Annotated in this window: 25 protein-coding genes and 1 pseudogene; 13 read left to right on the forward strand and 13 right to left on the reverse strand. The window is 66.7% G+C overall.

Features of this window, described 5'->3' with window-relative positions:
* Positions 1-144: 144 nt before the first annotated feature.
* The gene (locus tag FJZ36_03610; GenBank protein MBM3213986.1) at positions 145-387 is read right to left on the reverse strand and encodes a hypothetical protein; all 243 of its coding nucleotides are present in this window, start codon (positions 385-387) and stop codon (positions 145-147) included.
* 127 nt (positions 388-514) lie between these two features.
* Between FJZ36_03610 and FJZ36_03615 the strand changes: the two genes are divergently transcribed.
* The 5 genes and pseudogenes from FJZ36_03615 (at position 515) to FJZ36_03635 (ending at position 3801) form a co-directional block, all read left to right on the forward strand.
* Positions 515-1123 carry a histidine phosphatase family protein gene (locus FJZ36_03615; GenBank protein MBM3213987.1) on the forward strand — a complete coding sequence of 203 codons (609 nt, stop codon included), beginning with the start codon at positions 515-517 and terminating at the stop codon, positions 1121-1123.
* A gap of 14 nt (positions 1124-1137) precedes the next feature.
* Positions 1138-2103 carry an NAD-dependent epimerase/dehydratase family protein gene (locus FJZ36_03620; GenBank protein ID MBM3213988.1) on the forward strand — a complete coding sequence of 322 codons (966 nt, stop codon included), beginning with the start codon at positions 1138-1140 and terminating at the stop codon, positions 2101-2103.
* Positions 2104-2177: 74 nt separating this feature from the next.
* Positions 2178-2327: pseudogene (locus tag FJZ36_03625) on the forward strand (DUF5011 domain-containing protein).
* Between the two features lie 81 nt (positions 2328-2408).
* Entirely contained in the window at positions 2409-2927 is a 519-nt protein-coding gene (locus tag FJZ36_03630; GenBank protein MBM3213989.1) for a hypothetical protein, read from the forward strand.
* A 640-nt stretch (positions 2928-3567) separates the two neighbouring features.
* Positions 3568-3801, forward strand: coding sequence for a hypothetical protein (locus FJZ36_03635; GenBank protein ID MBM3213990.1), 234 nt, complete (start codon positions 3568-3570; stop codon positions 3799-3801).
* 305 nt (positions 3802-4106) lie between these two features.
* Here the strand turns inward: FJZ36_03635 and FJZ36_03640 are convergent, their stop codons facing one another.
* From FJZ36_03640 to FJZ36_03670, 7 genes are all read right to left on the reverse strand, one after another.
* Positions 4107-5000 (reverse strand): sugar phosphate isomerase/epimerase, encoded by an 894-nt coding sequence (locus FJZ36_03640; GenBank protein ID MBM3213991.1) that lies wholly within the window; start codon positions 4998-5000, stop codon positions 4107-4109.
* 163 nt (positions 5001-5163) lie between these two features.
* The gene (locus FJZ36_03645; GenBank protein MBM3213992.1) at positions 5164-5754 is read right to left on the reverse strand and encodes an HNH endonuclease; all 591 of its coding nucleotides are present in this window, start codon (positions 5752-5754) and stop codon (positions 5164-5166) included.
* Between the two features lie 158 nt (positions 5755-5912).
* Positions 5913-8684: a formate dehydrogenase subunit alpha gene (locus tag FJZ36_03650; protein MBM3213993.1), complete on the reverse strand. Its 2772-nt coding sequence runs from the start codon at positions 8682-8684 to the stop codon at positions 5913-5915.
* A gap of 79 nt (positions 8685-8763) precedes the next feature.
* Positions 8764-10497, reverse strand: a complete 1734-nt coding sequence (locus tag FJZ36_03655) for an NADH-quinone oxidoreductase subunit L (protein MBM3213994.1) — start codon at positions 10495-10497, stop codon at positions 8764-8766.
* A gap of 153 nt (positions 10498-10650) precedes the next feature.
* On the reverse strand, positions 10651-12324 hold the full coding sequence (ilvD, locus tag FJZ36_03660) for a dihydroxy-acid dehydratase (GenBank protein MBM3213995.1): 1674 nt from the start codon (positions 12322-12324) through the stop codon (positions 10651-10653).
* A gap of 25 nt (positions 12325-12349) precedes the next feature.
* Positions 12350-13108 carry a phytanoyl-CoA dioxygenase family protein gene (locus tag FJZ36_03665; protein ID MBM3213996.1) on the reverse strand — a complete coding sequence of 253 codons (759 nt, stop codon included), beginning with the start codon at positions 13106-13108 and terminating at the stop codon, positions 12350-12352.
* A 127-nt stretch (positions 13109-13235) separates the two neighbouring features.
* Positions 13236-13841: an RNA polymerase sigma factor gene (locus FJZ36_03670; protein MBM3213997.1), complete on the reverse strand. Its 606-nt coding sequence runs from the start codon at positions 13839-13841 to the stop codon at positions 13236-13238.
* Between the two features lie 189 nt (positions 13842-14030).
* Here FJZ36_03670 and FJZ36_03675 point away from each other — a divergent pair, with 189 nt between their 5' ends.
* Together FJZ36_03675 and FJZ36_03680 are read left to right on the forward strand one after the other, a co-directional pair.
* Positions 14031-14702: a helix-turn-helix domain-containing protein gene (locus FJZ36_03675; protein MBM3213998.1), complete on the forward strand. Its 672-nt coding sequence runs from the start codon at positions 14031-14033 to the stop codon at positions 14700-14702.
* 158 nt (positions 14703-14860) lie between these two features.
* Positions 14861-15346, forward strand: coding sequence for a hypothetical protein (locus FJZ36_03680; GenBank protein ID MBM3213999.1), 486 nt, complete (start codon positions 14861-14863; stop codon positions 15344-15346).
* Between the two features lie 142 nt (positions 15347-15488).
* Here FJZ36_03680 and FJZ36_03685 read toward each other — a convergent pair whose 3' ends face one another.
* On the reverse strand, positions 15489-17171 hold the full coding sequence (locus tag FJZ36_03685) for a protein BatD (protein MBM3214000.1): 1683 nt from the start codon (positions 17169-17171) through the stop codon (positions 15489-15491).
* Entirely contained in the window at positions 17168-17851 is a 684-nt protein-coding gene (locus FJZ36_03690) for a tetratricopeptide repeat protein (GenBank protein MBM3214001.1), read from the reverse strand. The genes FJZ36_03685 and FJZ36_03690 overlap by 4 nt, the downstream gene beginning before the upstream one ends.
* Before the next feature lie 149 nt (positions 17852-18000).
* Here FJZ36_03690 and FJZ36_03695 point away from each other — a divergent pair, with 149 nt between their 5' ends.
* Positions 18001-19416, forward strand: coding sequence for a hypothetical protein (locus tag FJZ36_03695; GenBank protein ID MBM3214002.1), 1416 nt, complete (start codon positions 18001-18003; stop codon positions 19414-19416).
* 16 nt (positions 19417-19432) lie between these two features.
* The gene (locus tag FJZ36_03700) at positions 19433-20557 is read left to right on the forward strand and encodes a hypothetical protein (protein ID MBM3214003.1); all 1125 of its coding nucleotides are present in this window, start codon (positions 19433-19435) and stop codon (positions 20555-20557) included.
* Between the two features lie 116 nt (positions 20558-20673).
* Here the strand turns inward: FJZ36_03700 and FJZ36_03705 are convergent, their stop codons facing one another.
* Entirely contained in the window at positions 20674-26229 is a 5556-nt protein-coding gene (locus FJZ36_03705; GenBank protein MBM3214004.1) for a hypothetical protein, read from the reverse strand.
* Positions 26226-27293, reverse strand: coding sequence for a hypothetical protein (locus FJZ36_03710; GenBank protein ID MBM3214005.1), 1068 nt, complete (start codon positions 27291-27293; stop codon positions 26226-26228). Before FJZ36_03710 ends, FJZ36_03705 begins: the two co-directional genes overlap by 4 nt.
* A 346-nt stretch (positions 27294-27639) precedes the next feature.
* Between FJZ36_03710 and nusB the strand changes: the two genes are divergently transcribed.
* The 4 genes from nusB (at position 27640) to FJZ36_03730 (ending at position 44324) form a co-directional block, all read left to right on the forward strand.
* A complete protein-coding gene (gene nusB, locus FJZ36_03715; protein MBM3214006.1) occupies positions 27640-28143 on the forward strand; it encodes a transcription antitermination factor NusB in 504 nt (167 codons plus the stop codon).
* The gene (locus FJZ36_03720) at positions 28014-30056 is read left to right on the forward strand and encodes a hypothetical protein (GenBank protein MBM3214007.1); all 2043 of its coding nucleotides are present in this window, start codon (positions 28014-28016) and stop codon (positions 30054-30056) included. The genes nusB and FJZ36_03720 overlap by 130 nt, the downstream gene beginning before the upstream one ends.
* A gap of 194 nt (positions 30057-30250) precedes the next feature.
* Positions 30251-42658, forward strand: a complete 12408-nt coding sequence (locus FJZ36_03725) for a tandem-95 repeat protein (GenBank protein MBM3214008.1) — start codon at positions 30251-30253, stop codon at positions 42656-42658.
* 322 nt (positions 42659-42980) lie between these two features.
* On the forward strand, positions 42981-44324 hold the full coding sequence (locus FJZ36_03730) for a hypothetical protein (GenBank protein ID MBM3214009.1): 1344 nt from the start codon (positions 42981-42983) through the stop codon (positions 44322-44324).
* A 6-nt stretch (positions 44325-44330) separates the two neighbouring features.
* Here the strand turns inward: FJZ36_03730 and FJZ36_03735 are convergent, their stop codons facing one another.
* Positions 44331-44642, reverse strand: coding sequence for a hypothetical protein (locus FJZ36_03735; GenBank protein ID MBM3214010.1), 312 nt, complete (start codon positions 44640-44642; stop codon positions 44331-44333).
* Positions 44643-44665: the final 23 nt, after the last annotated feature.

Below are 44665 nucleotides of genomic sequence, written 5' to 3' on the forward strand. Positions count from 1 at the left end.
TCGCACCCGATGATCTTCGAAGGAATCCACGTCGCCTCTTGCCCCGAAGCCGCCGTTGCCACCAGGAACGTCAAGACGAGCCAACGGCACAAGCTCCATCGAGCATAGGCTTTCATCGGAGACCTCGTTCACTGCGCCGTCATGTCACGGATCGACCGACGGCAACGCATTCGAGCCGCCACCGATGATCACGTGCAGGAACGTCATGCGCGCGACAGAGTTCGTCTGGTCGTGGTTGGTGACTCGCAGCTTGTTTCCGACGACTCTCAACAGATTCGAGGGATCGGAAACCTTCACGATCGTCAAGTCCGTGGCAGCCGGGTAGTTCCAAAGCGCCATCGCCTGACCCAGCGTGTTCCAGCCGGCATCGAAGGTGACCAGCACCATAGAGACTACGCAAAACAAAACGCTTGTCAAGGAAAGCTCAGGGTGCTACGCCCACAGCCTGTCGTGTAGACTCCCTTCGCCGGATTGTAGCCGAATCTGCCTGCCCTCCTGACGCCACGGAGCGCCTATGCGCCTCTACTTCACGCGCCACGGCGAGAGCGAAGCGAACACACGGCGAATCTACGTGAACCGCGCGGAGGGCTTTCCGTTGACCGAGACCGGCGTCCGGCAGGCGGACGCCCTCGCCGAATCGCTCGTCGGCGCGGGGATCGCCCGCATCTTCACGAGTCCGCTGATCCGCGCCGTCCAGACGGCGGAGATCGTCGCGGCGCGGCTGCGCATCGCCGCCGTGACGCCCGACGAGGGACTCCGCGAGTTCGACGTCGGCGACTATGAGATGCAAGAGTACACGCCGGAGAGCAGTGCCCAGTTCGAGGAGACGATGCGCCGTTGGCTGATCGACGGGGACCTGGGCGCGCGCGTGGGCGGCGGTGAGAGCCAACGCGACATCGAGCGTCGGTTTCTACCGTTCATCGAACACGTGTTGAGCGAGGACGGCGACGCGCTCTTGGTGAGCCACGGCGGGGTCTTCGCGGCGGGGCTGCCGCTCGTCCTGGCGAACGTGGCGCCGGAGTTCGCCTTCCGGCGGCGTCTGAGGAACACGGAGGTCGTGATCGCGGAGGTGATCGGCGGCGAGCTCCGGTGCGTACGATTCGGGGACGTGGAGTTCGACTGAGGGCGGCCTAGCGGATCGGGAGGGATGACGTGCGGGTTCTCATCACGGGCGGAACGGGCTTCGTCGGGGCGGAGATCGCTCGGATGCTCGTCGCGCGGGGCGACGAGGTGACGCTGTTCAGCCGGAGCGGCGCGACGGATCGCGTGGCAGACATCGCCGATGGGCTGACGATCCGGCGCGGCGACGTCGGTGACTTCGACCACGTCCTGCACGCGGTCAAGGAGGCGGCTCCGGAAGTCATCTACCATCTGGGAGCGATGCTGTCGGTTCCGTCGGAGGCGGACCCGTCCGGCTCCATCCAGGCGAACGTGTTGGGGACGTTCTACGTCTTCGAGGCGGCGCGGTTGTTCGACGTGCCGAAGGTCCTCTTCGCGAGCAGCATGGCGGTCTTCGGGTCGGGCGTCCACGACGGCGTCATGCGCGACGACTCGATCCAGAAGCCGACGCTCATCTACGGCGCGACGAAGCTCTTCGGCGAGAATCTGGCGAGCTTCTACCGGCGGAAGTACGGTCTCGACGTGCGGGGGTTCCGCTATCCGTCCGTCGTGGGACCCGGTGTCAGCAATCCGGGCGTTGTCCAGTACACGTCGTGGATGATCGAGGAGAGCGCGAAGGGGAACCCGTTCGTCGTGTGGGTGAAGCCGGAGACGCGCTGCCCGCTGCTCTACTACAAGGACGCCGCGAGGGGAACCATCGAGCTGGCGGACGCGCCGGCAGACCGGATCGAGACGGTTCACTACCTGATGGACGGCGTGCCGCCGACGCCCAGCGCGGGCGAGATCGCCGATGCCGTTCGCGCGCGCATACCAACGGCGCGCATCTCCTTCGAGCCGAACCTCGAGACGCAGGCGCTGCTCGACAAAGCCCTCCTGCCCATCGACGACAGCGCGGCGGAACGCGAATGGGACTGGCAGCCCCGGTTCGACCTCGACGCGATGGTCGACGACTTCCTCCGCGAGATGCGCGACCGCGCCTCCTGATCGCGCCTATCCCGTCCCGCTGAGCCCGAAGCAGTGCGCCTGCCTGCACCTCGCCCGTTGATTGAGCCTGGCTCATCCGCTACACAACCCGAAGCGACGACCGGAGCCCGACGCTCGCCATCGGTGGCGCAGTCGATGCGGGCACGCCGGGTGAGTACACCATCATCTACACAGCAACGGACGCTAGCGGCAACTCGTCGACTGAGACGCGCACGGTAATCGTCAAGGACACCATCGCGCCGTCCATCACGGCATCGCTGACGCCGACGATCAACCCAGCCGGTGAGCCCGCCAAGAAGGGAGCCGTGCCCGCCGGAGGGAAGAAGTCCGACGGCAGCAACCCGAACGGATTCTTCCTCGTCCGCTACTTGGTCACCGACACGTGCAATGAGTCGCCGACCGTCTCGGCGACGATCGCCGGGTACGTCGTCGCTGACGGCGAGATGGTCAATGTCACCTACGACCCGAAGGCTCTCGAGCCGACGACCAACCTGATGGGTCCGACGAGGATCAAGCACATCGTCAGCCCAGCCCTTCCCGCGCTGGTCGTCGGCGCGCTGGACGCCAGCGGGAACGTGGCGACGAAGGAGGTCGCCGCGAGCGTGCCTCCGGCGGTTGCCGTCCGTCCTGCGCCCATCTTCACGCGCCTCATGGCGAACGACCCCAACCCCTTCAACCCGGAGACGTGGATTCCCTTCGAGCTGAAGGAAGGCTCCGCCGTCACGGTGAGCGTCTACGACGTGGCGGGTTCCCTGGTGCGCAAGCTCGACCTGGGCTACCGCGAGCCGGGCTACTACACGTCGCGTGACGAGGCGGCGTACTGAGACGGTCGGAACGAGCTCGGGGAGAGGGTCGCGAGCGGGGTGTACGTCTACGAGCTCCGCGCGGGCAGCTTCCGCGAGACGCGCCGGATGGTCATTCACAAGTAACCCACGCCAACGGTCAGCCAGGTAGGGCGGTTCCCAGAACCACCCTTACCTCATTCCCTATGGCTGATTTCTGCCCATTGCCGCCGCGCAATCGATCGGACCGTGGACAGCAGGCGTTGGCACGCGATGGTTGCCTCGCCAGATGGAACCTGCGCCTACGGCAGCGTGAACGTCTGCCAAAGTGACGTCCGCTCCCAAGACCACAGCCATCTCCCTGGCGCGCGTGCTTGACACATCCCCAACACGTCCCATAGCCCGATGAGCGCCAGGGCTGTTTCAAGAACGGACCGCCTGATCCCGAATCGGGTCCACCCAACGGGTCATTCCCGCGAGCTCCGCCTTCGCGGGGCCAGGAAGCGGGAATCCAGGACTCTGGGCTCCCGCTTTCGCGGGAGCGACGGGGCGGAAACGGTGGCTCCATGGACGGCTGGTGTCCCGTCGGAGCAGTGGACGTTCGTCTGGACCCCGCCGTGCGGGGTCCGAGGGGCTTCATGAAACAGCCCTGGATGAGCGCTGCGTCGATTGACTCGCCCCCATGCCGGTGATACGTTTGGTGCAGAGGAATCATCGCCAGCCGACGACCAAGCCGGCAGAACCGGCGAAGGCAGAGACGAAGATCGAGAAACGAGCTCAGGCAGCGTCCACGAAGAAGGCGGGCGCAACGACGGCGGGCAGGAACGCCAAGACCCGATCATGGCAGTCGGCATCGACCCAGGCGAAGCCCCAACAGATCGCCTCGCCCACTGGCAAGGCGGACGCCCTGTTCTGAACGGAAAACGCGATTCAGGAAGGATACAGCCTACATGGCACGCACGAAGAGCGGCAAGAACGCACGCAGAAGTCAGATTCGGCAGCGTCAGAAGCGTCGCGCCAAGAACCGGAAGGCGCAGAACGCCGAGAGCTAGCCGACCTCCCTCCGGCAGCCCGACGGCGGGCGACCCGATGCGGTTCCGTCCTTCCTGACGCCGCACTCTCGGGCGCGGTGAACGCTCATCCTCCATACGACGCCTGAAGCAGTTGGGCGGGTTGAAACCCGCCCTGCATTCGCCCTGCTGGCTGCGATGGGTCAGCGCGTCAAGCGCTGGATGCCGGGAAGTGCTTCCGCATCTTCTCGCGCAGGAAGGCAACGGACGCGCGCAGGTCGTCCATGCCGTTCTCGCCGTCCTCGATGGAGACCCACCCGTCGAAGCCGACGCCCGCCAGCGCCGAGAAGATCGCGTCGTAGTCGTTCAGCCCCTCGCCGATGACTCCGTGCTTGAGCGTGCTGACGTATCCCAGCGTGCCGTCCGCCTGCTTGAGGTCGTCGAGGTTTCCAGTGGATAGGTAGCGGTCGCTGGCGTGCATCGAGACGACGCGCGTCTTGACGGCATGCAGGAGCTCGATGGGATCGTCGCCTGCCACGAGCGCGTTCGACGGATCGTAGTTCACGCGGAACCACGGTGAGTCGATCTGATCGACGATCTCCAAGAACACGTCCATGCGCTGGGCGAACTCGCGGTAGAGCCAGTAGCCGTCCTTGTAGTGGTTCTCCATCGCCAAGACGATGCCGTGGCGTTCCGCATGCGGCAGGAGCGCCCGGATGCACTCGACCGTCCAGCGGACGCCGTCGGCGCGTTCCACTTCGGGCCGCGCCTGTCCCGACAGGACGCGGCAGGTCACGCCGCCCAACCGCGCCGAAAGCTCGATGCCGCGCTGGGTGCGCTCGATCTCGCGCTGGCGGGCGTCGGGGTCGGGCTGGGTGAAGTCGGGCGAGAAGCAGAGCATCGGCATCGCGAGCCGCTTCGCGTCGAGCGCCTTCCGGACGCGGTCGAGGTACTCCGGCTCGAAGGACTCGAAGAACCCGTCGTAGAACTCCAAGCCCTCCACGTCTAGCTCGGAGGCGAGCTCGATCCAGTCGAGGAGCGTCATCGTCTTGTGGACGCACAGGTCGTCCATGTAGCCCTTGGGAAACACGGCGAGATGCGGCATGGCGGAATCCTCCGCGATCGTTGACGCTTCGTGGCACTAGGAGTTGTGTCCAGACGTCTTGGGCAAGTCGAGTGCAGTTCGGAAACGGTGCGGACTTGCCGCCACTGTGCGCCAAGTACCGGTTCCGTCCTGTTGCTTCAGACAGCGAAACTAGCAACCACAGCTAAGGGATAGCGTCACCTTTGCGGATGGACTCAACAAGTTGCTTCCCCTCCTGTGTCAGCTGATAGCCTTTGACAGCCGATAACCCAAGGATCTTCACGGTTCCGCCCACGGATATCTCTGCGATCATCTTGTCCTTGATGAGATACATCAGCAACACGTCAAGCCCTCCAGGCAGTTTGGCAACCTGGTTCGTCGGGTCGTCTGCGAAGTACTGGAGCAGTCGTCTCTCCATCTCACCATATCGGTGGTTCAGTAGTGAGAGATTGGCCTTGTACGCCTGGAGCGCCTTCGAGCTGATCTCCTTCGTACGGTGGGCCCGAGCGTGGCACTCCGTGCAGAGAGCGATCAGGTTCTCGAACTCATTGCTTCCTTTCTGTTGGCGTGAGACAATGTGGTGGACATCAACAGGATACTTCCTGCACGTCGTGATCGCGCATCGATGACCTGCTTCAATGAGGACGTCGTTGCGTGTGCGATCGGGAATACTCAGTGGACATGTCCTTTGCTCACCAGCGCTCGTCGTTCCCGCCCCTTCACCTGTCGCTCCCGCGAGAGCCGGAGCCCAGTGGTCAGTCAGTGTGGTACCCAGAGCTACTCGACGCCCCGAGCACCGGCGATCAGTGCTTGTCGCTCCCGCGAAAGCGGGAGCCTAGAGTCTCTGGATTCCCGCTTTCGCGGGAATGACGATTCCGAAAGCCCTGCGCGAAGGCCCATCGAGGTTATCGTCATAACCACCATGACAGACCACTAGGAGGTATTGGGCGCGGGACGCTCGCGCGGGGCTCCCTGGGCGGACGGTTCGACGCGCACGGCGCAGATCTTGTACTCCGGGCAGCCCGTGAACTCGTCGGCGGCGCAGCTCACCAGCAGGTTCGTCCGCGATTCCGGGAAGTGGAAGGTCATGAACACGGTTCCCGGATTCGTCGCGCGGGTCACTTCGAGACGCACATCGACGGAGCCCCGCCGCGACGTGACGCGCACGATGTCGCCGTGGTGGATCGACAGCCGCCGCGCGTCGCTCGGATGCATCCGCAGCGTCTCCTCCTTGGCGACGTCGAGCTGCACGATGTCCGTCCGGCGCGTCATCGTCCCCGCGTTGTAGTGGAAGAGCTGCCTGCCGGTCGTCAGCATCAGCGGATACTCGTCGTCCGGGAGCTCGCCGGGCTCTTGCCAGGGCGTCGGGGTGAGCCGAGCCTTGCCGCGCAGAAACTGCCCGCCCGTGTGGAGCATCTCGGTTCCCGGATGGTTCTCGTCGTAACAGGGCCACTGGAGGAACCCCGCTTCGTCGAGCCGCCGGTAGCTGACGCCGCCCCACTTGGCGTTCAGGGAGGCGATCTCGTCCATGATGCGGCTCGGAACGATGGGCGTGCCGGGTCCGTTGTCGGCGGCGAGGTCGTGACCCATCTTCCGGGCGATGGCGTTGACGATGTCGCCGTCGGGCATCGCGCCGGGGAGCGGATCCATGGCGCGGCGGACGCGCTGGATGCGCCGATCGCTGTTGACGAAGGTTCCGTCCTTCTCCAGGAAGCTCGCCCCCGGCAGAACCACGTCGGCGAGCTCCGCCGTCGGGTTCATGAAGATCTCCTGAACGACGAGGAAGTCGAGCGATTCGAGCGCCCCGACGACGTGCGCCGTGTTGGGGTCCGACAACGCGATGTCCTCGGCGAGGATGTACATCGCCTTGAGCGTGCCCTCTTGGGCGGCGTCGAGCATGTCGGGGATGCGCAAGCCCTTGTTCGACGGCGGCTCGACGCCCCAGACCTTCAGGTGCGCCGCGCGCGCGATGGGGTCGGACACTGGGCGGTAGTCCGTGAACACGTCCGGTAGCGCGCCGACGTCCGCCGCGCCCTGGACGTTGTTCTGCCCTCGGATCGGGCTGGCTCCCGTGCCGGGTCTGCCGACGTTCGCCGTGAGAACCGCCATGTTGATGAGCCCGAACGCCGCGTTGGAACCGTGTCCCGCCTCGGTGACGCCCAAACCCCAGAGCGTCTGCGCCGCGCGCGCGTTCCCGTAGAGTCGCGCCGCCGCCCGGATCGTGTCGGCGGGAACGCCGCTCAGCTCGGACGCCCATTCCGGCGTGCAGTCAACAAGTTCCGCCTGGAGCTCTTCGAAGCCCTCGGTGTGGCCCGCGACGAAGCCCGTGTCGATGTAGCCTTCGTCGATCAGCACGCGGATCATCGCGTTGATGACGGCGACGTTGGAACCGGGACGCAGCGCGACGTGGATATCCGCCAGCCGCGCGAGCTCCGTGTTCCTCGGATCGAGGACGATCAGCTTGCAGCCCTTGAGCGCCGCCTGTCGGATGCGCGCTCCGAAGACCGGATGCGCCTCCGTCGGGTTCGCGCCGACAATCAGCAGCAGGTCGGAACGCTCCACGTCCTGGAAGCTGCTGGTTCCCGCGCCGGTTCCCAAGGCGTTCGCCAGCGCGTACGCCGACGGCGAGTGGCACACGCGCGAGCAGTTGTCGATGGAGTTGGTCCCCATGACGACCCGCGCGAACTTCTGCATCAGATAGTTCTCTTCGTTCGTGCAGCGCGACGAACTGATGACCCCGAAGGCGTCGGGCCCGTGCTCCTCGCGGGTCTGCGAGAGACGCGACGCGATCAGGTCGAGCGCCTCGTCCCACGACGCCTCGCGGAACGTCCCGTCCGGTTGACGGATGAGCGGCGACGTGAGGCGATCCTGTGAGCGCGCGTACTGGTGGGCGAATCTGCCCTTGACGCAGGCGTGACCTCGGTTCGCGGAACCGGCGAGGTCCGGCTCGATCTGGATGATCCGCTCGTCCTTGATGTGCGCCACGAGGGAACATCCGACGCCGCAGTAGGCGCACGTCGTCTTGACCGAGCGGTCGGGCAAGCCGTGTTCCCGCGTGCCGGGCTCCTCCAGCGCCGCGACGGGGCACTCGAAGACGCACTGACCGCAGCTCGCGCAGTCCGCCTCCTCCATGCCCGTGTCGTTGCCTGCGATGACGCGGACATCGTAGCCGCGTCCCGCCATGCCGAGGATGAAGGATCCCTGCACCTCGTCGCACGCGCGGACGCACCGGGCGCAGCCGATGCACTTCTCCATCTCCAGCTTGATGAAGGGATGGGAGTCGTCGCGCGGCGGCGTGTGGGTTCGGGGGTTCTCGTAGCGCGGCACGCGGAGCCCCACTTCGGACGCGAGCGATTGGAGCTCGCACCGCCCGTTCGCCGCGCAGGAGAGGCATTCCAGCGGGTGATCGCTGACAATCAGCTCGACGATGTTCCGCCGCAGCCGCGACAGGAACGGCGATCGCGTGCGGTAGCTCGCGTCGGGCGTCACGACGGTGTGACACGCCGCGACGGGCTTCCTGCCATCGTGCTCGACCATGCAGACGCGGCACGCGCCGTAGGGCTTGAGCCGGTCCGAGTAGCAGAGCGTCGGAACCTCTCGCCCGACGGACCGCGCCGCCGCGAGGATCGTCGCGTCCGGCGCGACGCGCGTCTGGATGCCGTCGATGGTGACCGTGACCGTCGCACTGCCCGGAAGCGGGTTCACGCGAGCCTCCCTCGTCGTCTGTGTCGTCGATTCCTTGCGCCGTTCGGAACGAACTGTGAGCAGAAGCCGACGGACCCCGTTACCGATATCGGGCGAACTCCTGGGGGAAATCGCGCAGGATCGACTCGATGGGCGCTGGGAGCATCCCTCCCAATCCGCAGAGCGAACCGAACTTCATCGTCTCGCACAGGTCGCCCAAGAGCGCCAATCGGCTCTCCGTGACACCGGTCTCGATCATCTGGTCGATCAGCTCGACGCCTCGAACGGAGCCGATCCGGCACGGGAAGCACTTGCCGCAGCTCTCGACGGCGCAGAACTTCATTAGCCCGCGCGCGACGTGGACGAGATCGTCTTCGTGCGAGTAGACGACGATCCCTCCGTGTCCCAGCAGCCCGCCGACCTTCGCCAGCGATTCGAAGTCGATGGGCGTATCCAGCGCGCGTTCGGATAGGATTGCGCCCAGGGGGCCCCCGATCTGAACCGCCTTGAACCGCTGCCCCTCCTCCATGCCTCCGGCGAGATCGAAGAGGAGCTCTCGCAGCGTGACACCGAACTCGACCTCGTACATTCCCGGACGACGGACGCGGGTGTTCAGGCTGACGGCTTTCGTCCCGCGCGACCGCTCGTGTCCCAGCGCGGAATAGGCGACTCCGCCGTGCGCGACGATCCACGGCAGATTGTGGAGCGTCTCGACGTTGTTGACCGCCGTCGGGCAGCCCCACAAGCCCTTCTGCGCCGGAAACGGCGGGCGCGTGCTCACGAGCGCGGGAAGCCCCTCCAGCGAGCGAAGAAGGCTCGTCTCCTCGCCGCAGATGTAGGCTCCCTTGCCCTCGACGACCCGCACGTCGCATCGGAACGACGAGCCCGACACGGGGGAACCGATGAACTCGGCAGCCTGCGCCTCCTCGACGGCGCGACGGAGCACGCCGATGGCTTGCGGATACTCGAACCGCGCGTAGATGACTGCTTCTTGGGCCCCACAGGCATAGGCGGCGAGCAGCGTTCCCTCGATCAGGCTGTGCGGGTCCCGCTCGACGATCTCCTTGTCAATATACGCCCCCGCGTCACCTTCGTCGAAATTGACGACGACGAACCGCCTTCCGGAACCGTCCGACACGGGCGATTCGGCGACGGTCTGGAACTTCGTCCCCGTCGGGAACCCGGCTCCGCCGCGTCCGCGCAGTTGGCTCGCTGTCACTTCGGCGCGGAGCTCGGCAGGCGTCATCGCCGCGACGGCCTTCTCCAGCGCGTCGTAGATGCCGGCGCGCCGGGCGTGCTCCAGCGAGACGACATCGCCGTCGAAGTGGCGCATGACGATGCGGGGCTTGCCTTCAACGGGCGTATAGAAGGCGTTCGTCGGCTCTTCGAGTCCGTGTGCCGTGTCTTCGGTGAGGGATCGGACGACGATCGCGCGGGTTTCGGGATCGCGCAGGCTGAGCGGCGTACCGTCCACCATCGCGTTGGGGCCCTTGCCGCAGTATCCGAGGCAGGAGACCTCTTCGACCCGCACATCGGCAGAGCCTGCCAGATCGCATTCCAGCTCGGCTTTGAGGGTCGATCCGCCGGCTGCGCCGCACGCTTCGCCGTTGCACACCTTGACGACGTGCCGCGCCGGTCGGTCGTGGGCGAGCTCCTCGTAGAACTTCGCTGTTGAACGGACATGCTGGGGCGGCAGGTGGTGTTCCCGCGCGATGCGGAGGATGTCGGCGTCGGAGATGTAGCCCTGTTGCGAGTGCAGTCGGGAGAGGATGTCGTAGACGGTGTCGCCGGTTCCCAGGAATCGGTTCTGCAACGCGATCAGGTTGGACGACACGCGACGATTCCTTCCGTTCGCTGCCGCTGCGCACCGAGCGGCGTTGACGCGCGGTCGGGGCGGGTCTCAGATCCGCCACCAACCACAAGCCCACGGTATCGCTGCGACCTCGCTTCCGTCGGACTGGCGCAAGCGCGCCGACAGCGACGGACGCTAGCTGGTCACAGCGCCTTCGGCTGCCGAGGAGACGAGCCGGGCGTACTTCGCCATGACGCCCGTCGTGTAGCGCGGCTCCGGCCTCTTCCAGTCGCGCAGACGCGCCGCGATCTCCTCGTCCGAGAGCTCGACCTTGAGCGTCCTCGTCTCCGTATCGAGCACGATCATGTCACCGTCGCGCACCGCCGCGATGGGTCCCCCGACGGCGGCTTCAGGAGCGACATGCCCGACGGTGAACCCGTACGTCGCGCCGGAGAAGCGCCCATCGGTGATCAACGCCACCTGGTCGCTGATGCCCGCGCCGACGATCGCGCCTGTCACGGCGAGCATCTCGCGCATGCCGGGTCCGCCGACGGGTCCTTCATACCGAATGACGACGACGTCGCCCGCCTTGATCTTCCCGGTCTGCACCGCCTCGAAGGAGCTCTCCTCGTTGTCGAACACCCGCGCGGGACCGCGATGGTGCATCCGGTTGTGCCCGACGATCTTGAGGACGCAGCCCTCGGACGCCAAGTTCCCCTTGAGGATGAGGATGCCGCCCGTCTTCTTGATCGGGTTCGAGAGCGGGCGAACCACGTCCTGATCGGGCGTCTCGACGGCGGTCAGCGCGGCTTCGCCGATGGTCTGACCCGTGATCGTGATGCAGTCGCGGTGGAGGTATCCGCCGTCGAGCAGGCGCTTTGCCACGAGCGGCACGCCGCCGGCGCGGTAGAGGTCGTTGGCGACGTAGCGTCCGCCCGGCTTGAGGTCGGCGAGCAGCGGCGTCTTGGCGCTGATGCGGTCGAAGTCGTCGATATGGAGCGGCACGCCCGTTTCGCGCGCGATGGCGAGATGGTGGAGCACGGCGTTCGTCGAGCCGCCCGTCATCGCGACGGACGCGATGGCGTTCTCCAGCGCCTCGCGCGTGATGATGTCGCGCGGAAGGAGCCGCTTCCGCAGGACTTCCATGACGAGCTTGCCGACTTGGAACGCGACCTCGTCCTTGAGCGGGTCCATCGCCGGGACGCTCGCGCTGCCGATCATCGAGACGCCGAGGACCTCCATGGCGGTCGCCATCGTGTTCGCGGTGAACTGCCCTCCGCAGGCTCCGGCGTTGGGACAGGCTTCTCCTTCGAGCTCGATGAGCTCGTTCTCCGACATCTTGCCGGCGGCGAAGGCTCCCACCGCCTCGAACACGTCTTGGATCGTCACGTTGCGTTCCTGGAACCGTCCCGGCGCGATGGTTCCGCCGTAGAGCATGACGGACGGCAGGTTGAGCCGCGCCATCGCCATGACGGTGCCGGGGATCGTCTTGTCGCAGCCGGAGAGGGCGACGAAGCCGTCGAGCGAGTGACCGCGCACGACGAGCTCGATGGAGTCGGCGATCGTCTCACGGCTGACGAGGGACGCCTTCATGCCCTCGGTGCCCATCGAGATGCCGTCGGAGATGACGATCGTATTGAACTCCAGCGGGGTTCCGCCAGCGGCTCGGACGCCTTCCTTGACCTTCTCGGCAATGCGCCGCAGGTGCAGGTTGCAGGGACCCAGCTCCGTCCAGGTGTTCGCGATGCCGATGATCGGGCGGTCGAGGTCGTCGTTGGTGAGCCCGACGGCTCGGAGCATCGCTCGCGCGGGCGACCGGCTGGGTCGGTCGGTGATGTTGTGGCTCTTGATCTTCAGGTCGTCGCTCATCGGTCGCTCCTCGTAGGTGCCGTCTTCACGAGCTGACGGCGTAGGGTCCGTAGGGGTTCGTCATTCCGAGCAGTTGTCGGCGCAGCGGGGTTGTCGCCTTCGCCCGGAGCGCTTCCGACGGTTCGTAGCCCTCCCAGATGCGCATCCAGGCGTGTCCGTAGTTGTAGATGAGAACGCGGCGCGGCGAGTCCGAATCGTTGTGCGACGAGGAATGGTACGTCCTGCCGTTGAAGAAGAAGGCGGAACCGGCGGGCAGCGCCATCTTCACCGCGTTGGGCATGTCGGACGGGTCGTCCACCTGCGGCAGAGCGAAGCCCAGCGGGTAGCGGTGCGATCCGGGCAGCAGGAGCGTCGCGCCGCCGTTCGCAGGGATGTCTTCGAGGATGTAGAACGCCTTGACCATCATGACGGAGCGGGGATGGTAGACGCCCGCCATGCCGACGTCGTGATGCCAAGCCGTGTGAGACCTGCACCGCGCCGGGGAGATGAAGTAGTCGTTGTCGATCATCGACACGTCATCGCCGAGGATGTCGCGGATGAGCGGGAACACGGCCGGGTGTTCCAGCAGGTCGAAAAGCAGGTCGTCGTATTCGATGGGAGCCTGCACCTGCTCGATGCGGGGCGTGCGCCAGCCTTTGAGGGACGTGTCGGTTCGCCATCGGGCTTCGGCGGCATCGGCAGCGCGTCGGACGGAGGCGAGTTCGTCTTGTGAGAGGGCTTCCGGGATGACGAGATAGCCGTTGGTCTCGAAGGAAAGGCGCTGTGCGTCCGTGAGGGCGGGCATTCGGATGGGGCTCCCCGTGCCGTTTCGACTACGCGGGCATTGTAGCCAGCGGCACGGGGCGCGTCAATCAACGCAGGGCGGCGAGGAATCGAACGCGGCGGCGTTCTTGGCTGCCGCCGCGATGCGGTCAGGAATCCGCCAGCGACTCTCTCACGGCGGTGCGGGCGCGGTAGAGGTAGATGCGGACCGTGTTCCGCGCCGTCCCGAACATCCTGCCGATCTCCTCGCGCGAGTGTCCTTCGGCGAGCAACGAGAGCACCTGCCGCTGCCGGTCCGGGAGCGCTGCCACAATCCGGCGGGCGCGCTCGGCATCTTCTTTCGCACGCAGGCGTTCGTGGGCGAGCGGAGCCGGGTCCCGCAGCGACGCGATCGATTCGCGCGACCCGGCGTCGCCCAGGCAGGCATCCAGCGAGACGCAGGGCATGGCTCGGTCCCGCCGCCACTCGTCGATGGCGAGCCGCTGCAAGATGCGCTTGCACCACTTGAGCCATGAGCTGCTCGCCCCGACGACATAGCTCTCGCGCATCTGCCACGCGCGCAGAAAGGTCTCCTGGACGAGATCGTCGGCGCGATGCTCGTCGCGGCAAAGCCCGTGGGCGTGCTGCCAGAGATGGCGTCGGTAAGCATCCGCGAGTCGGCTGAATGCGTCGCAGTCGCCACGCGCGGCGAGTTCCGCCAGCCTCTCGCGCTCAGCGGCATCCGGCGTGCTCGGCTCGATCTTCCCTGGAATCATGGGATTCCCTCTGCCGGTTCACCAGTATTTCTGGTAGGACGTGGCATTTCGTAGCGCCAACTTCAGCCCACTCAAACGTGTATCCAGTGCCACCGTATACCAGTATTATTAGTTATCCATACGAAGTCTACGTGATATACTGGTTCCAGCAAGTGTGTCGGCGGATGCTGGCGGTCAAGGAGGGCTCCGATGCGATTGCGATTGTCCCGGCTGCTGCGAGAGAAGGAGCTTCGGGAGGGGCGTCGGATTCCGCAGGAGGAGCTCGCGGCGGCTCTCGGCGTGTCGCAGCAGACGATCTCCGTGTTGGTGCGGAACCAGAACAAGCAGGTGGGGCTGGAGACGCTCGACCGCCTATCAGCCTATTTCGGGGTTCCTGTGGCGTATCTGCTGGAGGAGGCGTCCGACGCGCCATCGGCGGGCGTGAAGGCGGGCGTCGACCGCGTCATCATGCTGCCGGTGCTGGGTCATGTGAACGCGGGCCCGCTGGACGAAGAGCACCAGAAGATCCTCGACTGGTACGCGTGGGCCCCTGGTCTGGGAGCGCGTCCGGGATGCTATGTGCTGATCGTCGAAGGGGATTCGATGGTGGACGCGCACATTCTGCCGGGGTCGCGCGTCATCGTCGATCCGAAGCTGACACCTCGGAGCGGGGATATCGTCGTCGCCCTTCTGAACGGCGGGAGCGGTCTGAAGCGCATCTTCATCGGCGAGAGCGGAGACGCGGTGCTGCTTTCGGAGAACCGGGAGGCGGGCTACCCGCCGACGTTCGTGCGCCCGTCGGACGACATCCAGATCCAGGGCGTCGTCGTCAACATCGTCCTGACGCCGGAGCCCCGGCGGTTCCCGAAGCCCTCGGCGTGAAGGGCATGTAGGGCGGGTCTGAGACCTGCCCCGACGTCCCAGAGCCTGCATGCGGAAGCGACGTCATCGCCCTCGCGGGAAACCGGACGCGGTCATCGGCACGTATCTGTTGGTGGGCGGATCGATGCGTACGTCTGGCTAGCAAGGGGGTACGGGCGATGAAGCGCTGGTTGGGCTTCTGCCTCGCCGTTCTCGTGGGCGGCCTGGTGGGCGGCGCGGCGGGATGCGGCGGGGAATCGACGCCGTCGGAGCCGAGCTTCGGCGACATGACGAACGTGGACAAGAACGTGGCGCTCGAAGTCGGGGTCAACGTGACGCGCTCGCGCGTCGTCCCCGGCGAGACGGTGGACATCGCCGCGACGGTGACGCCGGTGCGGGCGGAGGCGGTGCGGTTCTCGTGGGTGAACGTCACGGGTCACGGTCAGCTCGTCGGAACCGAGACGGGCACGGCGGCAGGGAGTTTCGCGATCGGTTGGCAGGCTCCCGCATCGCTGGAATCGGGCGCGGTGAAGGTGGAGGTGATTCAGCTCATCGTGACGGCGATCTCGCAGGTCATCTCGGTGACGGACAAGGGCGTGCAGACGAGCTACGACATCGCGTCGGAGACCAAGACGATCCCCATCACGATCACGACGGTTCCGTAGGTCCGCAGCCTCCGCCTCGCAGGGGAGGAAGCGTTGCTCCCTCCGGTCTGAGAGGAACCCAGACTCGCCTCCTTCTCCCTTCGGGCAGAAGGTCGGGCGAGGGGTAAGACCGGACTCCATGTTGACGGAAGTAGTGCGCGACCTAGCTTGTCGGCGGATCGTTCGGCGCGAAGGCTCCCAGTGCTGACTGCGCCGCGTCGATGAGCGACTGCTGCTCGGACGCCGATAGTTGGATCGGCGCGAAGGCTCCCTCGTCGCACCGGCGGATGAGATCGACAACCGCTGAGGCGTTCGGGGTGCCGCTCTGTCCGAGGCGGCTCAGCAGATCGGGGGACTCCGCAGGCACGCCCATCGCCTGAGCCGCCCGCGCTCGGAGGAGCCCGCCGAGCTCCCGGCAAACCCTCTGCCCGTCTCCGACGCGGATGCCGTCGAGACCTGCCGACGTCGTCCTCGTCGGGCGAGAGGCGGCGTCTGCCCTCGGTTCCACGGATTCGGCACGCCGGTTCCTGCGCCTCCACAGAAGCCAGCCGACAACGAGCGCCGCAAGCAGCGCCAGCCACGGAGCCCAGCCGCTCCCTCGGCGGATGGGAACCGGCTGCGCGCCGTCGGAATCATCTCGCAGGGCTTCTCCAACGGGAACCGTCAGGGAGATCGGCTCCGAGCGCACGTAGCTGCCCTGTGACGGCGAGAAGGTGACGATCTCCGGCACGACGACCGTGAAGGTCCCGGCTTGGGTGGGAGTCAAGACGTACTCGAACGTACGGGTTCCGCCCCACTGATCGCCGACGACATCCATCGTATCCTTCACGGTGGGTTCGTAGACCGTAACGCCGTCGGCGGTGGGTCTGGGCACGCGGGTCAACGTCGCCAGGTTCCCGCGTCCTTCGATCCGGGTATGGAGTGTCAGGGGCTCGCCAGCTCTGCCCTGGAACTGCATGAACTCCGCGCGGACGGTGAACTCGCCGACACCGCCGGAGAAGTCCGGGGGCTCCGCCGGCAAGGGACGCGCCGTGAGCGAGACGGGCTCCGTCGTGAGCTCACGCGACGGCATGCGCGCGACGGCTGGAAGGATCAGCCGCGTCGGTGGCAGGCGGCGCTCTCCGGGCGTCAGGGGGAACAGCGCGACGCGAATCTCCTCGACGTAGTACTCGCGTCCGTCGACGGTCTCCTTGCCTTTCTGCGTGGCGCGGGAATCGTCGAGCGGGTGCGCGAGGAATCCCTCGAACGTCGGCAGGGCGTACTGCGGGGCTTCTCGGGCAGGCAACCAGTTCTCGAAGTAGTAGCGGAACCTGTAGGTCACCTGCTGATGGACGAACGCGCTCGTCCGGTCGATCTCGGCGCGGACGAACCGCCGTCCGGTGAGGTCTTCCGACGCGGCGCGGTCGGACCGGGAGCGGTTCGCCGCCGGTTCCCGTGCTGGGCTGGAGGGCTTGGCGCGGTCGAAGGTTCGGACGTTCCGCGTCTGGCGCAGGAGTTGCCCGTTGACCGTCAGCGCGGCTTCCACGGCGACCGAGCCCGTGTCCACGGGTACCAGCAGGTATCGCCAGAGGATGCCTTCGGACGTGAACCGTCCGCCCGGCGGCGGCAGCGCCTCGATGGCGAAGCCCGGCGCGGTGATCGTCGGGATGCGGGGAGCGTCCGTCGGCGGGTCGCGGAGTAGAACCTGAAGCGCGGCGACCTCGTCGAGCGGGATGTCCTCCGGCGTGACGCGCATCTCCAGCGACTGGCAGACGGCGGATCCGGCGGCGAGCAGAAGCGTCAGGCAGAGGGCGGCGACTGCCCTCGTTCGCCGTGACGCGCGGTGCTGCGAGGCGCTTCGGTTCACCAGTCTTTTTCCACGTCGTAGCGGGGCGGAACCAGGTTCGTCGTGCGGTCGCGCTGTCGGCTGAGGTTGTCGCTGCCGAGCATGTCGAGCAGCCGTCTCGCCTGATCCGTGGAGAGCCCGGCGGGGTTCTGCGGCAGGGGTTCTCGGTCGCCTTCGCCAGGCGTGGGAGTGGGGTTCGGGTTGTCGGGTTCCGGGGAACCCCCCGCCGACGACTGCTGTTCGAGTTGTTCCAGGGCGAGTTCGAGGTTGTGCTTGGCGTCGGCGTCGTGCGGATCGACCTTGAGGGCGGCGACGTAGGCATCGACGGCGCGCGCGTAGTCGTCCTCGCGGTAGAACGCGTTGGCGAGGTTGTAAAAGGCGCGGACTCGGAACGCGCCCGCATCGCGGTCCCGAGCGGTCGCGGCGCGTTCTGCCGCTGGGAGAAGCTCCGCCACGGCGCTGCGCGTCTGATCCATGCGGTAGTAGGTCGTGCCGATGTTGTAGCGCAGGCGCATCTCGGCGGCAGACGGCTGCTTGACGGTGTTCAAGGCGCGTTGGTAGTCTAGCAGCGCGCTTTCGTACCGACCGTTGCGGTACTTGATCTCGGCGTGCGACACCTCGCGCGGAGTGGTTTGGCATCCCGACACCAGCGCCCCGATGCCAAGGGCGGCGAACAGTCGGTAGACGGTGTTGAGCGCCATCGGGAAGCCTCCAGCCGCACAGTGGAACGCATCCTATTCTGGCTGAGGAACAGGGGTGACTCAAGCTTCCAGAGGCGGAACCGGGCTGTTGCCGGCGCGGACGACCCATTGTCTTCCATGCCCCCTCCTCTCTACGCGGGTGGATATCGATGATCGACCAGCAGTTGTTCAGCCAAGTCAAAGACCCTCCGGTCGTCCGGGCGGCGTTGGTCGGATGCGGCAGCTTCGGCGCGTCCATCGTCACGCAGGCGCGTCTCATCCCTCGGCTTGAGATTCGGATCGTCGCCGACATCGACCCCGCCGCCGCTCGCCGAGCGTTCCAGCAAGCCGGAGTCAGCGAAGACGACATCGCAATATGCAGCAACGCCTCGCGGGCTCTGTGGGCGATGGAGGCGGGCAAGTGGGTGATCGTCGAAGACGCCATGCTCCTCATGGGTTTGCCGCTGCACGTGATCGTCACGGCGACTCGCGTGCCGGAAGCCGGGGTTCGCCACGCCTACGAGGCGATCCGGCACGGCAAGCACGTCGTCATGGTCGACAAGGAAGCGGACGCCACCTGCGGGGCGATCCTGAAATACCTCGCCGACCGTGCGGGCGTCGTCTACACCGCCGAGGACGGCGACCAGCCGGGCTTGGCCCTGGGCTTGATCGCGTGGGCAGAGGCGCTCGGATTCGAGGTTCTCTGCGGCGGCTACCTGCATGAGTGGGCGTACGACGCGGCATCGGGCACGCTTTCGAGCCACGGGAGCCAGATCACGGTTCCGCCGGGCGACCGGTGGGCGTTCGATCCGATCCCGCCGGGCGAGGTGCGCCGGTACACCGAAGTCCGCGACCGGGTGACCGCCGACTGGCAAGCCGAGGACGACTTCGGCGACACGATGGCGCATCTGGCGGTCATCGCCAACGGTTCGCGGCTGATGTCCGAGAACCCGTCGGCGCATCGGACGCCGCTGCGGGTCACGGAACTTGCGAGCGTCTTCTGTCCGGAAGCGGACGGCGGGATTCTGCACACACGGAACGCCGTCGCGCTCCCGAACATCCTGCGCACGGGCGAGTCGCCGTCGGTGGACGGCGGGGTCTTCATCGTCATGACGACCTCCGATCCGCAGGCGCGGCACGTCATGGCGGTCAAGGGAACGCTGACGAACCGCGACCGCTCGGCGTTCCTCATCTATCGACCGCATCACCTCTGCGGCGCGGAGACGGCGATGTCGATTCTGGTCGCCGGACTGCTCCGCGCTCCGACCGGCAGCCATCGGATCGTTCCGAGTGTGGATGTCGCCGCGACCGTGACGCGCGGCTTCCGGGTTGGAGAGATGGTGTGCGCCGCCGGCAAGTCCTGTTGGTCGCGGGACCTGCGGGCTTCTCTGGTTCCCGCTGCGACTCCTGAACCTGATGCTCCGCTGCCGTACTACCTGCTCGAAGGCAACCGGCTGACGGTCGACGTTCCGCAGGGAACCCTCATCACGCGCCGCATGGTCGAGCCGCCGCCGGACTCGATCCTCTGGACGCTGCGGCAGAAGCAGGACGAGCTGTTTCCCGCTCAACCGGATAGGACGAACTGACCGAGAGGACGCCTCCATGACGAACCGAGAGCGCGTGCTCCGCATCCTCGACGGCAAGGCTCCCGACCGCGTTCCCTGGATCCCTCGACTACTGATCTGGCATCAAGCGCAGCAGCTTGCCGGAACGCTGCCGGAGCGCTACCGGAACATGCCGCTCCGCGAGATCGAACGCGACCTCGGCATGGGAACCCCAGCCCGCGACGGGCGCGTCTTTCGGTCGAGCGTGAGCGGCGTCCAGAGCCGCTCGACCGCCCTCGACGCCCGCAACCTGCTGACCGAGCTCACCACGCCCGCCGGCGTCGTCACGACGCGGATGCAGGGAAGCGACGACCTCCGCGCGAAAGGCATTCAGGACCTGCAGGTCGAGTTCATGCTGAGGGGTCCGCAGGATTACGCCGTCGCGGAGTACATCACCGAGAACACGACCTACGCGCCGACCTACGAGGAGTACGCCGCCTACGAAGCGGAGATCGGCGACGACGGCTATCCGCTCGTGTCGTGCGGCGACTGCCCCTTCCATCACTGGATGCGCGCGCTCGTCGGCTACGGGAGCGCGTTCTACCACCTGAACGACCACGCCAACGAGGTCGAGCGCCTTCTCGCCGTCATGTCGGATCGCGACCGCTCCGACGTGTGGCATCTCATCGCGGACTCACCGGCGCGGCTCATCCTCCACGGCGTCCACTTTTCGAGCCAGATGACGCCGCCGCATCTCTTCGAGCGGTATATCGAGCCGTACTACCGCGATCTGTCAGCGCTTCTGCGGTCGCGCGGGAAGGTTCTCGCCCTGCACGCGGACAACGATTCGCGCCATATCCTGGAGAACATCCGGCGGGCGGGATTCGGGATGGCGGAGTGCTTCGCGACGCATCCCATGGTCGAGACGACGCTGTCCGAAGCGCGCGCAGCATGGGGCGACGACGTGATCGTCTGGGGCGGCGTTCCGTCGACGATCCTCGAAGACCCCTACACGGACGAGCAGTTCGAGTCGGCGATGGAAGGCATCTTCCGAGACATCGCGCCGGGAACCGCGTGCATCCTGGGCGTGTCGGACAACATCATGCCCGACGCGAAGCTCCGCCGAATCCGCCGAATCGGCGAGATGGTTCAGGAACGCGGCGCGGTTCCCATCGCGAGCTAAGCGCTACGGTTGTTCGGCATATCAACCCCCTCGTCGACCTTCCCTTCTCAGCCCATTGATGGGGGAAGATCGAGGAGGGATGCGTCGCCGCAGCGCTCGGGCGCATCCGTTGATACCTATGGTCTCAGACCCGCCCTGACCGACAGCCATTCGCACCGGCTCACTCGGTGACTTCGAGCTCCACAGGAGCCGCGACGGCGACCGCCTCCGGGTTGTAGTACGCGTACGCCTTCGATGCCCGGGTCTTCGCGCGGATTCGGATACTTCGCCCGGAGCTCGTACCGGAGCGTCAGCGGCTTCTTGGGTTCCAGCTCGTCGAAGTAGAGGGTCACCTGGCGCGGCGTCATCTGGAACTTCTGGATCGTCTTGGACGCCACGAGCGCCTCGAAGTCCGCTCCACTCGCCGAGAACCCCGGCGGAATCCCCAGATCGACGATGACCATCTTCGCCGCGCGAGGCGATTGGTTCTCCACGACGCACTCGGCGCGAACGACGTCGTTCTGCGCGAGCCGCGTCTTGTCGTAGGTGACGCCGATGCGCAGCGGCTGCTCGCCAACGCGGTCGCGTTCCCGCCACGGCTCGTAGAACCGCGTGACGATCTGGTAGAGCAGGCTGCCCTCGCCCTCGAACGTCAGCTTGACCGTGTGCTCGCCGGGATCGACCGCGCCGAAGTCCACCAACCGGACGACGTCGCTGTCCTCCGGCGTCACTTCGAGCCGCTGCGCCGACTTCCCGTCGATGGACACGGTCACTTCGCCGCGCGTCGCGCCGCCGCCTTCGCTCCCCATCAGGAGCGCCTTCAGGGCGAGGATGGTCGCCTGCGTCGTGTGCCACGTGCCGTTGGGGTCCTTGGCGCGGACTAGGTAGGTCAGCGACTTCTCGGTGAACGACGGGTCCTTGCCCCACTTGAGGAACGCCAACGTCGCGAGGCAAGTCGCTTCGAGGTTGGACGACTCATCGCGGGCGTAGGTCATCGTGGGAAGCTCGGACTTCCAGTGAACCGCGTCGCCGTCCACGACCGCGAGTTCCTTGAGCCGCGCCATAACCTCGCCGGTCGCTTTGCCAGCCGCGTCCGACGTGACCAACGCGTTGGCGATGAGCGCGAGCATGTACGGATCGCGCGCGTTCTGCCAGCGGCCGCGCAGATAGTCGATGCCCTTGCCGACGCGTTCGTCCTGCGTCTTCGCCTCGCCCAGTGCCCACAGGATGTAGGCGGTCGGAAGCAGTTCGTTGGACTGGATGCGCCCCCAGCTCTCGGCGTGGAGATACGACGCGTCCGGCTTCCACGACCCATCCTTGCCCTGCTTGCCGAGGAGCCACGCCGCGGTCCGCTGGATGACAGCGGCATCGACCTCGTGGACGCTCGCCATGTCGGCGAACTCCATGAGCCCGTAGGCGGTCAGGAGCTGGTTCGCCGGGGCGTTCCCGAACCACTCGAACCCGCCGCCGTCCACCTCGAACGACAGCAGACGCTGATACCCGAGGCTGATGTACCCCTCGGCTTTGAGCTGAACCTCCGGCGTGTTCTTGCCGGTCGTCCGGAGATACCGCAGCGCCAGGATGTTCGGGTAGGTCGCCGAAGACGTCTGCTCGAAGCACCCGAACGGCATCTGGAGGATCGCGTCGAGCCCTTCGACGACCTGGCTGAAGGCTCCCGGATAGAGCTTCACGAACACCTTGCTCGCGTCGGGAACCGCGTTTCGGGGAACCGTCACCGTCCGCTGGACGGTTCCCTTGAGCCGGTCGTTGACGGTATCGCGGACTTCGCGTCCGTCCGGCACGATATCCACCCGACGGCGCACGGCGTCGCCCATCCGAGTCCCGTAGCCGCGAACCGTCAGCGGCGCGCTTCCCGCCTTCTTGGCGATGATCTTGAAGTAGCGCACCGTCACCGCGCCAGACGCCAACGTCGCCCGCTGCTCCGACGCGCCGACGAGCTCGATGCCCTCGCCCGTCTCGAACTCGATCCTCAGGTCCTGGTTCGTATCGAGGTAGTTGTAGAGCGCGACCGGCACGCTCACCTCGTCGCCGACCGTCAGGCTCACCGGCAGGTCAATGTCGAGGAAGAAGTCCTGGAACACGCGGATGCCCGCCGTCGTGCTCCCCAGCAAGCCGTTAAGCGACGACGCCATGACGCTCGCCCGCCACGTCGTGATGGAGTCAGCAACGGGGAACCGCAGGACGGCGTCTCCCTTCTCGTCGGTGATGAGCGACGGCGTGACCAGCAGCGTTTCGGGGAAGAACTCGCGCAGCCGCGTCGGAGCGACCTCCGGCATGGGGGCTGCCGCAGGAGCTGCCATTGCGGCGACTTCCGCCATCTTCATCGCGTTCATCGCGCCCGCCCCGCCGACAGCCCTGCCGAACATGATGGCGCCGTCCGCCATCTCGAGCTGTTCTTCAATCATTGCGCCGCGTGCCAGCCCGAACCGCCTCGCACGACGTGGCATATCGCTCACATCGCGCGAACGCTCGATGAGGACGATGCCTTCCGCCACGTCGTTCTGTCCGAAGCGCCACGCGATCCGCTGCAAGTATTTGCCGTCCTCGAAACGCCAGTCCTCCTCGAAAGCGAGCGCCTCGATGTCGTCGAGCGTGCCTTCTCGTCCGTCGGGCCCCGGACTGGCCAGGACGTTGGACAGCCGCAGGCGGTTCCCCCACGGATCATCGGCGTCGGCGGAGTGGAGGAGCCGCGACTGAATCAGCGCCGCGATCAGGTCGCCATCCGTCGGCAGGTCCTTGTCGGCTTCGAGATATCGCTTCAGCGCGACGCGGATCTTCTCGGCAGGGCGCTCGAGCCGGCGAACGAGTTCCGCATGCCGCCGCTCGCGCTTGGCATCCGTCGATCGGACGGATAGGGTCGGCTCGCGCCGAAGCGTTTGCGCAGCGGCGAAGAGGACACGCGCCGCCTTCGCCCTTCGCTCCAGCGGTCGGGGCTGGGGCGTCACGATGAAGTCCGGCTCGAACCCGTGAATCTCGTAGCGGGGCTGCAGGAGTTCCTTCTCCAGCAGGAAGAAGACGCGCTCCAAGCCCGGCTGGTTCTCCTGACGCGCGAAGACGCTTTCGTCGACGATCGTGACGCCCAGCGCCGCGAGAACCGGGTGCCCCTCGCGATCCGAAACGTGGAACCGGACCTCGGCGTCCTCACCCGGCGCGTAGGTGTCCTTGCTGGGATGGACAGCGATGGACAGGTCATCTGCCTCCGAGGCGTAGACGACTCGCGTGTCGCGTCGGATGTTGCCGTCGGTTCCCACGACGTAGGCGTGGAGCTCCAGCATCCCGAAGTCGTCCGCTCCGAGCGGGAACGAGACGCGCGCCCGGTGCGCCTGGATCGGCGCGGACTTCGTGAGAACCGTCTGGCGCGACCGGATGACATCCACGTAGACATACCCTCCGTCCCGCGCGGACAGCACTTCGGCGGTGAGGACATCGCCCGCCTTGACGACCGACCGATCGGGACGCAGCAGCACCGTGTCGAACCCCCGCTCGTCCAGCGAGACGCTGACTTCCGCCTCGACTCCCTGCGGTGTCCGGGCGCGCGCCTCGACGAGCGAGTTCCCCGGCTGCGGCGTGATGTAGAAGGTCGTGATGCCGGCAGCATCGGAGGTCTCCGTCCACTCTTGGTTCCCCAACTTCAACGTCACGCTCGCCTGAACTGCCTCGCCGGAAGGACTCGTCGAGACGACGTAGACCTGGTTCTCGACGCCTGGGACGAGCTCGCCGCCTTCCGGCACGACGACTAGCGTGATGGGCGACGCGACGACGGGCCGCGTCACGGTGGACGTCTCGGCGTGCTCCGCGCCGTCTGTCACGGTGACCTCAAACTGGACAAAGCTCTTGCCGGCGTCCAACGGCGTGCCGACGAAGTAGTCCGGCAGCTCCAGCTCGAAGGCGTACCGACCCGTCTCGTCCGTCTTGCCCGTCAGCTTGGCGAAGGGCTCGAACCCGACGTCGAACTTCGCGGCGGATATCTCGACGGTTCCGCCCGCGACCGGCTTGCCGAAGAAGTAGTCCGCCTGCACGGAGCCACTCACGGTTGCGCCCGGCGAATAGTGCGGCTGGTCGAGTTCGACGGTCGTGCGGAACTTCGGGAGGACGTAGCGCTCGACGGTGACGGTCTTCTCCTGGGTCGTGGGCCCGTCCATCGCGCGGAGGGTGTATGGACCTGCGTTCAGCTCGTCGGCGAGGAGGAAGTCGGCGGCGGCAACGCCGAACCGGTTCCGCTCGGCGATCCGCTTGAATACCTTGTTGCCCTTGGCGTCCTCGATCTCGAACGTCAGCGTTCCGTCTGCGATGGGGCGCAGGTCGCTCTCGCGCAAACAGAGCGCGCGAAGATGGATCGTTTGCCCCGGCTGGTAGATGGGCTTGTCAGCGGTGAGCAGAATCTTCGCGCTCGACTCGATCCGGATCGTCCGCGTGATCGCGTCGTCGCCCAGCGGCGATTGGACATCGACCGCGAGTTCCACCGCGTCGGCGGACGCCTCGATTCGGTCGAACCGCACACTGACGGAACCGGCGGCGTCCGTCGTGCCTTCCGAGACGGCGAGCGTCTTGCCGTCGGCGGTCACGGCCGCCCGGACGACGGCTCCGGCGACGGGCATCGAGCTCCGCGCGTCGCGGGCGATGACCCGCACGCTCGCCGGGCTCCCACGGAGCCAACGATCCTGGCCGAGCAGTTCGGTGTCCAGACTGCCCAGCACTTCGGCGAGGTTCGTCCGGCGCGCCACGACCAGATCGTTCCCTTTGCCGCGCGCCTGAACCCAGTAGAGCGACGGATCGAACGGCAGACGGATCGGAGCTTCCAGCTCGACGCGCACATCCGACGCGCCAGCCTCCGGCATGACGGAGTTCGCCGCGAGGACGTCGTCCATGTCCATCAGGGCGAGGTAGAGGCTGGTCAGCCGCAGGTCGGCGGTCGCCACGGCGGTCAGCAGGACGCGGTCGCCGTCCCGGCGGGCGGAGATCGTGAACGCCGTCTCCTCCAACTGCTGCACCTGTGGGGAACCGAGCGCAGCGAGCAGGAGAACCGCCGTCAGGAGGTCGCGTTCGCCCTCCGATGTCGGCGAGGGGACGTCCTTCGCCTCGTCGCGCGTGGGGAGGAGGACGAGACGCGGTTTCGAATCGATCACGACGCCTTCGGTCCGGATTCCCTCGACGGCGGCGCGCAGGGCGTCAGGCAGCCGCGAGCCGTCCATCGGAGCCAGTTCCATCGGGGGCGTGGAGGCGAAGGCGTCGCGGGCCCAGTCGCGCATCCTCTCGGAGAACCGCTGGCTCCTGCCGGACACGACGACGAACCCGCCTGCCTCGATGTAGCGCCGGAGCGCGTTCCGCTGCGTCTCGGACGGTCGCGACCGCGCCGTGCCGGAGAGCATCAGGACGGGCACGCGGGCGGCGTCGAGCGTTTCGGGGGAGTCGTCTACGGCCTGGCTCACGTCGGCGGTCGAGACTTCGATGGACGTGACGGCTCGGATGCGCGCGGCGACCGGTTCAGCGGCCTTCTGGATGGAGCCGATACCCATCTCGGCGATGGCGAGCGAGCCGGTCAGCTCCTCGCGGTCTCCGTGGAGGATCGACTGCGGGGGAGACCATGCCCAATCGGCAGTCGCAGGGGCGGCGATGGTGGCGAGAAGCAGCAGGGGGAGCCATCGGTTCATCGTTCCGTCCTCTCCGGTCATTGCGTCGGTACGATCACGGCGTAGAGCTTTTCGGCGCGGCCGATGGGCTGCGCGATGCGGATGCGCAGGCTCTCGGGGGATGCCGCGCTGACGGTCTGTGCAGCGTTGGCGGCGGTTCTAGCGGCAGAGCCGGTGGCTGGGAGTCGGAAGAACCGCTCAGCGGATTCCGTGGCTTCGTCGGCATTCTCAGGCTTGTAGTTCGTCGCGAGCGTCCACTGGCCATCTGGCGAGCGTTTGAGCGTGACGCTGTAATGGATGCCGTCGTCGTCGAACTCGGCAGTTAGGTTGTCCACGACGGGCTTGACGACGTGGACATCGTCGCCCGCGACGATGCGGAGCTCGAACGGGTACGCTGCCGAGCGGTTCTGACGCGCCCGGGCGACTGGCGCGAGAGGGGCCGCCTCCGGCTCAGCCAGGCGAGCCCCGCCGCCTGCGCTGAACGAGGGAACGGTTCTGACGTCCCGCCCGGCTTCGATCTGCTCGTCCACTTGCGCAAGGGCAAACGCCTCCGCTTCCTCTCGCGCCGGCGGAGCCGCGCGGGTCGGTTCCGGGGCTGCCTTCGGCGCGGCGTTCGGAGCTTCCTTCGCCGCCGCTTGTGGAGCCCGCTGCAGAGCTTCATGGGGAACCGTTGCAGGAGCCATCTGGGGGGTGACGGACGGGGCAGTTGTCGCAGGCTCAGGCGCAGAACGCGTGACCTCCGGCGGCGCGCTGGCGACGAGTTCGGCAGCGGTCTTCGGCTGCGGGTTGCGCCATCCCCAGAAGCCGATTGCCAGGGCAGCGGCGGCGGGCAGACCGACCCAGACGATACGCGGCAGGAACCGCGTCCCGGTTCGCTCGGATTCGGCTCGGCGCATCACATCGGCAACGTACTGCTCGACGGGGTAGGAGTCGCGGGGCTCCGGTCCCGATTCCGCGAGGGAACGGAGCGTCTGGTAGACGTCGAGCAGGTAGCGGAGGTCGCCGTCGCGTTCCAGGTCTTGCTCGAAGCGGGCTCGCCCCTCGTCGGAGAGCGTGCCATCGACATATGCCGCCAGTCGGCGGAGCTTGCGTTCGCGTTGTGTCATTTGAGGCGTCCCTTCATCGAGCCAACGAACGGGGCATCAGAACGTTTGCGCGAACTCCTGAATCAGGGCTGTTTCATGAAGCCCCTCGGTCCCCGCACGGCGGGGTCCAGACGAACGTCCACTGCTCCGACGGGACACCAGCCGTCCATGGAGCCACCGTTTCCGCTCCGTCGCTCCCGCGAAGGCGGGCTCGCGGGAATGACCCGTTGGGTTGACCCGATTCGGGATCAGGCGGTCCGTTCATGAAACAGCCCTGCTCCTGAAAGCGCGGAGTTGCCGCGCTCTGTGGCGTTCGTGTATTGTCTACGGGGCGACAGACCGGTGGCGTGAGAGGCAGGCGGGTGTCATGGCAATCGGCAGTGAGATACCGCGCCTTCGCCCGCGTACATTGGCGCGCTACTTCGCGGCGACCGCCCTGTATCAGTTCGAACTGACGCGAGAGTACTCGCACGAGGCTCTCGAACGGTTTTGGCGGACGGAAGCGGCTCGCGAAGTCGACAGCCCGGTGCGGCGATTCGCCACGCAGTTGGTCGAGTTGGCATTGCTGCACCTTGACACGATCGACGGGCTTGTCGAACAGTACGCGCGGCAACGTGCGCTTCATCGTGTTCCGGCGTTGGACCTCGCGTTGCTGCGGTTGGGCAGCGCTGAGATGCTCTATCTATCGGATGTCCCGCCGGTGGTTACCATCAACGAGATCGTCGAACTGACGAAACTCCTATGCGCCGACGAGTCCGCCGCATTCCTCAACGCAGTCCTGGACAAGATCAAGAGCCATCGAGAGCAGATCGCGCCAGCGGAGAAGGCATTCAGTCAATGGGCAGAGACGCACGCGAACGGCGTTCAGTGACTAGAGGCTTTGTCGGGCACGCCTCGGCGGCGGCTTGCCTGCTCCTATGGCTATTGGCGCTGCCGCTGTTGGCGCATCAGGAGTCCGCTCTGGTACGCGAGTTCGGCGGCAAGGGGGCTGAGACCGGTCAGCTATCCGATCAGACGGCGTTCTACGCAGACGCCTCCGGGAACCTGTACGTCGTCGATGCGACCTACAAGCGGATCCAGCGCTTCGATGCCGATGGCGTTGCGACGTTGGCGATCGACAACACGACGCTCGGATCGACGATCCTTCAGAAGCCGACGGCGATCACCGCGACCGCCGACGGTTCCATCTACGTCGTGGACCTGGAATATCTGCCGATCACGAACGCTCCGGGCAGACCCGTGTTCTACTACGCGCACGCGGTGCGCCGGTTCGCCTCGGACGGGACGTATCAGGGCGTTCTGAACTACCTGGAGCTCGGCGAGAAGAGCCCGATGCCGGAGAGCGCGCTGCTCGCCGTCACATCCGAGGGTGAGCTTTCCGCGATCGTTCCCTACGGCGACACGAACCGGAAGGTGATCCTCGCGCCGACGCCGCGCGGAACCATCCTCGTCAACGACCGCGACACGATCTTCGAGGTGAAGCCGGACGGCGAAGTCGTCGGGTACTTCGGAGCGCGCGGCGGACGCGACGGCGAATCGCACGACAGCGCGTCGATGTCCGTGGACGCCCAGGGGAACATCTACGTCGCCGACACGAAGAACCATCGAATCGTCGTCTACGGTCCTGAGGGGGATTCCCTGCGCACGTTCGGAACGCATGGGACGCGGGACGGACAGTTGACGGAGCCGTTCCTGGTGAGCGTTCAGGCGGATGGGACGATCCTCGTGGGCGACCATGCGGTCTATGTCCGCTCGCACGCGACGGGGCTGCCTCTGCGCAAGGACGATCCATCGCCCGTCGTGCCGGAGAGCATGCTCCGCATGGAGGATCGCCTGAGCGACGAGCGGCTGACGACGACCCTGATCCGACGCGTCCAACGCTTTACGCCGGAGGGGAAGTACCTCGACCGCCAACTCGTGCGCTTCCCGGTCGAATCCTATGCGTCGTGGCACTACGATCTGTGCGCCATCGGAGGCGACGGACGGACGTACTGCGAGCACTCCCAGTCGCGCCGGATTCGCGTCTACGAAGCGTCGAGCGGGGTCGCCTGGTCGAACGTCCATCGAACGCTGAACGTCATCTACGACATGACGACGTTGCTGCAGGAAGTAGACAACCCGGACCTCGACGCGGTCCTGGGAACCGAGGCGGACTTCCGGGCGCGCGGCTTCTTGTTCCGCGACAAGACGCTGAGCCTCCTCGTGCTGCCAGGCACGGTGAGCGCGTCTGCGCAGGCGGACCTGCGGCTCGCCTACGACTGGAACGAGCGGGAACGGTTCGCGTTCGCGCCGGGGTTCTACAGCCTCCGGGCGCGGAGCGAGCAGTTCTATCAGGCTGAGGCGGGCTTGGACCCTGAGCGCTCCTTCCCGCAGGACGACCGCGACCACACGGTCTACGATCAGGCGCAGTTCGAACTGGTGTGGGATCGCACGCTGAATCAGGACCCCTACCGCATCCGTTCGATGAGCAGTTTCGCGAACTTCGGGTTCGGCAAGGTCACCACGATCAACTTTGCTGTCGCGCGCAAGACGGCGGACAAGCCCGGCTCCCAAGACAACCTCCGTCGATTCACGACAGTGCAGACCTTCCTCGATTGGGAGCTGGGCGTGCAGTACGACTTGGGCACACGCCTCTACGCGACGGCGTCTGTCCTTCGGGGCCCCGCGTACGCTGGATACAACGGATGGTGGACCTATGTGGACGAGACCGGCGCGTTGTTCGCTCAGGGCTTCAACTCGGGCCGTGAGACGCGGGTACAGCTTGTCGTCGAGGGGCTCTTCTAGCTCCGAGCGACCACCAGCCCGTCCGGACTGGCAGGAGCCCCATGCGTCTCCAGGCGTGCTCCTCATGCCGATTTCCGAGAGCCCTTGAACGTCGATCAAATCTTTTTCGTTAGCTAATCATCGTACCGCGTTCGACCAGGAATTGACCTGGAGCCTTTGGATCGGTCGCGCTGTCACACGGGAAGGGCGCGCACATGCTAGGCACGGCAGGCACGGCGGGAAAAGGATCGCTCGCGTTCCAGTGTGTGGTCGGGTTGATCGTCGTCGCATTCGGGCTGGCGCTGGCAAGCCCAGCGCTCGCGACGCCTGCCGTGGCAATCGTCGCGCCCTACAATGGTCAGCAACTCGTCGGCGTGACGAGCACAAATCTCGATGTCGCCATCACCGACCACACGACCGGCTGGAAGTACCAGCTCGCCGACATGACCGCGGCGGGCGACGTGGTGGCGTCGGGCTCCGTCCTGTCGGGAACGCGGACGACGTTGTCCGGGCTGGTCGCCGGGCGCTCGTACACGGCGACGGTGACGCTGAGGGATGGGGAAGGCTTGACGGTCCCCGGCATCAGCGCCGTGTCGATGTTCACCGTCGAGGCGGCGTCCAGCGGGTTCGTCCTGACGGGCAACTACGTGCAGGTCGGGATCAACAAAGACGGCTCCCTGATCGACGAGAACTCGCACATCAGCTTCCGCTATCAGCCGGCGGGAACAGGCGTCTTCACGTCGCGCCCTGACTACTTCTACCCCGGCTCGCCTTTGGAGGCGTACGCCGTCAAGGTGGATTCGACGACAACGCGCGCCGAGGGCCCGCTCAGCACGACGATTCCCGGCGTCCTGCGGAACACGAGCGCCGGAGCCCTTCGCCGCGCGGAGTACACGGCGACGATCGCCCCCGGCATCCTCATCCAGCAGACCATCTCGTTCGACGGGGGTTCCACCGCCGCTCGGTTCGACGTGTTCATTCGCAACATCGACCGAGTGCCGCACAACGTGCGCTACCTGCGGAACATGGACCCCGATCAAGGGGTGACCTACGGGTCCAGCTTCAGCACGTACAACGATATTGTCGCGGTTCCGCAAGGCAAGCTCGTGACCGCCGGAACGACGTCCTGGGGCTGGTTCGGACTGGGCGCGACGGGACTGGGTGATGCGGTCGCCTTCGAAGTCGCCAGCTACCAAGTCGATGTCGAATCCTCCGGACTGTTCACGTACGACCCGGATCATGTGCTAACCGCTCCGAACGACCCGAATGGGACGCTGAGCGACGTCGGGATCAACATCGCGTTCGACCTGGGAACGCTGCTCCCCGGTCAGGGCAAGTCCTTCACGTTCTACATGATCGGCGGCAACAGCAAGGACGAAGTCGTCACGACGTTCGACGCGCTGGGAACCGTCGTCTACGCGCCGATCACGCTGGGCGGGCTTGGGATGAACACGAGCGCGCTCACGCACCTCGCCCAGGAGGCGGTGCATGCGGCGGTCGCCGCGGCGCCCCTTTCGGAGACGGACCGTTCGCTGCTGGCGTCGGCGCTGGAGAGCCATCTGCTCGTGCCGGTGATTCCCGGTTATCCTGCGGCTCCGGCGATCTATCCGTCCTATGGAAATGAGGTCGTTCGGGACAACTTTGGGAACCCCCTGACGATTCAGCGGGGCGACTTCACGACGGACCTGAGCTTCCGCGCAGGGGGAGTGGGCAGAGTTCTCGGTGCGCCGAAGCTGGGACTGGTCGCCGGAACCGGGGCGGATATCGCGTCGGTGAAGTTCGAGCTCTCGACGCCGACGGCGACTCATATCGGCGTCAGCGCGTCGGAGGTCACGGCTACGGCGCCGGCTTCCTATAGGTTCGTCTTCGACGAGGACGCGGCGCTGGAGTTCTTGGGTCATTGGCCCGGCACGGTCCTTCCCGACGGAACGTTCGATGCCGACCTGGTGACCGCGTACTACGCTCAAGTGGCTTCGCCTCCGGCGGACGCTCGGACGCTCACGTATTCGTCGGTTCCCCTGAGTTACACCGGCAGCGGCGGCGTCTGGGCGGCGGAAGAGCCCGTCGCGCTCATGCCGGGGATGCACACGGTCTACTACTTCGTCGCCCATCTGAAGGCTCCCATCTCGACGCCGACAGGTCCCGTCTCCACGTGGGCGCTGCCCGATCCCTACAACATGCAGTGGGTGAACCGGGGCGCGATGGAGAACCTGACGGCTGCCGTAGCGCGCTACGGCTTGGGGCTGGACGACGGCGACGTGGACCCGCTGGATGCGCGGCGTTTCGCGTCCATCGTGGCGCACAGCCTGGTGAAGAGCGGAAACGTCGCGTTGGCATCGATGTTCGCGTTGCCGCCGACGGGTACTACGCGGACTTGGTCGGGCGAGTTCCCGCTGACCTCGCTGCTCGGGCTGTCCGAGGGAGTCCACATGGTGCGGGCGCTGGGCTTCAACGTTGACGGCAAGCTCATCGCGCGCTCGACCGACATCCCACTGGTGATGGATCGGGCGTACTGGCGCACGGTGAACCTGTCGACGATCAGCGAGTCGCTCATCGGATTTGGCGCTAAGCCGACGCAGGCGCTGTCGGGTGTCACCGTCGACGACAAGAGCGCGGTGGTCGCCGGAGCGACGGTCGTCGTGCATGAAGGCGGTCTGACGGGCCCCGTGGTCGACACGGTGATCTCCGGCGCGGAGGGCGGGTTCACGATCGAGCTGGAAGTGGGCGAATACACAATCGTGGCGTCTGCGCCGCTCCATGCCGCCGCCGTGGCGGTTGTTCCCATCGTCGCGGGCACGTCTCCGGCGACACTGCGGCTGGTCCTGTCGACGAATCTCCCTCCGACCATCGGGACGATTGCGCCTGTAACCACTCGTCGGAACCGTCCCGTGACGGTTCCACTCCCCATCTCGGACGCTGAGAGCGATCCGATCAACGTCACCGCCGAGCCGGGGTCCGGACTGAGTGTACGGATTTCCGAGACGACGACGGGATTCTACGCGACGGTAACGCCCTCCGTCGGCTTTCTCGGCGAGACGTCGTTCACCGTGGTTGCGAGCGACGCGAAGGGCTCCAGTTCGCGCAGCGTTCCGGTGACCGTGCTGGAGAATCGGCTGCCAATACTGGAACCGATCGCCAACCTGATCCTCGATGAAGGACATGGGGCGGTCGTTCCGTTGCACGCTGCCGATCCGGACGGGGAACCCGTGACGTTAAGCGCGCGGAGCTCGGACCCCCGTGTCAAGGCGGTACCGGAGTTCTCGGCGACAGACGGTCACCAACTGGTCATCATCCCAGACTCGACCTTCAACACGCTGGAAACGGGTCCGGTCGAGATCGTCGTGAGCGCCACGGACTTCGTCGATGGAGGCATTTTGCCGTTCTTCGCGGTCGGTGGACACGTGGTCAGCGAAGGCGCGCTGCCCTCCACAGCGGAGGTGGATGTCACGGTCCTCGGTATGGGAACCGTCGTCACGGCTCCCATCGTCGATGGAGCGTTCGCCGCGACGTTCGGCGGTTCCTTGGGTGTGCCGGTCGGAGCGCTCATCCTCATCGAGGTCTTTGAAGACGCCGCTTCGACGACGCCCATCGGCACGGTGGTCCGCCAGATGACACCGGCGGACGCGGACGCGGCGAGTCTAATTACCGAAGCGATCGTCGGGCGCTTCGATCCGGTTCCGGAGCTAGCGTCGACGACGACGTTCCACGTCACGATCAAGCCGCGGGAGGTAGCGCCCGTCGCCACCCCCGCCGAATTCACGATCAACGAGGACGAGACGCTGGAGCTCGTGCTGGAGGCGTCCGATCTGAACGCCGAGGACGTCCTGACGTTTCGTATCGTCATCCCGCCGGCTCACGGAACGCTGACCGGCGTAGGCGCGTCGCTCGTCTACACGTCGGAGAAGGACTACTACGGCGACGATGCCTTCACGTTCGTCGCCAACGACGGGACGTTCGACAGCGAACCGGCGCTGGTCAAGATCGTTATCCGCCCGGTGAACGACCGTCCGTTCTTCCTTCCGGTCGCGGAGCGTCCCATCGAGCTGCTGTCGCTCACGGTTCAGGAGGGACAGCGGCTCATCGGCGTGCCGATCCCCGTCGAAGACGTGGACGACGAGGAGCTCATCTTCCTGCTCACGTCGATACCGACAAGCGGGAATAACGTCACCTTCAACCACGAGCTCGAATCGTTCAACTACGACGCGCGGCTGGGCTTCACGGGTCTGGACGTGTTCACGATCGCCGCATCGGACGGCGAGTTGGATACCGACCCGCTGGTGCCGTTCGAGATCGCCATCAAAGTGACCGTCGATCCGACGCGCCCCGTAGCAGCGGCGGTTCCGCCGGTCACGACGCCGCGCGCGAAGCCGGTTGATATCACGCTTGCGGCGACTCCGGTGGGCGTTCCCGTGACGTTCGTCGTCAAGAAGACGCCTGCGAACGGAACCGTCGCCATCAAGGGGAACGTCGCGACCTACACGCCGAAGCGCGACTTCGTCGGCGAGGACTCGTTTGACTTCGTTGCGGCGAACGGACCGCTGGAATCGGCTGCGGTCACGGCGAAGATCACCGTGACGCCCGCCGACGATCCGACCGTCCTGAACCCGGCGGCGACCTTGCCGCGCGACCAGCGCATCTCGAACACCAGCGATCCCGTGGTCACCGAACTCGGCGGACCGACGCCGTTGTTCATCGACCCCGATTCCGACGTCGTCCTGAACGTCGCATCGTCGGACTCGAAGATCGTGGCGGCGGCTCTGGATGGGACGCGGCTAGCCATCACGCCCGGTAAACCCGGCGTCGCCACGATCACCATCGGTGCCAAGACCGCGACGGCGACCGTCACGTTCAACGTCGAGGTCGTCGCGGGGGCCATCCGCAACACGCCGCCCACCGTGGCGCGCATCCCGGCGCAGACCTTCTTCGCCGGAACGCCTAACGTCTTCTCCATCTCCGCGACCGACCGCGACGGGGACAAGCTCGTCTACGGCGCTGGCAAGATCACCGAAACCACGACACCCGCGAAGGGCGACGAACCGCTCTCGGTGAACGTCGAAGCCGCGACGGGCAAAGTGACGATGAACGTGTCCGCGCAGGTCTCGCGCGACCGCCGGTTCAGCGTCATCCTCACCGCCTCCGACGGCGTCAACGAGCCGGTGACTGCCGAAGTCGCCGTGCGCGTCCAGCGATTGAATCGCCTACCGGTCGTCGTCGTCGCCGAGACCGCCGCCGCCAAGGTGGGCGAAGCGGTCGCCATCGCCGTGCGCGCGACGGACCCCGACGCCGGCTCGACGCTCACGTTCAGCGTCTCGTCGTCGGAGCGCGATCCGTCCGTTCTCAGCGCGATCCGCGACTTCCTGACAGCGACCGCCGCTAAGGACGGAGACGCGTTCATCCAGACGCTGCGGTTCACGCCTGCGGCGCGGCTCGACGGAACCCTCGTCGCCTTCCGCTGGACGGTCTCCGATGGCGAGCTCGCCACCGGCGCGACGACGAACGTCACCGTCGGCGAGGTGAAGAACCTGCCGCCCGTGGTGGAAGCCATCGCCGCGCAGAACGTCAAGGAAGGCGAGACCTGGTCGTTTGCCGTCACCGCGAGCGACCCGGAGAAGCAGCCGCTGTCCTTCACCGCCGAGGGGCTTCCCAAACCGGCGAGTCTGGACTCAAAGACCGGCGCGTTCCTCTGGAAGGACATCCCATACGACGCGTCGGGTTCGTTCGTGATTCGCCTCAACGTGAGCGACGGTGATAAGGTGACGTCCGTCGGGTTTACCCTGGTCGTCGCCGATGTGAACCGTCCGCCGGTCTTCGACGACCTGAAGGCGGCGATCACGATGCAGAAGGGCGTCGTCAACCGTCTTTCCGTGTCCGGCAGCGATCCCGACGGCGGCGACGTGGTTCTGGAGCTCGTCGGGCTCCCGTCCTACGCGCGCGTCGTCTCGACGCGGTCGGGACGCAGTCCACGGCAGAGCCTGGAGCTCCTGCCTCCGACCGATGCGGAGAACTTCTCGTTCATCGCGCGCCTGACCGACTCCGCGCGCGCCGTGACGGAAGTCACCGTCGCCGTGACGCTCACCGACGCTCCCAACCGCGCGCCGACGATCCGCCCGATCCTTCCCGTCGCGGTGGACGAGGGCGTGCAAGCCGTCGTCACCGTCGTCGCCGAGGACCCGGACGGCGATCCGCTGACGCTCACAGCGACGCCGCTGCCGGAGGGCGCGACGTTCGAGAAGGGCACCCTGACCTGGACGCCGGGTCCCAGAACCGCCGCCAAGTCGCCGTACCTCATCACGATCAAAGCCGACGACGGCAAGGACGGCATCATGGAGCGCACGGCGCGCATCGACGTCCGTGTCGGTGCGAACCTGCCTCCGCGTCTCGCCGCGATTCCGCCGCAGAGGGTTCTCGAAGGCGCCGAGCTCGCTCTGAACCTCCTCGAAGGAGCCGTCGATCCCAACGGCGACCCGATGACGGTCACCTACGAGACGACGTTCCCTGCGGATCGACTCAGCTACGACAGCGCCAAGAGCATCCTCACGCTCCGTCCCGTCGCCGGCGACGCTGGCGTCTATCCGGTGCGTCTGCGCGTGTCCGACGGCAGGGGCGGCGAGACCGCTCGCGCGGTCGTGGTCATGGTGCTCCCGGCGGAGGGAGCCGGCGCGGGAACGTTCGCGATTCTCGCCGCCGTAGCTGACCCGACGGTCGGCACGTCCGCCGACACCTACTTCGTCAGCGCGATCGTCCAGCACGCCGAGGGCGCGCCGCCGACTTCCGTGACCGTCGTCGTCAGCGGCACGGGCGACGGCGCGAAGCAGACGGTCGAGATGACCAAAGCCGCCGACGTGAGCCCCACGCTCTCGCGCTACTCGGCGGATCTCCGTCTGCCGGTCGGGAACTTCACGCTCGAAGTCACCGCAGCGCTGGGCGAGGCGACGCAGACGCGGTCGGGCGGAACCATCCAGGTTCTCCCAGAGACGATCGAGATTCGGAACCTGCGGGTGACGGGTCTCTCCGCGGACGGCGTGCTGAACGGCGATGCCATCATCGAGTACGATCTGTTCAACCCGAACCCCGGCGAGCCGGTCGGCGTCGTCGTGGGATACCGGATTCCCGGGCAGGCCTGGCAGCCCGCGACCGTCCGAGGTTCCATGACGGCGCAACTTCCCGGTCCCCAGGTGCTGATTTGGTCGTCGGAGACGGACCTGCCGCTGGCGGACGGTCAGGCGGTCGCCATCGCCGTCCAGGCGCCGGGGGCGCTGCGAACCATCTCGGCGTCGTTCCTGGTGGACAACGAGGCTCCGCCGCTGACGCTGGACCCGATCGCCTCGCCTTCGTCGGTGAGGGCGCTGACGATCACCGGCGTTACCGAGCGGGATGCGGTCGTGTCGTTCCGGATCGACGGAAGGGACGCGGGCGGAGCCACTCCGCGCGGCGACGGCAGCTTCCGGTTCGTGACCGCAGAGCTGACCGATGGCGACCATGAGATCGTCGCGGTCGCCCGCGAAGGCGCTCTGGAAGGGACGCCGGTCACGGCGCGCGTCCTCGTCGACGCGACGCCGCCGGTAGTCACCATCGTGACGCCGCCGGAAGGAGCGCGCGAAGTCGCGACGCTGACGCCGATGTTGCGTGCGACGGCGACATCGTCGGGCGGCATCAGCCGCGTCGAGATGCGCCTGAACGGCGTTCCCGTGTCGGCGACGTTCGACGGCACGACGGGCGAAGCCACCTACACGCCGACGGAACCACTCGTCCAGCGACGTCCGTACCTGATGACGGTCGAGGCGACGGGCAGCAACGGACTCGTCGGAACCGGCGCTCGGCTCTTCACGCCGAATGTGACGGCGGCGGATACGGTCGCCCCCACTGCCGGAACGCTGGAACCCGCGAACGGCTCCACTGTCGTGACGAGCCGTCCGGCGATCAGCGCGACGCTCTCCGACGCGGAGACGGGCATCGATGCCGCGTCCATCGCTCTCACGATCGACGATGCGCCAGCCGTTGTGAACGTCTCGCCGCTGGACGAACGGAGCGTTCTCGTTACGGTCACGGGCGAGTTGACGCTTGCCGACGGCGTCCACAAGGTCGCCGCGACGTTCAAGGACAAGGCGACCAACAGCGGCTCCGCGTCCTGGTCGTTCACGGTAGCGACGGCTCCGCCTGCGGTTCCTACGGTCGTGTTGGCGTCCACGTCGACGAACACGTCGCCGTACACCGTCACCGGAACGGCGGGCGCGGACATCGACGTATCCGTCGTGGCGAACGGGACGATCCGCGGGACGACGAAGACGGATGCCAAGGGCAAGTGGAACCTCGCCGTGACGTTCCGCACGCCGGGAGAGAAGCTCGTCCAGGCGTTCGCGACGAACGCGGCGGGTCTCTCGTCGGCGCTGTCGTCGCCGCAGGCGCTCCTCTATGACACGCAGGCTCCGCGCATCGTCTTGGCGACGCCGGTACTCGGCACGCCCACCGGCAACCTGAAACCCCGATTCGAGGGAGCGGTCACGGACGCCCTGAGCGGCGTCGATGCCGCCTCGGTGAAGCTGGAGATCGCAGGCGCTGCCGTGACGGCGACGTTCGACGCCGCTCTCGGCAGGCTCGTCTACGATCCGCCGACGGCGTTCGCCACCGGCACGTCAGTCTCCATCAAGATCACGGCGACGGACAAGGCGGGGAACAGCGGCGAGCTCGCGGGAACCATCCCATTCGACGCGCGTCTCGCCGACTCGACACCGCCCGCCATCACGTCCGCGCGGATCAACGGAACTGCCCTCGTCGCCGGGGGCAGCGTGACGGTCGCTGGCGGCCCCTCGACGATCCGGTTCTTCGTGACCGACGAGAACTCCGGCGTCGCGAGCGTGACCGGCACGCTGGACGGCTCCGATGCGACGTTCGCCCTCGCCGACGGCGTCGCGACGCTCTCGCAGACCTTCGCCGCCGGGAGCCATACGCTGCTCGTCCAGGCGACAGACGCGGCGAGAAACCAGACGCCGATCGTCCAGTACGACTTCGTCGTGGACGATTCGACGCCCGCGCCGACGGTGCGCGTCATCCCCGGCGGGGGCGAATCGCGGACGACGGGCAGCGCGCGCGCGGCTGAAGAGGCGATCGTCGGGACGGGGCTGGAGCGCGGCGCGGCGGTGAGAGTGCTCCTCAACGGTCTCCCCGTCGAGGCGCGGGTCACCGGCACGACGTTCCGCAGCAGCGCCGTCGTCCTGAATGAGGGCGACAACACGATCGTCGTGACGGTTCAGGATGGGGTGGGGAACACGGCGACGACGACGCTGACGGTTCGACGCGACGCGACGCCGCCGACGGTGACGTTCTTGGAACCCGTTCCCGGCGCGTTCGTCGGCGGCAATCAGACGCGCCTGCGCGTCGGGTTCGCCGACGCCAGCGGGATCGACCCGTCGAGCGTCCGCGTGACGTTGGACGGCGCGCTCCTGGCAGTTACCGCCGAGGGAACCGGCTTCACGCACTCGCTGGCGGGACCGCTCGCCGGGTCGGACACGCTGCTTCCGGCGCGGCACGACCTTGTCGTGACGGTGTCCGATACGTCTGGGAACCAGGCGACAGCGTCGAACCGGTTCTACGTCGATGCCTCTGCGCCGCTGGTCGAGGGCTTGAGCCCGCGTCCCGACGAAGTCATCCGCAACACCGAGCCGACGATCTCCGCGACGATCCTGGAAGCGAACCCGGATCCGAGAGGGCTCGTGGTGCGCTTCGGACCGTCGGGCGGGACGCTCGAAGACGTTACGGCGAGCGTGACGTACAGCGTCGTGTCGGGTCAGGTGACCTACGCGCCGCTGGCGCTGACGAACAGGACGAGCTACACGGTCAGCATCGACGCGAAGGACGCCGCCGGGAACGCCGCGCCGACGACCACGTGGACGTTCACCGTGGACACGTCGGCGACGGACCGCACGCCGCCGACGATCACGATCACGTTCCCGAGGCCCGATTCGTCCATCAGCGACACCGGGTTGGACAGCCTGAACTTCTCGATTGGCGACGGCTCGCCGCTGGATCCGAGGAACATCTTCCTGTTCCTGAACGATCCGACGGGCGGCAGGCCGCTGTCGCTGGCGGGACTGATCAGCACCGGCAGCGCAGCGTTCAACCGCGAGACGGGTGAAGTCCAGTTGATGGGCCGCCGGCTCTTCCTGCCGCTGCAGACGACGCGCGGCGGGTTCAGCCTCGATCCGCTGGAGCTGTCGGCGCTCGAACGCTCTCTGGGCGGCGGCGGCGCATCGTTCGATCCGTTGGAGCTGAACGCCCTCGAGCGGTCGCTGGGAAGCGGGACGACGGGATCGTTCGACCCGTTGGAGCTGAACGCGCTCGAGCGCTCCCTGACATCGACGACGGGCGCGCTGGGCGTCGGCACGAACACGATCGGGATCCAGGTCGCAGACGACTCGGGGAACGTGTCGTTCGTCGAGTGGCCCTTCACCGTGTCGCTCCAAGCGCCGGCGGCTCCGACGTTCGACGCCCTGCCCAGCCCGACGAACCAGGGAACCATCTCCGTCAAGGGACGCATTCCCGATATCACGGGGCCGCTTCCGATGACGGTGTCTCTGTCGGTGAACGGCGTTGGCGCGGGGTCCGCGCAGGTGACGGATGCCTCCGGCGTGTATGAGGTGAAGAACGTCATCCTCCGCGCTGGGACGAACCGGCTCACGGCGACGGCGCAGGACAGCGCCGGCAACCTGAGTCAGGTATCCAACGTGGCGAGCATCGTCCTCGACCAGACGCTGCCGACGATCACCGTGGACCCGATCGCGTCGGTGTCGGCGAGCGCATCGCTCCGCGTGAAGGGCAGCATCACGGACAACGTGACGAACGCGCTGAAGTCGGCGGCGGTCGTCGTCAACGGCGTCGAGACGGCGCTTTCGACGGTTCAGGGGGCGTTCGACCGGTCGGTGACGCTGCGCGACGGCGCGAACACGGTCGTCGTCAAGGCGTCCGATGCAGCGGGGAACGCGACGTCCAGCGCGACGATCAACGTGACGCTCTCCGGCGCGGCTCCGAAGTCGGCTCCGTCGCTTCCGTTCGTCCGTCCGACGGCGGATAGCAGAGGCGTGCGGCTCGACTGGAGCGCCGATCCGAACGCGGCGTCTTACGCGGTCTTCCGGTCGCCCAACGCCATCGCCAACGCGAGCGGCCTGACGCCGCTGGCTCCGTCCGTCGCGGCCGTGTCCTACACGGACACGACGATCACGGCGGGTAGCACGGTTCACTACGGGCTCGTCTCGGTGAACGTCGCCGGGGTGAGCGATCCGACCGTCGTCTCGCCCGATCTGAACGTCGCGCTCATCAAGGGCACGGGCGGAACCGCGAGCCTGTCGGATGGCACGCGGCTGGTCGTCCCGAGCCGGGGGTTGTTCAGCAACATCCTGCTCGCCGGGACGGTGCAGCTTACCCAGCCGTCAGGTCTGCCGGCGCTGGCAGGAGCCGTCGCCGGGTCGGCGCGGGGCGTCGTTGTGCGCAACGCCGCCGGCGAGCTCATCGAGTCGTTCAACCAGCCCGCGACGCTGACGCTGCCGGTTCCGACCGGCATGTCGATTACGGCGGACTCGCCGCGTGTCCATCAGCTCGTCGGCGGAACGTGGCGTCAGCTCGACGCTCGCGCGAGCGAGACGACGCGGACGGTGACGCTGTCGGTCTCCGGTTCGGCGACGTTCCAGTTCAGCGCTGTCTCGGCGACGCCGTGGGACGCCAACGGCGACGGCACGGTGGACATTATCGACCTGGTGAGCGTGGCTCGCCGGTTCGGTGAATCTGGAGCCGGGCTCGCCGAAGATGTGACGGGCGACGGCGTTGTCGATATCGCGGACCTGGTGACGGTTGGACGGCACTTCGGCGAATCGACGCGCTCAGCAGCGCCGTCGCTCGCCGCGTCGTCCGACGGGCCCGTGCGCGTCTCGATGCGCGTCGCGGCGCTGGGCGACGAGCGCTACGAGGTTCGTCTGAGCGCCGAATCGTCGGTGGCGCTGGGCGGGTTCCAGTTCCGTGCCGAATCGTCCGATACGCGTGTGAGCATCGAGGAGGTGGAGGATTCCGCCATCTTCGGCGAGCGGGCGTTCTGGACGCCCGCGCGGGTGACGGCGACCGATGCGCTTGTCGCGTCGGCGCGTCTCGACCTGAACGACGGGAGCGTGTCCGACGAGCCGACATCCGGCGCGATGGCTCGGATCGTCCTGCGGGCGCACGGCGGGCTGAGCGCGTCTCAGGTGGCGGCGATGGTGCGTCTGCGCGACGTTCGGTTCGCCGACACGCGCGGCGCGGTCGTGGGCTATCGCCTCGGCGAGCCGTTGATCTCCGGACGCGACGGGATTCGGACGGCGCTACTGGCGAACTATCCCAACCCCTTCAACCCGGAGACGTGGATACCGTTCTCGCTGGCTGACGAAAGCGCGGTGACGATCCGCATCTACGACGCGCAGGGCGCGTTGGTCAAGACGCTCGATCTGGGCGCTCTGCCGGCGGGCGACTATGCCGAACGCGGTCGCGCGGCTCGTTGGGATGGCGCGAACGAGCTCGGGGAACGCGTCGCGAGCGGGGTCTACTTCTACGAGCTCCGCGCCGGCTCCTTCCGCGAGACGCGTCGGATGGTGATTCACAAGTAGGCGTGGTCAGATGGCGTAGGGGCGACGCGATGAGTCGCCCATCACACAACGCGGGTGACTCGACGAGTCGCCCCTACAACCCATGGTCTTGGCGCGGATGTGCGCGATGTAGGGGCGGTTCTTTGAACCGTCCCTACGGCATGCTGGTGGCTGTGTGAGGGATGGAATGGCTCCCTCGCCCGCAAGGGAAGAAGGACCCGGAAGGTTCCTCGTCACATCGTGAGAGACGCGGGAAGCCGATTGTTTGCGTCAGGGAAGCGTGGCACAATGGCAGGAAACAGGCGGTGCGCTTCTCTGTTTCTGTCTGTAAGGGGTGCATTCCATGCTCGGCACCATCCCGCGCCTTGTCGTCGAGGTCTTCGAGCATCCGGGCTTCGGCGGGCAGTCGACTACGATCATCGATCCGATTCGCTCGATGGCGGATGTCGGGTTCCAGGACCGAGTCCGGGCGGCGAAGGTCTACAAGGGGCCCGGATTTGCCTCGGGACCCAGCTACAAGGCTCTCCTCTACGAATCGCCCAACTTCACCGGACGCAAGCTGGCGCTGACGCCGGGGTTCTACCCGACGCTCGCGGACGTGTCGTTCGACTTCGCGGGTACGGTGAGTTCCATCGGGTTCGGTCCCGATGTGCGACCATCGGGTCCCGATTGGGGAACCATCCCGCTCATTATCGAGATCTTCCGAGAGCCTCGGTTCCAAGGCGAGAAGGTGACGATCCTGCGAGACATCGCCTTCACACAGACGGTGGGGATGCAGGACAGCATCCAGTCGTTCCGCATCATCAAGGGTCCCAACTTCCCACCGGGCGGCTGCAAGGTCATCTTTTACGAGCACATCGACTTCCAGGGATCCGCGTTTCCGATGCAGATATACCCGCGCGATTCCGTCATCGAGGTTCCCGATATGAACCTCTTATCGGAGAAGTTCACGTCGAAGATCTCGTCCATACGGATCGAGGGGTGGACGCAGTCGTCGGAGTTCCCGGTGATGGTGTTCCGCGACGAGTTCAGCGAAGCGCGGATGAATCCGGCTTGGCGGTGGGAGGATCCGCGCGGGTTCGGGCAGTGGTCGGCGAACCAGGGCTACCTCCAGATGAACGTGTCGTCGGGAGTCGATCTGTGGCACGGGCTGAATTTCGACGCGCCGAGGCTGGTGCAGAACCTCTCCGGCGACTTCTCGATCACGACGCGCATGCCCGTGACACCCCAGCTTCGCGAGCATGGCGGACTGCTGGTGTGGCGGCATCGCGGGGCGTTCGTGCGGCTTGAGAAGACGTCGGGTCCGCATGCCTTTGCGGGCGATGTGCGGTTCGAGCGGCACTACCCGGGCGGATACCAGCTCGTCGGCAGGGGAGCCGGGCTGATCAACGTCAAGCAGCTCTACCTGCGGCTGGAGCGTCGCGGGAACACGTTCTCCGGCTTTGCCAGCGAGGACGGCATCCACTGGCTATCGTGCGGCAGCACGGTATCGCCGATGCTCGATCCGGTGCAGGTCGGGGTTCACGCGCTCTGTCCGGGGAGCATCCCTCCGACCGTCACGCGGTTCGATTACTTCGCGATCCATCGGCGTCGGCGCGACGCGACGCTCTACCGCGAGCGCGAGATCACGGCTCCGACCACGTCGCGGGTGCAGATGATGACGGCGGTTCGCGGGGTCGTGCGGTAGGGAGGTCTAGCGGCGTTGGAGCTCGTCGGCGAGCTCGGCGCTGAGCTCGGCGCTGAGCTCGCGCGCCTGCTTCAGGCAGCGGCGGGCGGCTTCCTCCGGCGGGACGTGCCTGGCGAACTTGACGAAGTCCGCCGCGTCGAGGAGCGTCCGCAGGCGGTCGAGCGACTGGGGGGACAGCTCTCGCGCCAGGACGTTCAGCGTTACGCGGGTGGTTCGTCTGGGCGCGGGTATCTGCGCCAGGCGGGCGATGTACTCGCGGACGATATCGGCGACGCGGGCGACGTAACGGCGGAGTCCTTCCGCGTCACCGACCTCCATCCTTTCCATCTCGGCGAACCGAG

Source organism: Candidatus Poribacteria bacterium, from assembly GCA_016866785.1.
In the GTDB taxonomy this organism is placed as follows: domain Bacteria; phylum Poribacteria; class WGA-4E.

What these genes read in the sequence shown, in the direction of transcription:
- FJZ36_03610 (MBM3213986.1), bottom strand. Translation starts at nt 387, where the DNA reads ATGGTGCTGGTCACCTTCGATGCCGGCTGGAACACGCTGGGTCAGGCG.
- FJZ36_03615 (MBM3213987.1), top strand. Translation starts at nt 515, where the DNA reads ATGCGCCTCTACTTCACGCGCCACGGCGAGAGCGAAGCGAACACACGG.
- FJZ36_03635 (MBM3213990.1), top strand. Translation starts at nt 3,568, where the DNA reads ATGCCGGTGATACGTTTGGTGCAGAGGAATCATCGCCAGCCGACGACC.
- FJZ36_03640 (MBM3213991.1), bottom strand. Translation starts at nt 5,000, where the DNA reads ATGCCGCATCTCGCCGTGTTTCCCAAGGGCTACATGGACGACCTGTGC.
- ilvD (MBM3213995.1), bottom strand. Translation starts at nt 12,324, where the DNA reads ATGAGCGACGACCTGAAGATCAAGAGCCACAACATCACCGACCGACCC.
- FJZ36_03665 (MBM3213996.1), bottom strand. Translation starts at nt 13,108, where the DNA reads ATGCCCGCCCTCACGGACGCACAGCGCCTTTCCTTCGAGACCAACGGC.
- FJZ36_03670 (MBM3213997.1), bottom strand. Translation starts at nt 13,841, where the DNA reads ATGATTCCAGGGAAGATCGAGCCGAGCACGCCGGATGCCGCTGAGCGC.
- FJZ36_03675 (MBM3213998.1), top strand. Translation starts at nt 14,031, where the DNA reads ATGCGATTGCGATTGTCCCGGCTGCTGCGAGAGAAGGAGCTTCGGGAG.
- FJZ36_03680 (MBM3213999.1), top strand. Translation starts at nt 14,861, where the DNA reads ATGAAGCGCTGGTTGGGCTTCTGCCTCGCCGTTCTCGTGGGCGGCCTG.
- FJZ36_03690 (MBM3214001.1), bottom strand. Translation starts at nt 17,851, where the DNA reads ATGGCGCTCAACACCGTCTACCGACTGTTCGCCGCCCTTGGCATCGGG.
- FJZ36_03695 (MBM3214002.1), top strand. Translation starts at nt 18,001, where the DNA reads ATGATCGACCAGCAGTTGTTCAGCCAAGTCAAAGACCCTCCGGTCGTC.
- FJZ36_03700 (MBM3214003.1), top strand. Translation starts at nt 19,433, where the DNA reads ATGACGAACCGAGAGCGCGTGCTCCGCATCCTCGACGGCAAGGCTCCC.
- FJZ36_03705 (MBM3214004.1), bottom strand. Translation starts at nt 26,229, where the DNA reads ATGACCGGAGAGGACGGAACGATGAACCGATGGCTCCCCCTGCTGCTT.
- FJZ36_03710 (MBM3214005.1), bottom strand. Translation starts at nt 27,293, where the DNA reads ATGACACAACGCGAACGCAAGCTCCGCCGACTGGCGGCATATGTCGAT.
- nusB (MBM3214006.1), top strand. Translation starts at nt 27,640, where the DNA reads ATGGCAATCGGCAGTGAGATACCGCGCCTTCGCCCGCGTACATTGGCG.
- FJZ36_03720 (MBM3214007.1), top strand. Translation starts at nt 28,014, where the DNA reads ATGCGCCGACGAGTCCGCCGCATTCCTCAACGCAGTCCTGGACAAGAT.
- FJZ36_03725 (MBM3214008.1), top strand. Translation starts at nt 30,251, where the DNA reads ATGCTAGGCACGGCAGGCACGGCGGGAAAAGGATCGCTCGCGTTCCAG.
- FJZ36_03730 (MBM3214009.1), top strand. Translation starts at nt 42,981, where the DNA reads ATGCTCGGCACCATCCCGCGCCTTGTCGTCGAGGTCTTCGAGCATCCG.
- FJZ36_03735 (MBM3214010.1), bottom strand. Translation starts at nt 44,642, where the DNA reads ATGGAGGTCGGTGACGCGGAAGGACTCCGCCGTTACGTCGCCCGCGTC.